This is a genomic window from Rubrivivax rivuli, from assembly GCF_004016505.1.
GTDB classification, from domain to species: Bacteria; Pseudomonadota; Gammaproteobacteria; order Burkholderiales; family Burkholderiaceae_C; genus Rubrivivax; species Rubrivivax rivuli.
Genome location: NZ_SACR01000001.1, coordinates 901,171 through 958,841, shown reverse-complemented (window position 1 = coordinate 958,841; position 57,671 = coordinate 901,171). Strand labels below are relative to the sequence as shown.

The following is a 57,671-nucleotide window of genomic DNA, read 5'->3' as shown; positions in this document are numbered from 1 at the left end:
GCCCGCACAACACCAGCACGCGCGTGCCCGAGGGCAGCCGCGCGTTGGCCGGCATCGGTTGCCACTACATGGCGACCTGGATGGACCGCAGCACCGAAACCTTCAGCCAGATGGGCGGCGAAGGCGTCACCTGGACGGGCCAGGCGCCCTTCAGCACCGATGCGCACGTTTTCGCCAACCTGGGCGACGGCACCTACTTCCACAGCGGCATCCTCGCCATCCGGCAGAGCATCGCCAGCGGCGTGAACATCACCTACAAGGTGCTCTACAACGACGCCGTGGCGATGACGGGCGGCCAACAGGTGGGCGAACGCGCCGAGGGCCACACGGTGCTGCAGATCCAGAAAAGCCTGCTCAGCGAAGGCGTGAAGAAGCTGGTGATCGTCACCGACGAGCCGGGCAAGTACGACGGTGTGGCGCTCGAAGCAGGTGTCACCGTGCATCACCGCGACCGGCTGGACGACATCCAGCGCGAGTTCCGCGAGATCCCCGGCACCACGGCCATCATCTACGACCAGACCTGCGCCACCGAGAAGCGCCGCCGCCGCAAGCGCGGCAAGCTGGCCGACCCCGAGAAGCGCGTCGTCATCAACGAGCTGGTATGCGAAGGCTGCGGCGATTGCAGCGTGCAGAGCAACTGCCTGAGCGTGGAGCCGGTGGAAACCGAGTTCGGCCGCAAGCGCCGCATCAACCAGAACAGCTGCAACAAGGACTTCTCCTGCGTGAAGGGCTTCTGCCCGAGTTTCGTCACCGTGGAAGGCGGGCAGCTGAAGAAGTCCAAGAAAGAGAAGAAGGGCGACCTCTCGGCGCTGCCGCCGCTGCCCGAGCCGGTGCTGCCGGCGGCCGAAATGGCCTGGGGCATCGTGGTGGGCGGCGTGGGCGGCACGGGCGTCATCACCATCGGCAGCCTGCTGGGCATGGCCGCGCACCTGGAAGGCAAGGGCGTGGTCACGCAAGACGCCGGCGGCCTGGCGCAAAAGGGCGGCGCCACCTGGAGCCACATCCAGATCGCCAACCGGCCCGAGGCCATCTTCACGACCAAGGTCGACACCGCCAAGGCCGACCTCGTGATCGCCTGCGACAGCATCGTCGGCGCCGCGAAGTACACGCTGGCGGTGATGCAGCAAGGCCGCACCTTCGTGGCACTGAACACGCACGGCACGCCCACCGCCAGCTTCGTGAAGAACGCCGACTGGCAGTTCCCGGGCGGCGCCTGCGAGGCCGCCGTGCGCGCCAGCGTGGGCGATGCGCTGGTGGGCGCCTTCGACGCCGAGGTGGTGGCCGTGCAGCTGCTGGGCGACAGCATCTACACGAACCCGCTGATGATGGGCTACGCCTGGCAGCAGGGCCGCATTCCGCTGAGCCATGCCGCGCTGATGCGCGCCATCGAGCTCAACAACGTGCAGATCGACAACAACAAGGCCGCCTTCGAATGGGGCCGGCGTTGCGCCCACGACCTGGCCGCGGTGCAGGCGCTGTTCAAGGCGCAGCAGGTCATCCAGTTCGTCAAGAAGCCCGGCCTGGACGAGATGCTGAAGACGCGCGTGGACTTCCTCACCGGCTACCAGGACGCCGCCTACGCCGCGAGCTACCGCGCTTTCGTCGAGAAGGTGCGCGCGGCTGAAGCCCCGCTGGGCGGCGGCACGGCCCTGAGCGAGGCCGTGGCGCGCTACCTCTTCAAGCTGATGGCCTACAAGGACGAGTACGAGGTCGCCCGCCTGCACACCGACCCGGCCTTCACCACGAAGGTGGCCGAGATGTTCGAAGGCGACTACAAGCTCGTGCACCACCTCGCGCCGCCCGGCATCGCCAAGACGAATGCGCGTGGCGAACTGGTGAAGCAGCCCTTCGGCCCCTGGATGCGCAGCGCCTTCGGGCTGCTGGCGAAGATGAAGGGCCTGCGCGGCGGGGCGCTCGACCTCTTCGGCCGCACCGAAGAGCGCCGCATGGAACGCGCGCTGATCGTCGAGTACCGCGCCTGCATCGAAGAGCTGCTGAAGACGCTGAACGCCGGCAACCGCGCGCTGGCGGTGGAGATCGCGCGCATCCCGGAAGAGATCCGCGGCTACGGCCACGTCAAGGCCCGCCACCTGGCCACGGCAAGGCCGAAGTGGGAAGCGCTGATGAAGCGTTGGCGCGCGGGTGAGCTGAAGCAGGCCGCATGAGGTGGGGCCCGGTGCTGGCAGCCGCCAGCGCCGCAGAAGCGCCCGGGCAGGCCGCATCCCGCGTGCCTTTCCACGTGGCCGGCGTGCAGGTGGGCAGCGTGGCCCGGGCGCACCTGCCGGCCCTGCGCGCCTGGCCGCAGTGGCTGCGGGTGGCGGCCGAAACCGTCACCCTCACGGCCGACCCTGGCGAACGCGACGCAGCGCTGGCCGAGGTGCACGCCGCGCTGCGCGCCCAGGGCCACATCCGCGCCTGGCGCAACGAACCCTTCCCGCTTTTCGACCCCCAAACCGGCGCCGTGCTGGCGACGATGGAACGCGCCGCCGCGCGCTTCTGGGGCAGCCTGACGCTGGGTGCGCACGCCAACGGCTACGTGGCCGACAGCCTGGGCCGGCCGACGCACCTCTGGATCGCCCAGCGCGCCTTCGACAAGGCCACCGACCCCGGCCTCTACGACAACCTCATCGGCGGCGGTGTGCCTGCCGGCCAGACACCGTTGCAGGCGCTGCAGCGCGAAGGCTGGGAAGAAGCCGGCCTGAACGCCGCGCAGATGGCCGGGGTGCAGGCCACCGCCGTGCTGCGCCTGCACCGTGACGTGCCCGAGGGCCGCCAGCTCGAAGACCTGCACGCCTACGACCTCGAACTGCCCCCGGGCCTGCAGCCGCAGAACCAGGACGGCGAGGTGGCCGGCTTCCACCGGCTGCCGGTGGACGAAGCCCTGGCCCTGGCCGCGGGCACCTCGCCGCGCGGTCGCATGACGTTGGACGCGGCGCTGGTGACCCTGGCCTTCGGCCACCGCCACGGCCTGCTGCCGGCCCCCGAGCACGCGGCGCTCGCCGCGGCCGGGTTCATGCGCGCAGTCTGACGCCATCAAAAGGCTTGAACGGCCGCCCAGGTCGGCCCCGGGACACTTCAGTCCCATGAACACCGCCCTGCCCTCCCAGCGCTACACCGGCGTGGCCATCGCCCTGCACTGGCTGCTGGCCCTGATGATCACCGGCGCCTTCGCGGTCGGCCTGTACATGGTCGACCTGCCCTTCTCGCCGCAGCGCCTGAAGCTCTACAACTGGCACAAGTGGGCCGGCGTGCTCATCCTCACGCTCTCGGCCGCCCGCCTGCTGTGGCGCCTGACGCACCGCCCGCCAGCCGACCTGCCCATGCCCGCCTGGCAGGCACGCGCCGCGCACGCCGCGCACATCGCGCTCTACGTGCTGTTCTTCGCCGTGCCGCTCTCGGGCTGGGCCTACAGCTCGGCCGCCGGCTTCCCCATCGTGCTCTTCGGCGTGCTGCCGCTGCCTGACTTCGTACCCGTCAGCCGCGAGCTGGCCGACGCCGTCAAGCCCTTCCACGGCTGGCTGGCCAAGGGCCTGGCTGCCATCGTGGTGCTGCACGTGGCCGGCGCGCTGAAGCACCACTTTATCGACCGCGACGGCCTCTTGATGCGCATGCAACCCGGCCGCACCTGAGCGCGCCAGCGCACCGCCGCCCTTGAACCGATCACCCCAGGAAACCACCATGTCCTCCCGCGTCCTTCTCGGCCTGACCCTGGCCATCGCCCTGCTCGGCGCCGCCGTGCAGCCCGCCCTGGCGCAAGCCAAGCCCGCCGTGCTGGTGCCCGCCGGCAGCGAGATCGCCTTCACCACGCGCCAGATGGGCGTGCCGGTGGAAGGCAAGTTCGGCAAGTTCACGGCCCAGGTCACGCTCGACCCCAAGAAACCCGAGACCGGCACCGTGGCCTTCACCATCGACACCGCCAGCGCCCGCTTCGGCAGCGCGGAGCTCGACGCCGAGGTGCCCAAGGCCACTTGGCTGAACGTGGCCAAGTTCCCGCAGGCCAGCTTCCAGAGCACGGGCATCAAGGCCGCCGGGGCCGGCAAGTTCGAGGTGGCGGGCAAGCTCACCATCAAGGGCGCCACGCAGAACGTCGTGGTGCCGGTGCAGGTGGCCCAGGCCGCAGGCGCGAGCACTGCCACCGGCACCTTCACGATCAAGCGCCTGGCCTTCAAGGTGGGCGATGGTGACTGGAACGACACCTCGCTGCTCGCCGATGACGTGCAGATCCGCTTCAAGCTGCAGCTCACCGGCCTGGCGCCGCTGTGAACCCCGACCCTGTCCCCACCTCTTTCACCCCCCTTCACCCCCAACCCCTCTCGGAGAACCCCATGAAGAAGCTCATCACCATGGCCGCGGCCGCCGCCCTGCTGGCCGGTTTCGGCGCCAGCGCCCAGGCCCAGACCGCCACCTACACGCTGGACCCCACGCACACCTTCGTGACCTGGGAAGCGCTGCACTTCGGCACCAGCACCAACCGGGGCCGCTTCGACAAGAAGGAAGGCAAGATCGAGATCGACCGCGCCGCCAAGACCGGCAAGATCGACATCACCATCGACATGGCCAGCATCAGCACCGGCGTGGCGCCGTTTGACAACCACCTGAAGAGCAAGGACTTCTTCGACGTCGCCACCCACCCGACCGCGCGCTTCCAGGCCACGGGCCTGAGCTTCGACGGCACCAAGGTCACCGGCGTGAAGGGCACGCTCACGATGTTCGGCAAGACCCAGCCGGTGGAACTGAAGGGCTCGCGCTTCAACTGCTACGAGAACCCCTTCTTCAAGCGCGAGGTCTGCGGCGGCGACTTCGAGACCACCATCCAGCGCAGCCAGTGGGGCAGCACCTACGGCCTGCCCGGCATCCCCGACAACATCCGCCTGCTGATCCAGGTGGAAGCCGTCAAGCAGTAAAGCGCTCACGGCAGCAGCCCTGGCGCCGCCCAGGGCCCCGTTCTCGGGCAGCATGCAGGCATGAACATGCCCGCATCGCTGCCCGCTCTGCTTTTTGGCGCCCTGCTGGCGCTGGCCCCACCCGGCCAGGCCCAGCCACGCAGCTACACGCTCGACCGCGACCACAGCTGGGTGCACTTCGAGGTGCTGCATTTCGGCACCAGCACCATCCGCGGGCGCATCGGGCCCATCGAGGGCAGCGTCACGCTCGACCCTGCCGCCGGCACGGGCGAGGTGGGTCTCACCATTCCCACCGCCACCGTCGACACCGGGCTGGCCGTCTTCAACAGCCGGCTGCGGCAAGACGACCTGCTGGCCAGCACCGCGCACCCGGTGGCCTATTTCGTGGCCCGGCGCTTCAGCTTCGAAGGCCCGCGTGTGCGGGCCCTGCGCGGTGAATTCACCTGGCGCGGCGTGAGCCAGCCGCTGGAGCTGCGGGCGCAGCGCTACACCTGCCGCGAGGCCGTGCACGAAGGCGCCCGCGTGGAGGTCTGCGGGGGTGACTTCGAAGGCGAGGTCTCGCGCAGCGAGTACGGCGCCACTTTCGGCTTGCCCCTGGTGGGCGACCGCGTGCGCCTGCTCGTGCAGGTGGAAGGCCGTCGGCCGTTGCCTTGACGGGCTGGCGCCATTGGTGCGCGCGAAGTCAAAACACCTGCACCCTGGCCACCGACAGGCTGGCCGTCGCGCTGGCGCCAGAGCCCGGGTAAGACCGACTTGTGCCCCTGCGAAGCCGCGGGCCATAGTGCGACGTTGTCCTCTGGGCCCCTGGGCCTGCCTCCCCCTGAATCGCCCCTCATTGGAGATAAGACCATGACCGAAGCCAAGAAGCCGGCCCCGCGCCGCAGTTTCCTGAAGTCCACCGCCGCGGGCGCCGTGGGCGTTGGCGCCCTGGCCACGCCGATGGTGTCGTCGGCCCAGACCGTCGCCTTCCGCTTCCAGAGCACCTGGCCCGCGAAGGACATCTTCCACGAGTACGCCAACGACTTCGCCAAGAAGGTCAACGACATGGCGGGCAACCGCCTGAAGATCGAAGTGCTGCCTTCGGGCTCGGTGGTGCCGGCCTTCCAGCTGCTGGACGCCGTCAACAAGGGCACGCTCGATGGCGGCCACGGCGTGGTGGCCTACCACTACGGCAAGAACACGGCGCTGGCGCTGTGGGGTTCGGGCCCGGCCTTCGGCATGGACCCCAACATGGTTCTCGCCTGGCACTACTACGGTGGTGGCGAGGCCATGCTGAAGGAGATCTACAAGTCGCTGAACATCGACGTGGTGTCCTTCCTCTACGGCCCCATGCCCACGCAGCCGCTGGGCTGGTTCAAGAAGCCGGTGCGCACCGTGGCCGACATGAAGGGCCTGAAGTTCCGCACCGTGGGCCTGGCCGTCGATGTGTTCAAGGAACTGGGCACCGCCGTGAACCCGCTGCCCGGCGGTGAGATCGTGCCGGCGCTCGACCGCGGCCTGATCGACGCGGCCGAGTTCAACAACGCCAGCTCCGACCGCCTGCTCGGCTTCCCCGACGTGGTGAAGAACTGCATGCTGCAGAGCTTCCACCAGAGCGGCGAGCAGTTCGAGATCCTGTTCAACAAGACCAAGTACGACGCACTGCCGGGCGAGCTGAAGGCCGTCATCGACTACTCGGTGCAGGCTGCCAGCGCCGACATGTCGTGGAAGGCCATCCAGCGCAACAGCCAGGACTACATCGAGCTGAAGAAGGCCAAGGTCAACTTCTACAAGACGCCCGATCCCATCCTGCGTGCCCAGCTGGCCGCCTGGGACAAGGTCACCACCGCCAAGGCCGGCGAGAACCCGCTGTTCAAGAAGATCCTCGACTCGCAGCGCGCCTTCGCCGAGCGCGCCGGCTCTTGGCAGAACGACTACATGGTCGACTTCAAGATGGCCTGGAACCACTACTTCCGCCCGGCCAAGAAGGCCTGAGCCTCCGCGCTCCGCCCGCACGGGGCCACCGCAGCCAACAGGCCGGTGGCCCTTTTTCCTGGGCGAGAATCCCTGGTTCCCGTCTGTGTATCTCCCGGAGATTGCCGCGATGCAAAGCCTCTTGCTGCTGGTGGACCGCATATCCACGTGGCTTGGCCAGCTGTTCGCCTGGTTGATCGTCAGCCTGACGCTGATGATCACCTGGGAAGTGTTCTCGCGCTACGCGCTCAACAACCCGCACGACTGGGCGCTGGACGCGCAGGTCATGATGTACGGGACCCTGTTCATGATGGCCGGCGCCTACACGCTCAGCAAGAACGGGCACGTGCGCGGCGACGTGCTCTACAGCTTCTTCCGCCCGCGCACGCAAGCCGCGTGGGACCTGCTCCTCTATTTCCTCTTCTTCCTGCCGGGTGTGGTGGCGCTCACCTACGCCGGCTGGATCTTCGCCAACGAATCGCTGGCCATCCGCGAGAGCACCTTCAGTGCCACGCCGCTGCCGCTGTACCCGTTCAAGTTCGCCATTCCCATCGCCGGCGGCATGCTGCTGCTGCAGGGCATCGTGGAGATCGTGCGCTGCATCGCCTGCATCCGCGACGGCGAGTGGCCTTCCCGTGAACAAGACGTCGAAGAGGTCGACGTCGACAAACTCAAGGCCATGGTGCACGTGAAGGACGAAGACATCGCCCAGCTCGACAAGTTCGTGGTCAAGCAGGAGGCCGCCAAGTGAAGATCCGCAAGGAACTCTGGTTCGGCTTCATCATCATGGGGCTGATCATCGCGGGCACCGCGACGATGCTGCTCTCGGCCGACAAGATCACCAACGGCCACCTCGGCCTGATGATGCTGGGCCTGGTCGTCGTGGCCATCATGCTGGGCTTCCCCACGGCCTTCACGCTGATGGGCATGGGCATGATCTTCACGTGGATCGCCTACGAGGAGAACACCTCCAAGACGCTCACGCTGATGGTGCAGAGCGCCTTCAAGGTGATGGGCAACGACGTGCTCATCTCGATCCCGCTGTTCGTGTTCATGGGCTACCTCGTCGAACGCGCCAACCTGATCGAGAAGCTCTTCAAGAGCCTGCACCTGGCGATGGCGCGCGTGCCCGGCAGCCTGGCCGTGGCCACGCTCTTCACCTGCGCGGTCTTCGCCACGGCCACCGGCATCGTGGGCGCGGTGGTCACGCTGATGGGCCTGCTGGCGCTGCCGCAGATGCTGCGCGGCGGCTACGACGTGCGCGTCTCGGCCGGTGCCATCACGGCCGGCGGCTGCCTGGGCATCCTGATCCCGCCCAGCGTGATGCTCATCGTCTACGGCGCCACGGCCGGTGTCTCGGTGGTGCAGCTCTACGCCGGGGCGTTTTTCCCCGGCATCATGCTGGCCGGTCTGTACGTGCTGTACGTGATCATCCTGGCCAAGCTCAAGCCGGCGCTGATGCCACCGCTGTCGGCCGCCGAGCGTTTCGTGCCGCTGCCGCCGATGACCGAGCCCATCGCGCAGCACATCGGCAACAACGCGCTGCCGGCGCTGCTGCGCGCCCTGAAGGGCCACCGCAACGTGGCCGTGCCCACCGGCTACATCGTCAAGCAGCTCTTCGTTGCGCTGCTGCCGGCGCTGCTGTTCGCGGCCGTGGCCGGGCTGAGCTGGCATGTCAACACGGCCCCGCCCAGCGCGGAAGCGCAAGCCGATGCCGCGCGCACCGATGCCACGGCTGCATCAGACGGCGGCCTGCAATCGCCGGGCGGTCTGGCCGAACCTGCCGCCGAAGGTGGGCTGAAGGAGCCACCGGCCGAAGGCGGTGGCTTGAAGGAACCGCCCGCAGAAGGCGGCGGCGATCTGAAGGAGCCTCCTGCAGAAGGTGGCGTCAAGGAGCCACCGGCCGAAGGCGGTGTGAAGGAGCCGCCGGCCGAGGGTGGCGTCAAGGAACCGCCCGCTGAAGGAGGTGTGAAGGAACCGCCGGCCGCCGGTGAAGGCGCCTCGGCCGCCGCGGCCGAGACGGGTGGCGGCGTGCAAGAGCCCCCGGGCGCTGCCACGGCCGATGCCGCGCAGCCGGTCAGCACGGAGCGCACGCCGCCCACGCGCGGCTGGTACATCGGCACCGCCGTCGGCGCGCTGGCGCTGGTGGGTTTCTATGCGCTGCTGAGCTTCCAGCGCCTGGAAATCTTCAAGATGCTGCTGAGCAGCTTCTTCCCGCTGCTGGTGCTCATCCTGGCGGTGCTGGGCAGCATCGTGTTGGGCCTGGCCACGCCCACCGAGGCGGCGGCGGTGGGCGCCTTCGGCGGCTTCCTGCTCGCCGTGGCCTACCGGCAGTTCAACATGACGGTGCTGAAGGAAAGCGTCTTCCTCACGGCCAAGACCAGCGCCATGGTGTGCTGGCTGTTCGTGGGCAGCGCCATCTTCTCGGCGGCGTTCGCGCTGCTGGGCGGGCAGGAACTGGTCGAGCGCTGGGTCATGTCGATGAACCTGAGCAAGACCGAGTTCCTGATCTTGAGCCAGGTGATCATCTTCATCCTGGGCTGGCCGCTGGAGTGGACCGAGATCATCGTGATCTTCATGCCCATCTTCATCCCGCTGCTCGACAACTTCGGCGTCGACCCGCTGTTCTTCGGCCTGCTGGTGGCGCTGAACCTGCAGACGGCCTTCCTGAGCCCGCCGGTGGCGATGGCGGCCTTCTACCTGAAGGGCGTGAGCCCGCCGCACGTCACGCTGAACCAGATCTTCGCGGGCATGCTGCCCTTCATGGGCATCCAGGTGCTGGCCATCGTGCTGCTGTACAACTTCCCGGCCATCGGCATGTGGCTGCCCGAGGTGCTGTACAAGTGATGCAAGGCGGGGGGCGGCGAGCCCCTCGCGATGCGCAGACACCAAAGAAAAGGGGCCGCAGATGCGGCCCCTTTTTTGTGTCAGGTGAAGGCGTTCAGCGCGCGAAGCTGCGGCCGAAGGCGAACACCGAGTTCGGCGCCGTGGTGCGCGGCGGCTTCACCACCGGCGGCGTGGCGATGGCGCGGCGAACCGGCTTCACTTCCACCGTGGCGCCCTGCGCCTTCTGCTCGTCCACCAGGCCTTGCAGCGTGATGGTGGCCATGTGCTGCAGCATCGTGGCATTCAGGCGCTGCCACAGGGCCTGGCTCAGGCCGTCGGCGGCGGCTTCGGCTTCGGTGCTTTCCATCGGGTCGTCCACGGCCGAGACGATGTCGGCCACGGTGATCTCGACGGCAGGGCGGCCCAGGGTGTAGCCACCGCCAGGGCCGCGGGTGCTTTCGACGATGCCATCACGCCGCAGCCGGCTGAAGAGCTGCTCCAGGTAAGACAACGACACCTGCTGGCGTGCGCTGATCGTCGCCAGCGCCACGGGGCCGGCGGCCTCCCGCAGGGCGAGGTCGATGAGAGCGTTGACGGCAAAACGGCCTTTGGTGCTCATGCGCATGCTGAATCTCCTTGCAGTGGGCGTCGTCCATCGACGCACACAGGCAATGTAGGGACATCCAATGCCTCCGTAAATTCGAACTTTAGACAACGTCAGTTCGATAAACTCGAAGCATGAACTTCAAGCACCTGCACTACTTCTGGGTCACGGCCAAGGCCGGCGGCATCATGAAGGCCAGCGAACAGCTGCACCTGACGCCGCAGACGCTGTCCGGGCAGATCAAGCTGCTGGAAGACCGCCTGGGCCGCCAGCTCTTCCGCAAGGCCGGCCGCAAGCTGGAGCTCACCGACGACGGCCGCATCGCGCTGCGTTACGCCGACGAGATCTTCGCCCTCGGCCACGAGCTGGAAAACGAACTGCGGGCGCAACGCCGCGCTGGCAAGCCTGTGCAGGATTTTCGCGTCGGCATTGCCGATGCGCTGGCCAAGACCGTGGCCTACCGGCTGCTGGAGCCGGCGCTGCACCTGGCCGACCCGGTGCGCCTGATCTGCGTGGAAGGCCAGTTCAACGACCTGATGGCGCAGCTGGCGCTGCACAAGCTGGACCTCGTCATCACCGACGAGCCTCTGACCAGCCGCCTCAGCGTGAAGGCCTTCAACCACCCGCTGGGTTCGTCGGCCATGTCCTTCTACGCCTCGCCCGGGCTGCGCGCCCGTCTGCAGGGGCCCTTTCCAGCCTGCTTGAACGACGCGCCCATGCTCGTGCCCGGCGGCACCTCGTCGGTGCGGCCGCAGTTCGAGGCCTGGCTCACGCGCCACGACCTGCACCCGCGCGTGGTCGGCGAGTTCAACGACGGCGCGCTGATGAAGGCCTTCGGCCGCGAAGGCGGTGGCGTCTTCCTCTCGCCCAGCGTCTGCGAGCAGGAGACCGCAGAGCAGTACGGCGTGGAGATCATCGGCCGCAGCAGCGAGATCAGCGAACACTTCTTCGCTGTCTCGGCCGAGCGGCGCATCACCCACCCCGCGGTAGCGGCCATCACCAACGCGGCGCGCGTCGAGCTCTTCACCTGAACCGTGGGTGCACGTGGCTCCGCAGCCGGCAGCGCCGCCGCTATCCTCGCCGCCGTGCAAGACACCCCCCTGCTGCTGCAACTGACCGGCGCGCCCAGCGTGGTGACCGCGCCCGGCGCACGGCCCTTGCCCTTGGCCCCGCCCGACGCCTTGATGCTGGCCTGGCTGGCGCTGGAAGGCCCCACATCGCGCGAGCGCCTGGCCGCGCTGCTGTGGCCGGGCAGCGAAACCGAGGCAGCGCGCAACGCCATGCGTCAGCGGCTCTTCCGGCTGCGCAAGCAAATCGGGCGCGACGCCGCCACCGGCACCGCCACCCTGGCCCTGGCCCCCGACGTCCGGCACGACCTGGACACCGCCACCGGCCTGCTCGGCGACCTGCGCCTGCCGGAGGCTCCAGAAATCGACACCTGGCTGGAAGGCCGCCGCGCCGCGCGCCGGGCTGCGGCCCGCCAGGGCGAAGAAGCGCGCATCGAAGCGCTGGAAGCCGCCGGCGACGTGGCCGCCGCGCTGCCGCTGGCGCTGGCGCTGCTCGAGCGCGACCCGCTGTCGGAAGACGCGCACCGGCGCGTGATGCGCCTGCACTACCTGCGCGGCGACCGCGCCGCCGCGCTGCTGGCCTTCGACCGCTGCGAGCAGATGCTCAAGCACGAAGTGGGCGCGGCACCGGCCGCCGCCACGCTGGCGCTGCTGGCCACCATCGAGCAGTCGGGCACGGTGGCGCACAGCGAGCGCGTGCGCAGCGCCCCGCCGGCGGCCGTGCTGCGCCCGCCGCGGCTGGTGGGGCGCGACACCGAACTGGCCGCGCTGCAGCGGGGCTTGGGCGCCGGCGAGGTGGTGGTCGTGATCGGCGAGGCGGGCATGGGCAAATCGCGCCTGCTGCAGGCCCTGGCCGGCATGCGCCCCGGCGTGCTGCACAGCAGCGGCCGCCCCGGTGATGCGCTGGTGCCCTACGCCACGCTCGCGCGGGCGCTGCGCCAGGTGCTCGACCGCGACCCCGCCGCCGCCGACCCCGCGCTGCGCCGTGCCCTGGCACCCCTGCTGCCCGAGCTGGCCGAGGCCGCCGAGCCGCTGCCGCCCACGCAGCAGCCGCTGGCGCAGCCGGTGCTGGCGCTGCTGCAACGCGCCCGGCGCAGCATCGACACCCTGGTGCTGGACGACCTGCATTTCGCCGATGCCGCCACGCTCGAGCTCTTGCAGGGCCTGGTGGCAGCGCCGCGCGACCTGGTGGCTGCCCGTGGCGACAGCCTGCCGCGCTGCTGCCTGGGGCTGCGGCCGGCGGCCACGGGCACGCCGCTCTCGGGTTTGCTGCTGGCACTGGCCGCGGCCGGGCCGCACACCCGGCTGCCGCTGCAGCCGCTGTCCGAAGCCGCGATGGCCGAGTTCGTCGACTCTCTGGGCTTGCCGGGCGTCTCAGGCGCTGCGCTGGCCCCGGTGCTGTGCCAGCGCACCGGCGGCAACCCGCTCTTCGCGCTGGAGACTTTGAAGCTGGCCTGGAGCGACGGCAGCCTGGGCACCCTGGCCGCGCCGGGCGTGGCCGAACAGCTGCCGCGACCCGACACGCTGGCGCAGTTGATCGGCCAGCAGCTGGCGCGCCTGTCGGCCCCGGCGCTGCAACTGGCGCGCGTGGCGGCCGTGGCCGGCGTCGACTTCAGCATCGCTCTGGCCGCCCACCTGCTGGGCCGCAGCGTGCTCGACCTGGCCGACCCCTGGGCCGAACTGGAAGCCCAGCAGGTGCTGCGCGGCGAATCCTTCGCGCACGACCTGGTGCACGACGCCGTGCTGCAGGGTCTGCCCGAAGTGATCGCTCGCCATCTGCACGGCCAAACGGCGGCATGGCTGGAAACCCAGACCGCCGACACGCACGCCGCCGACCCCGCCCGCGTGGCCGCCCACTGGGAAGCCGCCGGCCAGCGCGCTCGCGCCCTGCCGGCGCTGCGCACTGCGGCCGAACTCGCGCACCGCTCGCTGCGCGAGAACGAACGCATCGGCTTCCTGCTGCGCGCTGCCGACATCGCCGAGGCCGCCGAACGCCCCGACGAGGCTTTCGACCTGCTGCGCGATGCCATCGAGGGCCACATGAACACCCTCCGCCAGGCCGACGGCCTGCCGTTGGTCGACCGCCTGCAAGCCCTGGCCCGCACGCCGCTGCAGCAGGCCCTGGCCGCCGGCGACCGCGCCTGGTACAGCGCGGTGCTGGGCGATTTCGACACCGCCATCGAGCAGGGCAGCGCTGCGCTGGCGCTGGCCGAGCCGCTGGGCAACGAAGCCCTGCTCACACTGCTGCGCCAGCGCCTGGGCACGGCGCTGAGCCTCACCGGCCGCTTCGAGGAAGCACTGCCCCACATGCGCGCCGCCGAGCAGGGCATCGGCCTGCTGGCCGCGCCCGAGGTGGCCGCCGAGTTCCACGGCAACCTCGCCGTGGTGTTGAGCAACCTCGGGCGGCCGCTGGACGCGCAGCCCCACTACGAACGCTGTGTCTCGATCAGCCGCGATGTTGGTGATCACTCCCAACTCGCCACCAACCTGGCGAACTACGCGAGCAGTTGCCTGGACGCCGGCGACCTGGCGCTGGCCACCGCGCAGATTGCCCAGGCGCAGCGCATCGTCAGCACCTACGAACTGGACGGCAGCAGCGCGGGCTACATCGCCACGCTGCAGGCGCAGTGCGAGCGCGGCGCCGGGCGTTACGCCACGGCGCTGGAGTGGTGCCGGCGCGCCGAAGACATCATCTCCGAGCGCAACCCTTCGCGCGTGCCGGTGGCGCGGCTGCCGCTGGCGCAGGTGTGGCTGGAACTCGGCCAGCACGCGCGCGCGCAACAGGTGCTGGGCGGCGAGGCGCTGGCCGCCGCGCGGCGCATGCCGGCGCGTTACGCGGTGCGCTGGCTGGTGCTGCTGGCCCGCCTGCAGCGGCGCTTGCGGCTCGACCCCAGCGCGCTGCTGGCCGAGGCCGCCACCCTGGCGCCGGCCGATGGCTGGCCCGAACTGCGGCTGATCGTGCGCACCGAGCAGGCCCTGGCCGAAGGCCCGGCCGAGTCCATCGCCCGGCTGCTGGCCGTGGCCGACGAGGCGCAAGGCCTCAGCCTGCACGGTGCGGAACTCGGCGCACTGCTGCACGCCGCGCAGCGCGTGCGCGAGCCCGCGCAGGCGCTGTCACTGGCCCGGCGGGCCACCGCCCGGGCCAGCGGCACCGAGGCGCTGCATGCCGACCGCGCCCTGCGCTACACCGCCCCGGCCCTGGCCTGGCTGTGTGGCGGGCGCAGGGCCGAGGCCCAGGCACTGTGGGACGAAGGCCGGGCCTGGCTGCGCACGACGGCAGCCGCGCACGTGCCGGCCGAGTTTGCCGACAGCTTCCTGCACCAGCACCCGCTGCACCGCGAGTTGCTGGGGCCGCTGCCCGGCGCGGCCGGATAAGGGGCAGCACCCCCCGGGCTTGCGTGGGCCGGCAGCGTGACAGCCCCAGGCCGTGAGCCGCCGCGGGGCGTAACGGGTGCGTAACGGGTGGAGGCCTACAACCTCGACATGGCAGCCCGAGCAGGGCGCCGAGCCAGGTCAGACCCACAAGAGCCGAGGAGCCCGCCCATGATCGCCAAGCCCACCCCCCGCCCCGATTTCGCCGACACCCTCAGCGTCGCAGACGGCCCGTGGGCCTGGTCGAGCCTGGGCCGTGCCGAAGGCAGCGATGCCCGCGAGCTGATGGCCAGCGTCGACGCCGCCGACCGCCACCTGCTGCGCCTGGTGCTGTGCGCCGCCGCCGCCACCCTGGTGCTGGCCCTGGCCACCAGCCTCGGAGCCTGAGCCCAGGAACCGTTCAACCCGCCGCCGGCGCGCTGCGCGTGGCAGGCGCCTTGGGCGCCGGGCGCGCGTAGTCGGCGGGCACGCGCATCAGGGCCGGGTCGGGCTCGCCCCGCTTCAGGTTCTTCAGCCGGTAGTTCACTTCCCCGCTGCGCGGGTCGAAGTCCCGGGTCTGCAAGGTCAGCATCAGCTCTGGCGAGGTCCACACCTCGCGCAGGATCTGGATGGGCTTCTCGTTGCCCACCTTCCCCGCCTCGATGACCCAGCTGCTGCGCTCGCCATGGGCGCGCAGGCCCTCGATGTCGCGCGCCGGCAGCGCCTGCACCGTCGCCGGGCCGCGCGGCGCCAGCACCTGGGCGCGCCACTGCACCCCCGGTGGCGGCGTCGGCACCTCGAGCCCTGGTGCCGCTTCCTGCGACAGCCGGATCACCTGCACCTCGCGGCGGGTTTCGCCCGGTGCGCTCCTCAGCGTGCGCTCGATCACCACCGGCTGTGCGGCGCCCGGCGGGGGCGGGGGCAGCGGCGGCAAGGGCGCCCCCGCGGCACCGGCTTCGCTGGCGGCCTGGCGAGCGCGGCTGGCCACGTTGCGCGCCCAATCGCGAAGCCGCTCGGCGTGGTCGGCCACCAGCGCCGACTCCACGGCAATGGCATGGCCGCCGCCCACGGGCCGGGCCGTCTTGCGCTCGGGGTCGAGCAGCCAGCTCTCACGTGCCACGGGGTCGCGCAGGTAGACCAGCGTGCGGCCGCCGCGGCCGATCTCCTGCCGTGTGCGGCCTTCGCCGTCGCGGCACAGCTGGGTGCTGACGCGGCGTGTCACGCGGTTGGGCGCGCCGCCCTGGCCATCGGCCAGCCATTGCACCGTCTCCTGCTCGGCCTCGGCACAGTAGGGCGCGCCCTTGACCACACGCTCGCCGCCGGCGGCGCCGGTGACGAAGTTGACCGCGCCCTCGCCGATGAACACCGGGGCATCCAGCCCCGCCTGCGCCAGCAGGCCCGGCACGGCGGGGGGTGGCGGCGCAGCCGGCGGCAGCGGCGGCAGGGTGCTGGCCAGCGCCGCACCGGCCAGGCAGGACAACAGGAACGAACAGGGCTTCTTCATGGCGGGTCCTCAGGCAGGGATTCGGGTTTCGGGGTTCAGGATTCGAGAGCTCGTCAGTTCAGCAAGCGCACCGCCAGCACTTCGCCGGACGGGTGCAGCAAGAGCTCGGCTCGCACGGCCTCGCCGGCCCGCGAGGGGTCGAAGGGCAGGCCCAGGGTGGCCAGCCGCTCACGCTGCAGCTCGGTGCTGACCAGCCAGGCCGGCGTGTCGCTCTGCGGCCAGTGCTGTGGTGGCGCCACGGCCACGAAGCCGCTGTCTTGCAGGGCCTCGTCGACCAGGGGCGGGTTCACCGCCGGCCGCATCACCAGCAGCAATGCCGTGCCCACGAGCACGGTGGCGAAAGCCGCCGCCGGCGCGCGCGGGCCGGCGGCCCAGACACGCTGCCACCAGGGCCGGGGGGCCATCGCCGCACGCAGCTGCCGCAGCAGCCGGGGCGGCGGCTGACGGCCCTGCAGCTCGGCACCGGCCTCGCGCAGCACCTCGGCCAGCGGGCGTGGGGGCGGGCGGGCCGGGCCGTCGCGGGGGTCGGAAGGAAGGGCGCTCATGGCGGGCTCCTGCCGTCGGCGCCGAGCAGCGCCGCCAGCTTCAGGCGCGCCCGGTGCAGCCGGGTGCGCAGGGTGTTGATCTCGCAGCCGGCGATGTGCGCGGCTTCGGCATAGGGGCGTTCCTGCAGGTCCACCAGCACCAGCGCCTCGCGCATCGGTGCCGGCAAGCTGCGCAGCGCGGCCCAGAGTTCGGCGCTGTCCTGCACGCGCACCAGCAGGGTCTCGGGCGAGGGCGCCGTGCCCGCCAGCGGCAGGCCGGCGCGCTCGCCCGGGGCACCGCCGGGCTCGTCGGGGCCGGGCTCCAGGCTGTCTTCCAGGCGCTGGCTGCGCCACAGCGCCTGCAGGTGGTGCCGCGCCACGCCGGCCAGGTAGGCGCCCAGGCTGCCACGGCCGGCGTCGTAGCCCTGGGGCCGCGTCGCCAGCGCGATGAAGGCCTCCTGCGTGGCATCGGCCGCCGAGGCCGCGTTGCCGCTGAGCGCCAGCGCGTAGCGGTAGACCGGGCCGCTCTCGCGGCGGTAGAGCTCGTCCAGTGCCGCGCTGTCGCCCGCGGCCAGCTGCGCCAAGAGGGCCGGCACGTCGGCCACGGCGGTACTTGCGGCGCGACGGCGGGGTTGGAAGGGCACGAAGGGCAGCATCGCGGTGTCTCTGCCTGCTATTGGCGCGGCGGCGCCGAAAAGTTCCCGCGGCGGCCCATCGTCGTGAGATGCACCCTGTCACGCCGCCTGTGCGCCGCGTCGTGCGCCCCTGGCGGCCCCGGGGCCGCTGCGTACAGTGCACAGCATCCGAGCCCCCCGCCCGACCCGACCATGAATCCCCCCTCCCCCTGGCCCGACCGCTGGCAGCGCTTTTCTTCCGGGGCCGTGCGGGCCTTCCACGCCTACGGCACCTGGCTCGTGGGCATCAGCTGGCGTCGCTTCATCGTGCTGGCGCTGGCGCTCATCGTGGTGATGGCCATCGTGCACGACTCGCCCCCCTTCACCTGGCGCTTCACGCGGACCGTGGAAGTGCGCCCGCCCAGCGTGGTGGTGATGCCCCCCGCGGCCCCACGCGCCCCGGCCGCGCCGAAGCCGCGTGAACCGAAATCCCCCGGCGACCTGGGTGACGTGCAGATCAGCATCGGCGAGGACGGCGTGCGCATCACGCGCAAGCCTTCGGCCGCTGCATCGGCCGCTTCGGCCTCGGCGGCCGCCTCGGCCGCAGCTGGCGCGTCGGTGGACATCCGCATCCCCCCCGGGCAGATCAGCGACGCCATCCGCCAGGCCGTGGAAGAAGCCCGCCGCGACATCGAGGAGGCCGCGCGCGAAGCCCGTGAAGAAGCGGCGCAAGCCGAGCGCGACGCCGAGCAGGCCCGCCGCGACGCCGAAAGCGCCCTGGCCGACCTGGTGCGCGAGCGCACCGGCCCGCGCTTCGAGGAGCACGAGACGCGCGTGGGCATCGGCGACTTCCTGATGCAACTCACGCTGCTGTGGGTGCTGGGCTCGGCGGTGCTGAAGTTCACCTACAAGGGCCGCATGCAGGCCGAGGTGAAGGCCGCCCAGGCCACCGAGACGGCCGAGGCCGAGGCGCTCAAGCGCCAGGTGGTGGAGGCGCGCATGGCGGCGATGCAGGCCCAGGTGGAGCCGCACTTCCTGTTCAACACCCTGGCCAGCATCGACCACCTGATCGAGACCGACCCGGCCCGCGCCAGCCAGATGCAGAAGAACCTGATCGCGCTGCTGCGCGCCAGCATGCCCACGATGCGCGAGGCCAACGGCGACGGCATGAGCGGCGTGCGCGACCTGGGCCGCGAACTGGCTGTCATCCGCCCCTACCTCGAGATCCTGAAAGTGCGCATGGAAGAGCGCCTGGCCACCGACATCCAGGTGCCCGACGGCCTGCTCTCGGCCGAGTTCCCGCCGATGATGATCCAGACCCTGGTGGAAAACGCCATCAAGCACGGCCTGGAACCCAAGGCCGAAGGCGGCACGCTCCAGCTCAAGGCCGAGATCGTGCATGGCCGGCTGCAGGTGACGGTGGCCGACACCGGCCTGGGCTTCGGCAAGGCCGCCACGGCGGGCACCGGCGTGGGCCTGGCCAACATCCGCGAACGGCTGCAGCTGCTCTACGGCCCCAAGGCCAGCCTCACCGTGGCCGCCAACCAACCCAACGGCACCGTCGTCACCATCACCGTGCCCTACAAGGCCGTGGAAGGGAGCTTTGCATGAACCCCACCGCGCAACCCGGCGCCTTCAGCGCGCTGGACGATGAAGCCATCCATGCGTTCACGCCGGCCCCGGGCCGCCGCGGCGCGGCACCGCCAGCGCCGCCGGCCCTGCCCGTGCGCCGGCGGCGGCTGTGGCCCTGGCTGCTGCTGCTCGGGCTGGCGCTGGTGGCGGCGCTGCTGCTGACGGGCGTGGCGCTCGTGCTCGACAACCTCGTCGAGCCCGGGCTGACTGCCAGCTGGCACCTGGGCCACGGCGACATCGAGAACGACGGCCTGGGCACGCTGCTGCTGGTGTTGGGCGCGCTGTTCGCCGGCGGCACGGCCGCGGTGCTGGCCACGGCGGCGGGCCTGCTGGCGGTGCTGCTGCTGATGCCCTTGGGCCTGGCCATCGGCCTGCTCGGGGCCGCCTTGGGCGTGGCGGCGGTGATGCTCGCGGTGCTGGCCGGGCTGGTGGCGCTGCTGCTGCCGTTGTGGCTGCCGCTGCTGCTCTTGTGGCTGCTGCTGCGCCAGCGCCAACCGGCGCCCGCCACCCCCCGCTAGGATGTCCGCATGAACACGCCCACGCCCCTGACGAATGCACCGCGCGCGGTGCTGGCCGACGACGAACGCCTGATGCGCGAACAGCTGCGCGCCCGCCTCGCCGAGGTGTGGCCCGAGCTGCAGATCGTGGCCGAAGCCCGCAACGGCCTGGAGGCCGTGCAGCTGGTAAACGAGCACCGGCCCGAGATCGTCTTCCTCGACATCCGCATGCCCGGCCTGACGGGCGTGGAAGCCGCGCGCCAGATCACGCAGCTGCCACCGCGCGCCGGCGAAGACGACGAGCTGCTGCCAGAGATCGTCTTCATCACCGCCTACGACCAGTACGCCGTGGAAGCCTTCGAGCAGGGCGTGGCCGACTACGTGCTCAAGCCCGCCGAACGCGAGCGCCTGCAGGTGACGGTGCAGCGCATCCAGCAGCGCCTGGCCGCGCGCAACGCGCCGGCCGGCACGGTGGACGCGCCGCCGGGGCCGAACATGCAGCAGTTGCTGCACCAGCTCAGCGCGCGCCTGAACCCCGGCGGCACGCCCAACTACCTGCAGTGGATCCAGGCCACGGTAGGCCAGGCCATCCAGATGATCCCGGTGGACGAGGTGCTCTTCTTCATCAGCGACGAGAAGTACACCCGCGTGCAGACGGCGCAGGTGGAAGCGCTGATCAGGAAGCCCATCAAGGAACTGGTGGACGAGGTCGACCCGCGGGTTTTCTGGCAGATCCACCGCAGCACGCTGGTGAACGTGAAGGCGATTGCGGGCGTCACGCGCGATTTCCGCGGGCGCCAGATCGTCAGCGTCAAAGGCCACGGCGAGAAGCTGGAAGTCAGCCGCAGCTACACAGGGCTGTTCAAGGGAATGTGAATTCCCGCAGCCCGCGGCGTCGGGCGGCGCGCTGCGGCGCAGGCGCCCGACGGCAGCCGGCAGTCCGACTGAACCCCACGGGCACGGGGGAGCGGCCCCCCATTTCGTGCGGATTCGCACGGCCCGGGCGCCGGCGCGCCGCACGAACGTCACCAGGTGTGGCCGCCCGCCCCAGCGGCCGGGCGCCCGCCGGGTTGCAGCTTGTGTCGCGCGGCGACACATCTGAAGCATCTGCTCGCAAACAGCCACCCGCTGTCACGGAGAAACGCTGCGTGGCCCGCTAACTTCTGACGCAGCGGTGGGACCACGCCCCAGGTCTGATGGCACCGCAACGCCTCGCCCACTTTGCCTGCCGCTGCGACCATGCTCCTTGCTGCCACCCAACCCGCCCAGATGCGCTTCGATTTCGCCCGCCGCACCTTTGGCCGCAGCACCGCCGGCTGGGTGGTGCGCGAAGAAGCCATCATGGGCACCGCCATCCGCGTGGAGCTGTGGGCCGAAGACCGGCGCCAGGGCGAAGCCGCCGCCGCTGCCGTGATGGACGAGATGCACCGCATCGACCGCACCTACAGCCCGCACAAGGCCGGCAGCGAGCTGAGCCGCATCAATCGCGAGGCCGGCACGCGCGCCGTGCCGCTGTCTGAAGAAACCTGCGGCCTGGTGGAACGCGCGCTGGCCTTCTCGCGCCTGACCGACGGCGCCTTCGACATCAGCTACGCCGCTGCCGGCCGCCTCTACGACTACCGCCAGCGCCAGCGCCCCACGGCCGAGGCCCTGGCCGCCGCGCGTGCAGCGGTGGGCTGGCAGCACCTGCTGCTGGACAGCACCGCACGCACCTTGCGCTTTGGCCGCGAGGGCATGTGCATCGACCTCGGCGGCTTCGCCAAGGGCCACGCGGTGGACCGCGCCGCCGCCGCGCTGCGCCAGCGCGGCGTGCAGCACGCCTATGTGGCCGCCGGCGGCGACAGCCGCGTCATCGGCAGCCGCCGCGACACCAACGCCCAGGGCGTGACCGAACAACGCCCCTGGACGGTCGCCATCCGCGACCCGCGCCGGGCCGGCGAGGTGGTGGCCGTGTTGCCGCTGGAAGACTGCTCGGTCTCGACCTCGGGCGACTACGAGCGCTACTTCGACGACGGCGCCGAGCGTGTGCACCACCTCCTCGACCCCGCCACCGGCCGCAGCCCCCAGCACGTGCACAGCGTCACCGTGATCTCGGCCGATGGCCTGACGAGCGAGGCCTTGTCCAAGGCCGTGTTCGTGATGGGCGTCGAACGCGGCCTTGCTCTCGTCAACAGCCTGCAGGGCGTGGACGCCGTGGTGGTGGACGCGTCGGGCGCGCTGCACGCCTCGGCCGGCCTGCTGCACGGCGGCCCTGCCGCACCCGTCACCCGTCAATGAGCCTGGCGGCCCGCCGCGGCCGCACCCAGTGCATCCACCGAAGGGGAGGAACCCACGATGAACACCAAGACCTTGTTTTGTGCCGCCATGGCCACGCTGCTGGCGGCGTGCTCGGGCGGCGGTGGCAGCGGCGACAGCGCCGACACCCTCACCGTCAACGGCGACGTGCCGCTGGTCTACGTCAAGCGCGCCACCTCGCTGGGCATGAACCCCACCGACGGCACCAACAGCGCCCCCGGCGGCGACCTCATGCTGCGCGACAAGAGCAGCCCCACGGCCACCGAGCACAACCTCACCGCGCGCTTCACCGCGGGCGTGGGCGATGCCAGCGACCCCGAGGTCAGCTACGACGGCAAGAAGGTCGTCTTCGCGCTGAGGTGCCCCACGGCCAACACCGCCACCGTCGACGGCACGCCCGGCGGCGCGAGGGCCTGCACCGGCCGCTGGAACATCTGGGAGTACGACATGAGCGCGGCCCCGGCCGGCAAGCTCAACGAAGGCGTGTTCCGCCGCCTCACCGCCAGCACCAGCGACGACGATGTCGACCCGGTCTACCTGCCCGCGGGCCGCGGGATCATCTTCGCCAGCAACCGCCAGGCCAAGAGCAGCCGCAACCAGGCCCTGGGCCGCGCCTACTTCGCCGCCGACGAGTACGAGCGCGAGCGCGTGCTCAACCTGCACAGCATGAGCGCCACGGGCGCAGGCGTGCAGCAGATCACCTTCAACCAGAGCCACGACCGCAACCCCGTCATCCGCCCTGACGGCACCATCATGTTCAGCCGCTGGGAGCACGTGGGTGACCGCAACCGCTTCGCGGTGTTCAAGGCCAAGCCCGACGGCACCGACCTCTTCGTGCTGTACGGCGCGCACAGCCCCGGCAACAGCTACCTGCACCCGCGCGACATGGACCCGCGCGGCCCCAACAAGGGCCAGGTGCTGAGCTCGCTGATGCCGCTCTCCGGCACGCAGGAGGGCGGCTCCATGCACCTCATCAACGCCGCCAACTACAGCGAGTTCAACACCCCGGCCAACACCACGGTGGCCGCCACGGGCGGGCAGGTGGAGATCACCGGCAATGCGCTGAGCGACGGCCGCGCCCTGGCCCTGGGCGGCCGCGCCACCACGCCCTACCCGCTGTGGGACGGCACCGAGCGCGTGCTGGTGGCCTGGCGGCCGTGTGCCGTCACGCGCAACGGCGTGGTGGTCTCGTGCACCACGCTCACCGACGACGAGAAGGCGATGCTCGCCGACACCAACCGCACGATGGCCGTGCGCGCCACCGACAGCGTGCGCGACAACGCCCCGGCAGCCTACGGCATCTGGATGTACGACCCGACGCAGCGCACCTGGCTCATCGTGGCCGCGCCGCCGGCCGGCTTCATGTACACCGACCCCATCGCGCTGCAGGCCCGGCCCGAGCCCAACGTGGTGGAACCCACCACCGTCGACCCCGCGCTGGCCGCGCGCGACCTGGCGCTCATCGAGGTGCGCAGCGTCTACGACACCGACGGCCTGAACCGCATGGCCGAGCAGATGTTCACCTCGGCCGACCGCCCCGAGGGCTGCACCACCAGCATCCCGCTCACGCGTCCGGCCGACCCCATGGACACGCGCGCCCAGGTGGCCGACCTCGGCCGCATGAAGAACCCTGCCGACGCCGCCTACCGCTGCGCCCCGGCGCGCTGGGTGCGCGCCATCCGCGCCGTGGCGCCGCCTTCGGGCTCGATGGGCCTGCGCCTGGCCATCGGCGAGACCGATTTCGAGCAGCAGCAGATCCTGGGCTACGCGCCGGTGGAGCCTGATGGCAGCTTCAAGCTGCAGGTGCCGGCCGACGTGCCGCTGGCGCTGAGCATCGTCGACGCCGAAGGCCGCGCCATCCAGACGCACACCAACTGGATCCAGGTGCGCCCGGGCGAGCGCCGCACCTGCGACGGCTGCCACAGCCCGCGCCGCGGCGCCGCGCTCAACGCCGGGACCGTGGTCAACACGCTGCCTGAAGGCCTGGTGCGCGCCCTGGCCGCCCAGCACCAGAGCGGCGAGACCCTGGCCAGCCTGCGCACGCGGCTGAACCCGGCCGCGCTCAGCCTGCAGGCCGACGCCGTGTTCACCGACGCCTGGGCCGACACCGCCCGCGCCGGCGTCACCGCGCTGCCCGCCGTCAGCCTGCGCTACACCGGCAACCCCACGGCCACCGACGACCTGGCCACGCCGGCCCCGGTCAACGGCGTCATCAACTACCCCGAGCACATCCAGCCGCTGTGGACCCGCGCCCGCGGCCCGGCGGGCGCCCACACCTGCACCGCCTGCCACGCCGACGCCACCAAGCTCGACCTGCGCGGCACGGTGGGTGGCAGCGGCCGGCTCACGTCCTACGAAGAGCTGCTGATCGGCGACCCCGTCATCGGCGCCGACGGCCGGCCCGTGGTGCGGGTGCGCGAAGGCGTGCCCGAGCTCGTGCGCGGCGCGCCGCTGGTGGAAACCAGTTCGGGTGCGGCGAACAGCGCCGGTCAGGCGCGCAAGAGCCGCCTGACAGAGATCCTGTGGGGACAGACCCTGCTGGCCGGCAGCGCCGCCCGCACCGCCCACCCCAACCCACCGGCCACCGTCACCACCGGCACCGGCGAGACGGCCGTCACCATCACCATTCCCGACCACGCCACCCTGCTGAACAAGGCCGAAAAACGCCTGCTGGCCGAGTGGATGGACCTGGGCGGCCAGTACTACAACGACCCCTTCGATGCCAGCAACGGCGTGCGCAGCGTGGCGCAACTCAGCCAGGCCACCTTCCTGCAGCAGGTACAACCGGTGCTGCGCGCCAGCTGCGCCGGCTGCCACCAGGCGGGCCTGGGCAATCCGCGCAACCGCTTCGTGCTCACGGGCAGCGAAGAAGGCGATTTCAACGTGACGCTGACGATGGTGAACGACACCTGCAACCCCGCCGCCAACCCGCTGCTGAGCCGGCCCTCCACAGTGCCGCACCCGGCCGGTGAGCTGACACAGACCACCGCACTGCTGCCGGTGGGCAGCACCGCCTACACGCAGATCGCCAGCTGGATCGGGCGCGGCTGCACCACCGCCACCCCGTCTGCGGGCAAGGCCGCCCGATGAACCCTCGCGCGATCTTCGGCGCAGCGCTGGCCACGGGGGCCGCGCTGCTGGTGGCCTGCGGCGGTGGCGGCGCGCTGGACAACCCGCCCAACCTGGCCAACCCACCGGGTGTCAGCGGCCAGAAGCTGTCTTTCGCCTATTTCCAGCGCTGCGTGAACCCGGTGCTGAACCAGCCCCTGCCCGTCACCTTGAACGGCAGCACCTCGCTCAACACCTGCGCTTCGGCCGGCTGCCACGACAACAGCACGGGGACGGGCGGTGCACTGCGCCTGCTCGGCCAGGCCACCGCAGTGGACACGGCCACGCTCAGCGCCGACGCCATCCGCGCCACCGACATGTACAAGAACTACTACTCATCGCTCGGCGAAAGCGTCGTCGGCGCGCCCGACCAGAGCCGTATGCTCAACAAGCCGCTGGTGCGCGGCGTGCTGCACGGCGGTGGGTTGATCTTCGAGAACACCAGCAGCCGCGAAGCCCAGCTCATCCGCTACTGGATCAGCCGGCCCATGCCGCAGGGCCAGGACGAGTTTAGCGCCGCAGCCAACACCATGTTCAACCCCGCCACTGGCGCCTGCAACACAGAATGAAAGCCGCGCCTTGCCTCTTGCCGACCTGACCCCGCTGCGCCGCGCCGGGCTGCGCGCCGCCGCTTTGCTGCTGGCGGGTGTGGGCGCTGCGCTCCCGCTGGCCGCGCAGACCACCGCCCCGGCAGCTGCCACTCCAAGTGCGCTGACAGCGCCGGCCGCCGCCAGCCCCGCCGTGCGCCCCGGCGACCCCCTGCTGGCCGAGCGCCTGCAGGTGGCCGAGCCCTTCCTGGAGATGCACACCGGCCCCGGCCGCGGCTACCCGGTGTTCTTCGTCGTCGAGAAGTCGCAGTGGGTGGTGGTGGAGCTGCGCCGCACCGACTGGTACCGCGTGCGCGCCGAAGGCGGGCAGGTGGGCTGGGTGCCGCGCCAGGCGCTGGCCAGCACGCTCACGGCCGCCGGCAGCACCAAGACCTTCCGCGACCTGATGCTCGACGACTACCTCAAGCGCCGCGTCGAATTCAGCGGCGGCTGGGGCCGCTTCCGCGGCGAACCCATGCTGCGCCTGGGCCTGCAGGCGCGCGTGGCCGACACCGTGGGCGTGGAGCTCGTCGTCGGGCAGGTGCAGGGCCTGTTCTCGGGCACCGATTTCTGGCACGTGAGCCTGGTCTCCGAACCCTGGAGCGACCGCCGCTGGTCGCCGTACTTCTCGGTCGGCCTGGGCAAGTTCCGCAACATCCCTAACAGCAGCCTGGTGGACGCCACGCCGGTGGACGCCAACCTCGCCCAGGCCAGCCTGGGCCTGCGCTGGCACATCAGCGAACGCTTCGTCGCGCGGCTCGACTGGACGCTGCACACCGCCTTCGTCTCCGACACCCGCAGCACCGAGTACCGCAGCATCACCGCGGGCCTGGGCTTCTACTTCTGAACGGCGCACCCTGGCGCACACCCACCATGCACCGCACCCCCGTCCTTCTTGCCGCAGCCCTGTTGGCCACCAGCGGCGCCAGCGCGCAAAGCAACACGGCCCCGCCCGAAGGCCCCGGCCAGGTGATCGTGCCGCAGGTCGAGCGGCGTGACGTGCGCCTGCCCAAGTTCGCCTCGCGCGACATCTCGCTGGGCCTGTTCACCGGCACCTACGCCACGCAGAACTTCGGCACCAGTTCCGTCAGCGGCGTGCGGCTGGGGTACCACGTCACCGAAGACATCTTCGTCGAGGCCACCTACGCCAGCACGAAGGTGAGTGACGAAGACTTCCGCCAGATCTTCCCCAACGGCGGCATCTTCCCCACGCCTACGCAGCGCCTGAGCTACTACAACGTGGTGGCCGGCTACAACGTGCTGCCGGGCGAGGTGTTCTTCGGCCGCCGCCACGCCAAGCTCTCGCAGGGCTACCTGCTGGCCGGCGTGGGCAGCACCGATTTCGCGGGCCAGAAGCGCCAGACCATCACCGCCGGCTTCGGGCTGCGCGTGATCTTCACCGACTGGTTCGCCGTGCAGGCCGACGTGCGCGACCACATCTACTCGCTCGACCTGCTGGGCAAGCGCCGCAACACCAACAACCTGGAGGTCACCGCCGGCCTCACGGTCTACTTCTGAAGGCCCGCGCCATGCGCCTGAACGCCTTGTTGTCTGCCCTGCTGCTGGGCGCCGCCCTGGCCGCACCGGCTGCGGCCACGCCCACGCCGCAGAGCCACGCCCCCGACTTCACCCTCAAGGGCACCGACGGCCGCAACCTGCGCCTGCAAGAGCAGCGCGGGCAGGTGGTGCTGGTGAACTTCTGGGCCACCTGGTGCGGCCCCTGCCGCCAGGAGATGCCGCACCTGAACCGCCTGTACGACAAGTACCGCAGCGGCGGCTTCACGCTGCTGGCCGTGAACATCGACGACGACCCGCGCACCGCCGTGGCCACGGCCGCCAAGATGGGCCTGCGTTTCCCGGTGCTGCTGGACACCGACAAGGCCGTGAGCAAGCGCTACGACCTGGGCAGCATGCCGGCCACCGTGCTCATCGACCGCGACGGCAAGGTGCGCTACCTGCACCGCGGCTACCGCGAGGGCATGGAGGTGGCGTACGAGCAGCAGATCCGCGAACTGGTGAAGGAATGAACATGGCCCGCGCTCTGCTGCTCATCCCTGCCCTGTTGACCTTGGCCGTGCTGCAAGGCTGCGCTGCCCCGCAGCCTTGGGTGAAGCCCTATGAACGCGAAAAGCTCGCCGACCCGGTGATGCAGTGGTCGCGTCAGTCTTTGGCCGACAAGCACCGCGAACACATCCACTCGGTGCGCGAAGGCGCGCGCGGCGCCACCGGCGTGCAGGGCGGCGGCTGTGGCTGCAATTGAAATGCTGCGCCGCCTTTTCACCGCGCTGCGCGGGCTGCTGAAGGCCGCGCTCGGCGGCGCCGTGGCCACGGGTGCGGCGCAAGCCGCCACGCTGCCGGAGAACAAGGCCGAGGCGATGTACCACGTCTACGACGGCGGCGGCGTCAAGGCCACGGGCCCGGCGCTGCTGGTGCGCAAGAGCATCGCCGACCGGGTTTCGCTCTCGGCGCAGTACTACGTGGATGCGGTGAGCAACGCCAGCATCGACGTGGTCACCACCGCCAGCCCCTTCAAGGAAAAGCGCACCGCCTGGGACTTCAGCGCCGACACCGTGGTGCGCGACTCCACGGTCTCGCTCAGCCTCTCGCGCAGCACCGAGCCCGACTACATCGCCGAAGGTGTGGGCGTGGACGTCTCGCACGAGGTCTTCGGCGGCATGACCACCATCAGCCTGGGCACCACGCGCAGCCGCGACCTGGTGGGCAAGAAGGGCGAGCAGGGCTGGATCGACCAGGCCAGCCACTGGCAATACCGCGCCGGCATCACGCAGATCCTCACCCCGCGTTGGCTGGTGAGCGTGAACGCCGAGGCGGTGTCCGACAGCGGCTACCTCGGCAGCCCCTACCGCGCCGCGCGCGTGTTCGGCGCCGCCGTGCCCGAACGCAACCCGCGCACGCGCAGCAGCCGCGCGGTGAAGCTGCGCAGCCTGTACGACACGGGCGAACTGGTGGCCGGCAGTTCGTTGCGCGCCGAGTACCGCCGCTTCTGGGACAACTGGGACATCAGCGCCAGCACCACCGAAGTGGGCTGGGCCCAGCACGTGGCGCGCGGCTGGCTGGTGGATGCCTCGTTCCGCTGGTACTCGCAAGGCAAGGCGCTTTTCTACAGCGACAACGCGCAGCGCGAGACCGTCTACGTCTCGCGCAACCGGCAGCTCAGCACCTTCAAGAGCACGGCCCTGGGCCTGCGCGCCAGCTACACCTGGCCCGGCCTGCCGCCGGGCTACGACGTGAAGTTCATCGGCGCCTACGAGCGCAAGAGCTTCAAGTTCGCCGACTTCACCGACCTGCGCAGCGGCCAGCCCTATGCCTACAGCGCCAACGTGCTGCAGCTGACCGTGCAAGCCACCTTCTGAGATTGCCGAGAAAGATGCCCGCCATGACCCCGCGTCTGCTCTCCTTGCTGGCCCTCCTGGGGGCCGGTGTGCTGGCCCTCGTGTTCGCTCTCGTGGCGGCGCTGCCGGCGCTGGCCCAGGGCACCGCGCCCGCCGCGGCAGCGGCACCCGCACCGGCGCCGGTGTCCGCACCGGCCTCGGCGCCAACCGCCTCATCCGCAGCCGTCGCCCCGACGGCCGAAGCAGCCTCGGCGCCTGCCGCAGCTGCCTCAGCCCCCGCCCCCACGCCCGCCGCACTGGACACCCGCGTGCAGCAGCTCAAGGCCGACGTCATCCGCCTCAACCGCGACCTGCTGGTGCTGGAAGAAGAGCTGCTCTTCCCCGCCGGCACGCAGGTGGCGCTGTTCGTGAGCATGGACGTGGGCAGGCTCTTCGAGCTGGAATCGGTGCAGATCAAGCTCGACGACAAGCTCGTGGCCACCCACCTCTACACGCCGCTGGAGGTGCAGGCCCTGCACCGCGGCGGCGTGCAGCGCGTCTTCGTGGGCAACCTGCGCGGCGGCAAACACCGCGTCGACGCCTTCTTCACCGGCCGCGGCCCGCACGAGCGCGACTACAAGCGCGCCACCACGCTGGAGTTCGAGAAGGGCACCGAGCCGCGCTACATCGAGCTGCGCATCAAGGACACGCAGGCCAAGCTGCAGCCCGAGTTCGAGGTCAAGGTCTGGTGAACAAGTCCCCCCCCGAAGCGACTGCGTCGCTCCCCCCCAGGGGGGCACCGCCAGCGGCCCGGCGAAGCCGGTTCCGCGGCGGTCGCTTGATCGGCCTCCTTGTCGCGACAAGCATGGGCACCGCCGCGGCGCAGACGCCCGTGCCCGGCGCTCCGCAGGTGATCACGGCGCCGCACTACGGCGACACGCTTTTCCAGTTCTACCAAGGGCGCAGCTTCGCGGCCCTCACGGGGCTGATGGTCTCGCAGCACTTCAAGCGCGTGAGCCCGCACGACGACGAGGCCGAGGTGCTGCGCGGCGGGCTGCTGCTGGGTTACGGCCTGCACGACGAGGCCGAGGCCGTGTTCGCGCGCCTCATCGAGCGCCAGGCGCCGCCCGAAGTGCAGAACCGCGCCTGGTTCTACCTCGCCAAGCTGCGCCACCAGCGTGGCCTGCCCGAGGCATCGGCCTTGGCGCTCTCGCGCGTGGCGGGCAGGCTGCCAGGCACGCTGGAAGAAGACCACCAGCTGCTGCGCGCGCAACTGCTGCTGGAAGCGCGTGATTACCGCGCCGCCGCCGCCGTGCTGCGCGCGCTGCAGCCCGAAGCGCCGAAGAAGGACGCCCCGCCGCCCAGCACCGCGCTGCTCTACGCCCGCTACAACCTGGGCGTGGCGCTGGTGAAGGCCGGCGACGAAGCCGAAGGCCAGGCCCTGCTGGACAGCGTGGGCCAGACGCCCGGCCCCGACGAGGAAGTGCGCAGCCTGCGCGACCGCGCCAACGTGGCCCTCGGTTTCGCCGCACTCGCCGCGAAGAAACCGCGCGAAGCCCGCGCCGTGCTGCAGCGTGTGCGCCTGCAAGGCCCGCAATCGAACAAGGCGCTGCTGGGCTTCGGCTGGGCCGCAGCCGAGCTGAAAGATCCGCAGCTGGCGCTGGCCCCCTGGACCGAACTCGCCGGCCGCGGCGCGCAAGGCGGTGCCGATGCTGCCGTGCTGGAAGCGCGCATCGCGCTGCCTTACGCCATGGCCGAGCTGCGCGCCTACCAAAGCGCGCTGCAGGGCTACCGCCAGGCCGCGCAGGGTTTCGAAGACGAACAGCGCGCCCTCACCGAAAGCATCGCCGCAGTGCGCGGCGGTGAGTTCGTCAACCGCCTGCTGGACGCCAACCCCGAAGGCAGCGCGCCAGGCCTGGGCGTCTCGCCCGGCATGGGCCGGCTGCCACCGCTGCCCCACGCCGCCCACCTGGCGCCGCTGCTCGCCGGCCACGGCTTCCAAGAGGCCTTCAAGCAGCTGCGCGATCTTCAGTTCCTGCAGCACAACGTGCAGCAGTGGCAGAACAACCTGGGCACCTACGCCGACATGCTGGACAACCGCCGCCGCGCCTTCGAGGCGCGCCTGCCCGCGGCGCGCAACAGCCGCGGCGCGGCCGAGCTGGCGGCACTGGCCGAACGCCGCAGCGCGCTGGTGGCCGAACTGGCGCGCACGCAGGCCGAAGGTGACGTGGCAGCTTTCGCCAACCCGGCCGAGCAGGCCTTGCAGCAGCGCATCGAACGCAGCCGCAGCACGCTGAAGGCCGCAGAAGGCGCCGAAGTGATGGACGCCGCCGCGCTGACCGAAGCCGCCGAGCGCCTGCGCCGCGCTGCCGGCGCGCTGCAGTGGCAACTCTCGCAAACCTATCCAGAGCGCCGCTGGGAAGCCACCAAGGCGCTGCGCGGCGCCGAGGCCACGCTGGCCGAGGCGCGTGAACGCGAAGCCGCACTGGTGCGCGCGCAGCAGGAAGAACCGGCGCGCCACGCGCTGTTCGCCGAACGCATCGCGCAGCTGTCGGCGCGCATCACCGCACTGCAGCCGCAGCTGGCCGGCGCGGCGCAGCTGGCGCAGGCGCGGCTGCAAGACATTGCCGTGGCCGAGCTGCAAGCGCAGCAGGAGCGCCTGGGCGTCTACGCCGCACAGGCGCGGCTGGCCATCGCGCAGATCCACGACCAGGCACAGTTCGCGCGCCGCACCGACGCCGCCGCACCCGCCACAGAAAGCAACGCGCGATGAAGCGCCCGCCCGACTCACCGTTCGTGCTGGCCGCCACGGCCACCGCCGCCGCGCTGCTGCTGGCCGCCTGCGCAGGGCCGAAGACTTTGCCCGGCGACAACCAGCCCACGCTGGCCAGCCTGTCGCAGCGCCAGATCAAGGTGGCGCCCGACAACCTGCCGGCGCTGGCCGAAGAGCAGACCATCGCCGCCTACCGCGATTTCCTGGCCACCACGCCGCAGCCGGCGCAGGCCCCGCAGCGCGCCGAAGCGCTGCGCCGCCTGGGCGACCTGGAGATGGACCGCGCCGACCGCGTGGCGGCCGACAGCACGGCCGCTGCCGGCGCCGAGCCCGACTACAAGGCCGCAGTTTCGCGCTACGAAGACTTCCTCAAGCTCTACCCGCAAGACCCCGGCAACCACCGCGTGCTCTACCAGCTGGCGCGCGCGCAAGAGCAGGGCGGCCAGCTCGAAGCGGCCCTGGCCACGCTGACGAAGCTCGTCACCACCTACCCCGGCACCGTTCACGCCGAAGAAGCGCAGTTCCGCCGCGGCGAGCTGCTCTTTGCCATGCGCAACTACGCACTGGCCGAAACCGCCTACGCCGCGGTGCTGCAGGCTGGGCCGGGCACGGCCTTCCAGGAACGTGCGCTGTACATGCAGGGCTGGTCGCTCTTCAAGCAGGGCAAGGCCGAAGAGGCGCTCAAGCCCTTCTTCGGCGTGCTCGACCTCAAGCTCGGCGGCCTCAAGGGGCTGATGCAGGACGAGGCCGACCTCGCGGCCATCCCAGCGCTGACACGCGCCGACCGCGAGCTGGTGGAAGACAGCTTCCGCGTGATGAGCATCAGCCTGGCCAGCCTGCAGGGCGCCGAGAGCGTGTGGCGCTACATCGACAGCCCCGTGCGCGAGGCCTACCAGTTCCGCGTGTACGGCGCCCTGGGCGAGCTGTTTTCGAAGCAAGAGCGCATCAAGGACGCGGCCGACACCTACGCGCTCTTCGTGCGCCGCCAGCCGCTGCACGTGCAGGCGCCGCTGCTGCAGGCGCGCGTGATCGAACTGTACGAGGCGAACGGCTTCGACACCCTGGCGCTGCAGGCCAAGAAGGACCACGTGCGCCGCTACGGCGCCGAAGGCGAGGGCGCCGAGTTCCGCCGCGCCAACCCCACGGGCTGGCAGCGTGTGCAGCCGCTGGTGCAGACCCACCTCACGCAGCTGGCACGCCACCACCACGCACTGGCGCAGCGCACGCGCGCCCCGGCCGATGTGCAAGAGGCGGTGCGCTGGTACCGGACGCTGCTGACGTCTTTCCCGCAGAGCGCAGAAGCGCCGGCGCAGCGTTTCCTGCTGGCCGAGCTGCTGTTCGAAGACCGCCAGTGGGCCGCCGCGGCCGCCGAGTACGAAACCGTCGCCTACCGCCACGCCAACCACCCGCGCGGCGCCGATGCCGGCTACTCGGCGCTGCTGGCCTATGCCGAGCAGGAGAAGGCCGCGGCCGACAAGCCCGCCCGCGAAGCGCTGCAGCGCGCCTCGGTGGCCAGTGCGCTGCGGTTCGCGCAGGCCTACCGGGCCGATGTGCGCGGCGGCCCGGTGCTCACGCGCGCGGCCGAGCAGCTCTTTGCGCTGAACGACACCGCAGCCGCTGCCGGCGTGGCGCGCCAGGCGCTGGCGCTGCAGCCGCCGCCGGCCGAGGCGCAGCGCCGCACGGCCTGGACCGTGATCGCGCACCACGCCTTCGAACAAGGCCTCCACAAAGAGGCCGAAGCCGCCTACGGCGAGGTACTGGCGCTCTCGCCCGCCGGCACGCCGGGCCGTGGTGAAGCGGCCGAGCGCCTGGCCGCCAGCATCTACAAGCAGGGCGAAGCCGCGCGCGGTGCCGGCGATGCGCGCGCGGCCGTGGGCCATTTCGAACGTGTGGCCGCCTTGGGCGCGAGCACGGGCGGGCTGCTGGCCGCCACCTCGGCGGTGCGCGCCAGCGCGCAGTTCGACGTGGCCGCTGCGCTGATCCAGCTGAAAGACTGGCCGCGGGCCGCCACGGCGCTGGAAAACTTCCGCCGCGAGCAGCCCGGCCATCCGCTGCAGGCCGAGGTGGCACCGCGCCTGGCGCTGGCCTACCTGGAGCAGAACCGCCACAGCCTGGCCGCGGCCGAGTTCGAGAAGGTCAGCGCCGCCAGCACCGAGCCCGAGCTCGCGCGCGGCGCGCTCTGGCAGGCCGCCGAACTGCACGAGAAGGCCGCCCGCGAGGCACCGCCGCCCGCGCCCGTGGTGGCCGCAGCGCCCGCCCGCAAGCCCGCGGTGCGCCCACCCGCCCCGGCACCGAAGCGCAACACACGCGCAGCCCCGGCCGCGCCGGTGGAGCCCCCGCTGGCCGGCAGCACCCCGCTGCTGACCACCGCGCTGAAGGCCTACGAGAACTACCTGCAGCGCCACCCGCTGCCCTTGGAAACCGCGGTGGAAGCGCGCTGGCGCATCGCCGAGTTGCTGCGCACCGACAAGCAGCCTGAACGCGCCCTGGCCTGGCAACGCCGCGTGCAAGAAGCCGACGCGAACGCCGGCGAAGCCCGCACCGCGCGCACACGCACGCTGGGCGGCCAGGCCACGCTGGCGCTGGCCGAGCCCGTGCGCGCCGCCTACCAGCAGGTGGCGCTGGTGGAGCCCCTGGCGCAGCAGCTCAAGCTGAAGAAGGCGCGGCTGGAAGAAACGCTGCGCGCCTACGCCGCGGCCAGCGAGGTGGGCATCGCCGAAGTGACCACCGCCGCCACCTTCCACACCGCGAGCCTGTACCAAGACTTCGGCAAGGCCATGCTCGATTCGGCGCGGCCCAAGAAGCTGAAAAAGGACGAGCTGGAACAGTACAACGTGATGCTGGAAGAGCAGGCCTTCCCGTTCGAGGAGAAAGCCATCGAGCTCTACGAAACGAACGCGCGCCGCACCACGCAGGGCCTGTACGACCGCTGGGTGCAGGCCAGCCTGGCCGCGCTGGCGAAGCTGAAACCCGTGCGCTACGCCAAGGCCGAGCGCAGCGACCCGGCCGTGCCCGCGGCGCTGCAGAACGACCTGCCCGCTTTGCAGGCGGCACTGGCGCCGCTGCAGGGCCTGGCGCGCGCGCCGCTGCTGAACCAGCAGGGTTTGCTGCAGCGCCAGCAAGGCCGTTTCGAAGACGCCAGGCAGTCGTACGAAGACGCCATCGCCGCCGACAAGGACGCGCTGGCCCCGGTGTTCAACCTCGCCATCCTGCACGACCTCTACCTCGGCGACCCGGCCCGCGCACAGGCGCTCTACCAGCGCTGCCTGGAGCTGGCCCCGGCCGAGGCGCCCACCCTCAACCGCTGGCTGGCCGAGCTGAAGGCGCGCAAGCCCGCCAAGCTGGCCGCCGCACCGGCCGCGGCCACGGCCACACCCAACACCGCCACCACCGCCCAGGAGACGCGATGAGAACCATCCTGAGCTTCACCACCGCCTGTTTGCTGGCCAGCGCCACAGCCGCGCAAGATCGTGCCGACATCGACCGCACGCAGATCATCGGCAACCGCGAGCTGCCCAAGGTGCTGTACATCGTGCCGTGGAAGAAGCCGCTGCCCGGCACGCTCAGCGGCCGCCCGGTGCAGAGCGTGCTCGACGAGGCCCTGGCGCCCGTGGACCGCGATGTCTTCCGCCGTGAAGTGATCTACAGCGCGCAGTTGCGCGCCGCGCCGGCCGCGACCACGGCCGCCACCCCCGTTCCCACCCCTGCCCCTGCCAACACCCCCGCCCCTGCCGGAGCCCCCCGATGAACACCTTCAACACCGTCGTCAAGTTCTTCGTCGACTGCGGCCCCTTCCTCTACCCGAGCCTGGCGATGATGACCATCGGCCTGGCCATCGCCATCGAGCGCTTCATCTTCCTGCGCCGCGCGCGCAGCGAGAACCGCAAGCTCTGGGACCAGCTGCTGCCCACGCTGCAGGCCGGCAAGTTCAAGGAAGCCGCGGGCATGGTGGCCAACAGCGAGGCCGCCATCGGCAAGATCGTCTCGCACGGGCTGGCGCGCATGGCCAGCGCCCGCCGCCGCGAGGACATCGACCACGCCATGGAAGAAGGCATGATGGAAATCGTGCCGCGCCTGGAGAAGCGCACGCACTACATCGCCACCTTCGCCAACACCATCACCCTGGTGGGCCTGCTGGGCACCATCATCGGCCTGATCAAGGGCTTCACGGCCGTGGCCCAGGTGAACCCGGCGGAGAAGGCCGAGCTGCTGAGTGCATCGATCTCGGTGGCCATGAACAACACGGCGTTTGCGCTGATGGTGGCCATCCCCTTCCTGCTGATCCACGCCTTCCTGCAGGCCCGTGCCAGCGAGATCGTCGACAGCCTGGAGGCCGCGAAGATCACCTTCCTGAACCTGGTGCAGCGCCTGGCGGGTGAGCAACCGCGCGACCAACGCGAGCCCTCTTCGCCATCGCCCGCCATGCGTGCGATGGGTGCCGGCCTGGCCGACTGAGCAGGCAGCAGCGCCATGAGAACGCGCCGCTTGCGCAAGGAAGTGCCGCACCTGGAGATCACGGCCTTCATCAACCTGATCGTCGTGCTGGTGCCCTTCCTGCTGTCCACCGCCGTGTTCACGCGGCTGGCGGTGATGGACCTGCAGTTGCCGGCGCAACAGTCGGCGGTGGACCAGCTCAAGGTCGACAACCTGCAGCTCGAAGTCGTCATCCGCAAGGACGCGCTGGAGGTGGGCGACCGTGTCGGCGGCCTCATCCAGCGCATCGAGGCCAAGGCCGTGGCGGGCACGCCGGGCGCCGTCGAACACGACGTCAAGGCCTTGCAGCAGCTGATGGTGATGGTGAAGGGCAAGTTCCCCACGCAGCGTGAAGCCACGCTGCTGGCCGAGCCCGACACCAGCTACGACCAGCTGGTGCAGGTGATGGACGCCGTGCGTGGCACCGTCACGCCGCAGGGCAAGCAGCTGGTGCGGGCCGAGCTCTTCCCGAACATCTCGGTGGGGGATGCGCCCGTGCGCGGTGCAGCAGCGAACGCCGCCGCGAACCCCACCACCGCCGCGAAAGGCCGCAGCTGATGGCCACGCTCTCACCGCTGCAGAAGCGCGCCCAGCGCAAGGCGCGCAACAGCACCGCCATGGACATGAACCTGGTGGCGCTGATCGACGTCTTCACCATCCTGATCTTCTTCCTGCTCAGCAGCGCCACCGGCGTGGAAACGCTGGTCAGCCCCAAGGCGGTGGAGCTGCCTTTGGCCAACAGCATCCAGGCGCCGAAAGACACCGTGGTGCTGGTGGTGGCGGGTGACGAGATCCTGGCCGACGGGCGCCGCGTGGCGCTGGTCAGCGAGGCCCTGGCGAGCAAGGACGACCTGATCCCGGGCCTGAAGGCCGAGCTCGACGTGCTGGCCAGCCGGCAGGCCGTGCGCGCCGAGAACCGCGAACGCCTCGCGGCCGAGGGGCAGGCCGTCACCATCATGGCCGACAAGACCGTGCCCTACCAGTTGCTGCGCAAGGTGATGGCCACCTGCGCACGCGCCAACTTCAGCGACGTGTCCTTCGCGGTGCGTCAGCGCGTGGAGGGCTGATGAGCAGCTTCGCACTCCCTGCCGCCCCGCACCCGGCGCTGCCGCCCGGCGCGCTGGCCGCGCTGGAACAGTTGCAGCGCGTCAAGGCCGCCGCGATGCTGCCCTGGGCGGTGTCGGCCGCCGACGAGCAGCGCTTCCGGCGCATCTTGCGCACGCTGTTCGCGCTGGTGCTGCTGCTGGCCATCGCGCTGCCCTTCGTGCCGCTGCGCACGCCCGAACGCACGGCCGCGCCCGCGCTGCCGCCGCCCATGGCGAAGCTGCTGCTGGAGCGGCCGGTGGCGCCGCCCGCACCGCCACCGCCTGCGGTGAAGCCCGAAGCCACCGAAGTGGCCGAGGCCCCCAAACCCGAGGCGCCGAAAGAAGCCGCGGCCAAGCCCGCACCGCCCGTGCCGCCCAAGAAGGGCGCCCCGGTGCCCGAGGCGCGCCAGCCCATCGAAGGCAAACCCCCCGGCGAGGTGGCTTTGGACAACGCCCGCCGCAAGGCCAGCGGCGTGGGCCTGCTGGCGATGAAGAGCGAACTCGCCGAGTTGAGTGGCGCACCGGCCGCGGTGCAGCTCAAGCAGGACATCAAGCCCGGCCCCGGCGTGGGCACGGGTGTTGGCGTGGGCGTCGGCGCCGGGCGCGACCCCGGCGTGCCGGTGCGCGCGCTGATCACCAGCAACGCCACCACCGGCAGCGGCGGCATCAACACCGCCGCCTACAGCCGCGACACCGGCGGCGGCGGCCTGGCCGGCCGCGCCACCACGCTGGTGGAAGGCGTGGCGGGTGGTGGTGGCGGTGGCGGCCCCGGCGGTGGCGGTGCACGCGATGGCAAGGGCACCGGCAGTTCCGTCGGCGGTGGTGGCGGCAGTGGCAAAGGCGGCACCCTCACCAAGGGCAGCAGCGGCAAGGCCACGCGCAGCATCGAGGACATCAAGCTCGTCTTCGAACGCAACAAGGGCGCCATCTACGCCATCTACAACCGCGCGCTGCGCGACGACCCGGCGCTGCAAGGCAAGGTGGTGCTGGAGCTGAAGATCGCGCCGAGTGGCGCGGTGGAAGGCCTGCGCATCGTCAGCAGCGAGCTGAAGGCCGAAGAGCTGGAGAAGAAGTTGCTGGCGCGCATCCGCCAGTTCGACTTCGGTGCGAAGGATGTCGACCAGATGGTCGTCACCTGGCCGGTGGACTTCCTGCCGTCCTGAGTTGACACCCCCCATCCGCGGGGTTCGGCCGCGCTTCAGGCCTGCAACACGGCGGCTCCCCCCAGGAACTAGGGAGCCGAGCCCCGCGCACCGAGGGGCTTCGATAACGCCTGCGTAACGCCGGCGCGGCAAGATGGGAACGTGGTGCGCAGTGGGTCTGTGACCCTGCTGCGCGAGGTGCCGGCGCCCCCTGTCGAAGGGAGGCGCCCAGGCACCCGGTGCGCCTAAGGTGCGCTGCCCGCTGCGTCTGACCGTCGAACCCGGAGTCCTGCCATGTCCTCGAAGCGCCTGCCCAGCCGTTCCGCCCGCCAGCCCAAGCGCCCCCTGCGGCCCGTGGCCCTGGCTGTCCTGCTGGCCCTGGGCGCCAACGGCCTGAACGCCGCCCCGCGCACCTTCCTGGGCGGCAGCAGCTTCTGGGACGTCGCCACCAACTGGGCCGGCGGCATCCTGCCCGGCGTGGGTGACGACGCGCTGCTGGGCGCCTTCAACACCGAGGTGCGCACGGCCTTCACCATCAACAGCTTCACCGGCACGGGTTCGCTGACGGTCAGCTCCGGCACGCTGAGCTTCGCCGCGGCGTCGAGCATCGGCGCCTTGAACATCACGGGTGGCGCCTTGGCCGGGGCCGGCACCTTGCAGGTGGCGGGGGCATCGACCTGGACCTCCGGCACCATCAGCAGCACAGGCACCATCAACTTCAACGGTGCCTTGGCCATGAGCACCGCCGGCTTCAAGGACATCCGCGACGGCCGTGTCGTCAACTTCAACGGCACGACCACCTGGAGCACGCCCAGCGCCAGCCAGGGCCGCATCCGCACCGGCAGCAACGCCACGCTGAACAACAACGGCACCTGGCAAGACCAGAGCAACTTCGCCAACGCCATCAGCAACGACTTCGGCGGCCCGGCTTCCACCTTCAACAACGCCGGCACGTACACCAAGACCGGTACAGGCACCACCACCATCGGCATCGCGTTCAACAACACCCGCAGCACGCCGGGCACTGGCGTGGTCAGCGTCGATGCAGGGCGGCTGCTGCTGGAAGGCGGCGGCACCAGCAACGGCAGCTTCAGCGGCGCTGCAGGCACCACGCTGGGCTTCGGGGGCAACCACACGCTGCAGGCTGCCTCCAGCATCGACACCGCCGGCACGGTCGAGTTCTCCAGCGGCACCAACACCGTCGCCGGCAGCTTCAACGCCGCCACCGGCACCACCTTCAGCGGCGGCACCACCACCTTCAGCGGCACCGTCACCGGCATCGGCTCGACCGTCACCGCCAGCGGTGGCACAGGCATCTTCAACAACACCCAGGCCTTCACCGTCGCCGGGCTTGCGATCAGCGGCGGGGGGCTGGCCTTCAACAACACCGGCGGCGCCACCAGCGGCAGCCTGAACCTCACCGGCGGCTCGCTGGCCGGCACCTCGCTCGTCACCATCACGGGTGCCACGACGTGGGCCAACGGCACCATGTCCGGCACCGGCACGACCGCGCTGAACGGCGCCGTGGCGCTGAACACCAGCGGCTTCAAGGACATCCGCGACGGCCGTGTCGTCAACTTCAACGGCACCACCACCTGGACCACGCCCAGCGCCAGCCAGGGCCGCATCCGCACCGGCAGCAACGCCACGCTGAACAACAACGGCACCTGGCAAGACCAGAACACGCTCGCCAACTCCATCACCCAGGACTTCGGCGGCCCGGCTTCCACCTTCAACAACGCCGGCACGTACACCAAGACCGGTACAGGCACCACCGCCATCGGCATCGCGTTCAACAACACCCGCAGCACGCCGGGCACTGGCGTGGTCAACGTCAATGCAGGGCGGCTGCAGCTGGAAGGCGGCGGCACCAGCAACGGCAGCTTCAGCGGCGCTGCAGGCACCACGCTGGGCTTCGGGGGCAACCACACGCTGCAGGCTGCCTCCAGCATCGACACCGCCGGCACGGTCGAGTTCTCCAGCGGCACCAACACCGTCGCCGGCAGCTTCAACGCCGCCACCGGCACCACCTTCAGCGGCGGCACCACCACCTTCAGCGGCACCGTCACCGGCATCGGCTCGACCGTCACCGCCAGTGGTGGCACCGGCATCTTCAACAACACCCAGGCCTTCACCGTCGCCGGGCTTGCGATCAGCGGCGGGGGGCTGGCCTTCAACAACACTGGCGGCGTCACCACCACCAACCTCAACCTCACCGGCGGCACGCTGGCTGGCACTGCGTCTGTGACCGTCACGGGGGCCGCTACCTGGACCAACGGCACGATGTCAGGCACCGGCACCACCACGCTGGACACCAACCTGGCCCTGGACACCAGCGGCTTGAAGGACATCCGCGACGGCCGTGTCGTCAACTTCAACGGCACCACCACCTGGACCACGCCCAGCGCCAACCAAGGCCGCATCCGCACCGGCGGCGGCGCCGTGCTGAACAACAACGGCACCTGGCAAGACCAGAACACGCTCGCCAACTCCATCACCCAGGACTTTGGCGGCGCGGCCTCTGCCTTCAACAACACCGGCGTCTACACCAAGAGCGGTACCGGCACCACGAACATCAACATCGCCTTCAACAACACCCGCAGCACGCCAGGCACGGGGGTGGTCAACGTGAACGCCGGGCGCCTGCTGCTGGAAGGCGGCGGCGGCGGCAACGGCAGCTTCGCGGGCGCCGGCTCGCTGGAGTTCAACGGCGGCACCTTCGCCTTGCTGGCGAGTTCCAGCGTCACGGTCGCCAACGTCGTGTTCAGCAGCGGCACGGCCAACGTGGCCGGCACCTATGACGTGGCCACCGGCACCCGCTTCTCGGGGGGCACCGCCAACTTCACGGGCAGCGTGGCCAACAGCGGCGGCTCGCTGAGCTTCACCACCGGCGGCGGCACGGCCAATTTCAGCAATACGGCCGGCGTGCAGTTCAGCAGCCTGTCCATGGCAGCGGGCACCATTGGCGGCACGCAGGCGGTGAGTTTCTCGGGCCCCTCGACCTGGTCGAACGGTGGCATGACTGGTGCCGGCACCACCAGCTTCAACGGCGCCCTGGCGCTGACCTCGGCGGGGCTCAAGGACATCACGAACGGGCGCACCGTCAACTTCAACGGCACCACCACCTGGGTGACGCCGGCGGTGCCGGGCTCGCCCGGCACGCCCGAGGCCAACGGCGGGCGCATCCGCACCGGCAGCGGCGCCACGCTGAACAACACGGGCACCTGGCTGGACCAGAACCCCCAGGACACCACCATTTCGCAGGATTTCGGCGGCAGCACTTCCACCTTCACCAACGCTGGCATCTACACCAAGAGCGGCGCCGGGACGACGAACATCGGCATCGCCTTCAACAACACTGCCGGCAGCCCAGGCACTGGCGTGGTCAACGTCAATGCCGGCCGGCTGGTGCTGAGCGGCGGGGGCACCAGCACCGGCAGCTTCGCCGGCGCAGGCGCGCTGGACTTCGGCGGTGGCACGCACCAGTTGCAGGCGGCCTCGAGCATCGCGAACCCGAACGTGGTGTTCAGCGGCGGCACGACGAACATCGCGGGCAGCTACAACGTCGGCACCAGCACGCTGTTCAGCGGCGGCACCGCCAACTTCACCGGCAGCGTGGCCAACAACGGCGGCACGCTGACCTTCACCACCTCCGGTGGCACGGCCAACTTCAGCAACACGGCCGGGGTGCAATTCAGCAACCTCTCCATGGCCGGCGGCACCATCGGCGGCACGCAGTCGGTGAGCTTCGCAGGCCCTTCGACCTGGTCGAACGGGAGCATGACAGGCGCGGGCATCACCAACTTCGACAGCAGTCTGGCCCTGGCCACGGCAGGCCTGAAGGACGTGACCAACGGCCGCACCATCAACTTCAATGGCGCCACCACCTGGTCGGCCGGCCGCATCCGCACGGGCAGCGGCGCCACGCTGAACAACAACGGCACCTGGCTCGACCAGAACGGCACGGATGCGCAAGTCAGCCAAGACTTTGGCGGCGCGGCCTCAGCCTTCGTCAACGCGGGCACCTACAACAAGGCCAACGGCGGCACGACGGGCTTCTTCATCGACTTCAACAACACAGCCAGCGGCCCCGGCACGGCCGTGGTCAACGTGAATGCCGGCCGCCTGCAACTTGGCGCTGGCGGCAGCAGCACCGGCAGCTTTGCCCTGGCGGCAGGCACCACGCTGGAGTTCAGCGGCAGCCCCTACACGCTCGGCGGCACCGTCACGGGCGGGGCCACGTCGCGCCTGCTCGTCAGCAGTGCCACCGTCAACAGCACCACCGCCAAGAGCTTCGGTGGCTTGCTGGAGATCACGGGCGGCACGCTCTCGGCGGGCCAGAGCTTCGCGGCGACAACCTTCCAGCAAAGCGGGGGCACGGTCGCCGGCACGGGCGCGTTCAGCGTGAGCGGGCCCGCCACCTGGACATCGGGCACGATGACCGGTTCGGGCACCACCACCTTCAGCGGTGATGTGGCCCTCAGCGGCAACAACGTCAAGGACGCCACTGCCGGCCGCACCATCAACTTCAACGGCACCACCACCTGGACCAACACCTCGGCCAGCGGTGGCGCCATCCGCACCGGCGCCAGCGCCACGCTGAACAACAACGGCACCTGGCTCGACCAGAACGCCTTCGCCAACCGCATCGGGCAAGACTTCGGCGGCGCCGCCTCCACCTTCGCCAACGCCGGCACCTATACCAAGAGCGGCAACAGCACCACCACCATCGACATCGGCTTCAACAACGCCGGCACCGTCAACGTCAACGCCGGCACGCTCAGCCTGGGCGGCGGCGGCACCAGCAACGGCAGCACCTTCAACGTCGCCGCTGGCACCGTGCTGAACTTCAGCGGCGGCACGCACAACCTGACCGACATCGCCCTGGGCACCGGCACCGGCCGCATGACCGTCTCCAGCGGCACCGTCAACGCCAACGGCACGCTGGCCTTCTCCGGCACGCTGGGCGCCAGCGGCGGCACCTTCAACGCCAACGGCACCGCCAGCGCCGCAGGCTTCGAGCTGCTGGGCGGCACCATCGCCGGCACCGGCAGCTTCACCAGCAGCGGCGCCGGGCTGTGGACCTCCGGCACGATGACCGGCACCGGCACCACCACCTTCAACGGCGATGTCGCCCTCAACACCAACGGCGCCAAGGACATCACCAGCGGCCGCACCGTCAACTTCAACGGCACCACCACCTGGTCCAACACCTCGGCCAGCGGCGGCCTCATCCGCACCGGCAGCGCCGCCACGCTGAACAACAACGGCACCTGGCTCGACCAGAACGCCTTCGCCAACCGCATCGGGCAAGACTTCGGCGGCGCCGCCTCCACCTTCGCCAACGCCGGCACGTACACCAAGAGCGGCAACAGCACCACCACCATCGACATCGGCTTCAACAACGCCGGCACCGTCAACGTCAACGCCGGCAGCTTGCGCCTGAACAGCCTCACGAACTTTGCGGGCACCACCCTCAGCGGCGGCAGCTTCAACGTCACGGGCGCCAGCACATTCAGCTTCACGGGCGCCAACGTCGTGACCAACGCCGCCAGCATCACGCTGGACGGCGCAGGCTCGCAGTTCCTGAACGCGAGCACCAGCGCGAGCGGCCTGGCCAACTTCGCCACCAACGCCAGCGTGGGCAGCTTCACGATCCGCAACGGCCGCAACTTCGCGTCGGCCGGCAATTTCACGAACGCCGGCACCGTCACGGTGGGCACGGGCAGCACCTTCACCGGCGGCGGCACTTCGTTCAGCAACCAGTCCACCGGCCGCCTGCTGCTGGCCGGGGGCACGCAGGCCGGCGCGGCCGTGGCCAATGCCGGCACGGTGGAGGGCTTCGGCACCCTGGCTGCGGCGATCACCAACAACGGCACGGTGCGCGCCAGCGGCGGCACGCTGGCGGCCACCCAGGGCATCCAGGGCAGCGCGGGGACGGTCGCCGTCGCGGCAGACGCCACGCTGAACCTGGCCGGCAGTGCCGCCCTCAGCAGCGCCGCGACGCTGGCGCTGCAGGGCAGCCTGGCGCTGGGCTCGCAGAACTTCACGGTCTTCGGTGATTACACCAACAGCGCCTTCGGCAGCGGCAACAGCTTCGATGCACGCGCGAGCGTCAGCGGGGCCGGCCTGATCGTCGGCGTCAATGCCGCACAGTCGCTCACCGGTGAGGTGGCGGCAGGCACGGCCAACACCTACGTCATCGACTTCGGCACCGTGCGCGGCGGCGCCACGGCCACGCGCAGCTTCCAGGTGGCCAACAGCGGCACGGGCGCCAGCATCCGCGGCGCGCTGCAGACGGGCGGCCCGGGCCTGGGCAACCTCACCGACTCGCGCCTGTCGGGCAGCGGCACCGTGGCGGCCAACTTCGGCCCCATCGCGGCAGGCAGCAGCAGCGGCAGTTTCTCGATCACGCTGGACGCCACGGGCAGCGGCGGTGCGCTCAGCGGCCAGAGCCTGGCCGTGGTCAGCAACTTCAGCAACGTCGCGACGCAGACGGTGACGCTCAGCGGCTTCAGCACCGTGCTGGCACAGGGAGCCGCCACGCCCGCCGGGCCGGTGGACCTGGGCAACTTCCGCGTCGGCGTGCTGCCGGCGGTGAGCACCAGCCTGGCCGTCAGCAACACCACCACCGGCGCTGGCGCCGAGCGCCTGGCCGTTTCTGCGGCCACGGCCAGCGGCAACTTCAGTGTCACCAACAACCTGGGCGGCGGCTTCGTGCTGCCCGGCGCCACGGCCGCCGGCGCGGTGACCGTGGCCTCCAGCAGCGGTACCGTCGGCCTGAACAGTGGCAGCGTGCTGCTGCAGTTCGCCAGCAACGGCGAGCTGTTCGACGGCAGCTTCACCAACCTGGCCACGAACCAGCAGACCGTGGCCGTTCAGGCCACTGGCTTCCTCACCGCACAGCCGGCGCTGCCGGCCACGGTGACGGTGGGCAACTTCCGGCTGGTCGATGGCGCCAGCCGTGCCATCACGGTCACCAACACCAACCTGGCGCCCACGGGCTTCCAGGAACTGCTGAACGCCAGCGCCGGCAGCACTTCGGCCGGCGTCACGCTGACGGGTGCGATCAACGGTCTGGCGCCGGGCGCCAGCAGCAGCAACCTCGTGATCGGCTTTGCAGCGGGCGGCAGCGATGGCCCGCGCAGCGGCAGCGCGACCGTGCAACTGGTTTCCGATGGCGCGGGTACCAGCGGCCTGGGCCTGTTCAACTTGCCGAGCACGGCCGTGGCCATCGATGGCACCGCGTTCAACCTGGCGGCGGGCGCAGCCACGCCGACCCCGGTCGTGGTGCCGAACCAGCGTGTGGGCGGGGTGGGCGGGGGCAGCGCCAGCGTGGCCCTCAACATCGCGAACACCGCGCCCGCAGGCGCCTTCAGCGAGGCGCTGAACGCCAGCTTCTCCGCCTTGGCGGGTGATGCCGTCGCCAACGGAGGCAGCGTGCTGAACCTGGCCGCAGGCGCCAGCAACGGCAGCGCGATGGCCGTCAGCCTGAGCAACAGCCAGGCGGGTGCGCGCAGCGGCACGGTCACGCTGGCCTACGCCAGCGACGGCACCGGCCCGAACGGCAACAGCGGCCTGGCCGCGGTGGATGTCGGCACGCAGACGATCAACGTCACCGGCAATGTTTACCGCCTGGCCGAAGCCAGCGCCGTGGCGCCCAGCCCGGTGGTGCTGGCCCACCAGCGCGTGGGCGGCACGCTCTCGCAGGCCCTGAGCTTCTCCAACCTCGCCGCCAATGACGGCTTCAGCGAACGGCTGAACGCCACCATCGCCGCCAATGGCACCGCCACGGCCACCGGCTCGTTCAACCTGCTGGCCGCCGGCGCCACCAGCACCGCGCTGGCCGTCGGCGTCGACACCAGCAGCGCCGGTGCCAAGAGCGGCACGGCCACCATCACCCTGGCCTCCGACGGCACCGGCACCAGCGGCTTCAGCCCGCTGGCCCTGGCCAGCCAGAGCGTGAACGTCAGCGGCAGCGTCTACCGCCTGGCCGAAGCCAGCGCCGTGGCGCCCAGCCCGGTGGTGCTGGCCAACCAGCGCGTGGGCGGCACGCTCTCGCAGGCCCTGAGCTTCTCCAACCTCGCCGCCGGCGACGGCTTCAGCGAACGCCTGAACGCCACCATCGCTGCCAGCGGTACCGCCACGGCCACCGGCTCGTTCAACCTGCTGGCCGCCGGCGCCACCAGCACCGCGCTGTCGGTGGGCGTGGACACCAGCAGCGCCGGTGCCAAGAGCGGCACGGCCACCATCACCCTGGCCTCCGACGGCACCGGCACCAGCGGCTTCAGCCCGCTGGCCCTGGCCAGCCAGAGCGTGAACGTCAGCGGCAACGTCTACCGCGTGGCCCAGGCCAGCACCGTGGCGCCCAGCACGGTGACCCTGGGCAACGTCCGGGCTGGCGGGACGCTGACGCAAGCGCTGACGCTCAGCAACCTGGCCGCAGCCGACGGCTTCTCGGAGAGCCTCAACGCCAGCATCGTGGCCACTTCGGGCCTGCTCGCCGGCGGTTCCTTCAGCGGGCTCGCGGCGGGCAGCAGCAGTTCCTCGCTCTTCGTCGGCGTGGACACCACCAGCGGCGGCGCCCGGACCGGCAGCGCGACCATCACGCTGGTCTCCGATGGCACAGGTACCAGCGGTCTGGCACCGATCGCCCTGGGCACGCAGGTGGTCAACGTCACCGCCAACGTCTACCGCCTGGCCAGCGCCAGCGCCGTCACCCCGAACCCGGTGGTTCTGGCGAACCAGCGGGTGGGCGGTTCGTTGACGCAAGCCCTCACCCTGGCCAACACCGCCGTGGCCGACGGCTTCTCGGAGGCCCTGAACGCCAGCATCAGCGCCACGGGCACGGCCAACGCTGGCGGCAGCGTCAGCCTGCTGGCGGCAGGCGCCAGCAGCAGCGCCTTGTTCGTGGGTGTCGACACCAGCACGGCCGGCGCAAAGGGCGGCACGGCCACGGTGGCGCTGTTCTCGGACGGCACGGGCGGCAGCGGCTTCGGTGCACTGGCCATCGGCACGCAGGAGGTGGCGGTCTCCGGCAACGTCTACCGCCTGGCCCAGGCCTCGGTGGTGTCGCCGGCCAGCATCACCCTGCTCGACCAACGCGTGGGCGGCAGCCTCAGCCAGGCCCTGACGCTGGCCAACACGGCCGCTGCCGATGGCTTCTCGGAGCGCCTCAACGCCAGCATCGCCGCCAGCGGCAGCGCCACGGCCAGCGGCAGCTTCAGCCTGCTGGCCGCCGGCAGCAGCAGCAGCGTGCTGGCCGTGGGCGTGGACACCAGCAGCGCGGGCGCCAAGACCGGCACGGCCACGCTCACGCTGGCGAGCGACGGCACCGGCACCAGCGGCTTCGCACCCTTGGCCCTGGCTGGCCAGAGCGTCAGCGTCAGCGGCAACGTCTACCGCCTGGCCGTGCCGGTGGTGGACACCACGCCGTTGGTGCTGGTGGGCCGCGTGGGTGACGCCACGCTGCAAGGCAGCATCGGCGTGAGCAACAACGCCCCCGATCTGTTCACCGAGCGGCTGAACGCCAGCATCGCCAGCAGCCCCGCGGGCACCAGCCCGGGGGCCGCTCTGGTGCTGGCGCCCAACGCCAGCGGCAGCCTCGGCATCAGCCTGCCCACGGGCACGGCGGGCAGCTTCGGCGGTGCGGTGGGTGTGGCGCTGGTCTCCAGCAGCGCCGGCACCACCAGCGGCGCGCCCGACTTCAACCTGCCCGGCGCCAGCGTGGCACTGACCGGCCGCGTCTATGCACCGGCGGTGGCGCAGGTGGCACCGACGGTGATCGACTTCGGCACCGTGCGCGTGGGCGACGTGGTGGCTGCGCGCACGGTCACTGTCAGCAACACGGCCAGCGGCGCGTTGACCGACACCCTCAGGGCCAGCATCGGTGGCGGTACCGGCGCCTTCAGCACCAGCGGCAGCGTGGCAGGGCTGGCGGCGGGCGCGAGCAACAACGCAGCGCTGCAGGTGCAGTTCGCCACGGCCGCGGCCGGGGTGTTCAACGGCAGCGCCACCGTGGCGCTGACGAGCCAGAACCCCGAGCTGGCCGATCTGGAGCTGGCCCCGGTGGGCCTCACCTTGCAGGGCCAGGTGAACAACCTGGCGCAGGCGGTGCTGAGCAAGACCGGCGGCAGCGGCACTTTCAGCGGCGGGGCCTTCAGCTACACGCTCGATTTCGGCACCGTGCTGGCCGAAGGCGGCAGCCTCAGCACGAGCCTGGTGCTGGGCAACGGGGCTACCGGCCCGGCAGATGCCCTGGCAGGCAGCTGGGCTCTGGGCAGTGGCGGAGCCTTCAGCGTGACGGGCTTCGGGCCCTTCAGCGGGCTGGCCGCCGGGGCCACGCTGGCCGGGCTGACCATCCAGTTCGACCTCGGCACCGAAGGCAGCTTCGCGCGCACCCTGGTGCTCAGCAGCCAGAGCACCAACGGCAGCGGCCCCGACCTGGGGCTGGGCGACATCACGCTGCACCTGCAGGGCAGCGTGGTGGCCGTGCCCGAGCCCAGCACCTACCTGATGATGGCGCTGGGCGTGCTGGCCATCGGCAGCCTGGTGCGGCGGCGCATGCAGCCCCGGCAAGACTGACGACGGCGGCCTCCCGGGGCCTGCCGTCGCACGGCCAAGCGGCGGCAGGCCCTTCGCTCAGGCCTTGGGCGCCTCGCCCGGGCCTTGCGCCACCAGCCGCTCGCGCAGCTTCTTCAGCCGCTCGCGCGGGTCTTCCTTGCTGACCTGTTCACTGAGCTTCATCTCGGCGATGAAGCGGCTGGGCACGGCCTGCACCGTCTCGCGGCCCTTCTTGCGGCGGCGCAGCGTGCTCACCACCAGCGTGCTGCGCGCGCGCGTGATGCCCACGTACATCAGCCGGCGCTCTTCTTCCAGGCGCTCGGGCGTCATCTCCTCGTCGCCGCTGCGGAAGGGCAGCAGCCCCTCGTTCACGCCCACCAGCACCACGTGCGGCCACTCCAGGCCCTTGCTGGCGTGCAGCGTGGACAGCGTCACCACGTCCTGGTCGCCCTCGCGCTCGGCCAGGCTGATGATGACGGCGATGGTCTGCGCCACCTGCAGCACGGTCTGGCGCTCGGTCTCGAAGGTGGCGCCGGCCTCCTGGCTGATCTGCCCGCCGCAGCGCTTGGCGATCCAGTCGACGAAGTCCAGCACGTTGCCCCAGCGCGCAGCGGCGAGCTTCTCGCTGTCTTCGCCGTCGAAGAGATGCTGCTCGTACTGGATGTCCTTCAGCCAGCCCATCAGCAGCGCCTTGGCTTCTTCGTAGCCCTGGGTGTGGCGGGCGCGGTGCTCCAGGTCGCTGACCTCACGGCCGAATTGCTGCAGCGCCTCGATGGCCTTACCCTTGAGCACGGTGTTCAGGCTGGGCGAGAACAGCGCCTCGAAGAGGCTGATCTTCCACTTCGACGCGAACTCGCCCAGGGCCGCCAGCGTGGTGTGGCCGATGCCGCGCTTGGGCGTGGTGGCCGCGCGCAGGAAGGCCGGGTCGTCGTCCTGGTTCACCAGCAGGCGCAACCAGGCGCAGAGGTCCTTGATCTCGGCGCGATCGAAGTAGCTCTGGCCGCCGCTGACCTTGTACGGGATTTGTGCCGCGCGCAACTTCTGCTCGAACACGCGCGCCTGGTGGTTGGCGCGGTAGAGGATGGCGAAGTCAGAGAACTTGTTGCGCCCGTCGTTGCCCCTGAGCGATTGGATGCGCGAGACCGCGCGCTCGGCCTCGTGCTCCTCGCTGTCGTTCTCCTGCAGCTTCACGGGCTCGCCGTCGCCGAACTCGCTCCACAGCTTCTTCTCGAAAAGCTTGGGGTTCTTCGCGATCACCGCATTCGCCGCGCGCAGGATGTGGCCCGTGCTGCGGTAGTTCTGCTCCAGCGGAATCACCTTGAGCTGCGGAAAGTCCTGCGGCAGCTTCTTCAGGTTCTCGATGGTGGCGCCGCGCCAGCCGTAGATGCTCTGGTCGTCGTCGCCCACGGCGGTGAACATCGCGCGCTCGCCCACCAGCGCCTTGAGCAGCTCGTACTGCACGGCGTTGGTGTCCTGGTACTCGTCCACCAGCACGTGGCGGAAGGTGGCCTGCCACTTGGCGCGCGCTTCAGCATCGCGCTGCAGCAGCGCAAGCGGCAGCGTGATGAGGTCGTCGAAGTCCACCGCCTGGAAAGCCGCCAGCCGCTCCTGGTACAGGCGCATCACGCGCGCGGCCACCTGCTCGTCGGGCGTGGTGGCAGCGGCTTCGGCGGTCTCGGCGTTCAGGCCCTGGTTCTTCCACAGGCTGATCGCCCACTGCCAGCGGCGCGCCAGGGCCGCGTCGGTGGTGCCGCCGGCCTCGCGCATCACGCCCAGCACGTCGTCGCTGTCGAGGATGCTGAAGTTGGCCTTCAGCCCGATGCGCGTGCCATCGGTGCGCAGCATGCGCACGCCCAGCGAGTGGAAGGTGCTCACCGCCAGCTCGCGCGCGGCCTTGCCGCCGATGAGCTGCTTGGCACGCTCGCGCATCTCGGCCGCGGCCTTGTTGGTGAAGGTGATGGCGGCGATCTGCTTCGCCTCCAGCCCGCTTTGCAGCAAGCGCGCGATCTTGTGCACGATCACGCGCGTCTTGCCCGAGCCCGCGCCGGCCAGCACCAGACAAGGCCCGTGCAGGTGGTGCACGGCCTCCATCTGGGCGTTGTTGAGCGAGGCGGGGGCCGGGGCGTTCATGAGGGGCGCGATGATAGCCAGCGCCCCCCGGCGCGGCGCTGACGCGGGCTGCGCTGCGCGCCTAGGCCATGAAGCCCAGGTTGCGTTTGCTCGCGTCGAAGTTGCTGAGGTTCGGGAAGATCTCCAGCAGCGTGCTGTCGCTCACCCCGAACCAGCGGCCCAGCGTGGCCCCGAGCTGGTCCACCGACACCTCGGGCAGCAGCGAGCCGTTGCCCAGCTGGTCGGTGCTGCTGTCGAAGTTGTTGTTGTTGCTGTTCTTCACGCCCAGCGTCGGCAGGCGGCCGTAGACATCACCGCCGCGCACCGCGCCGCCCATCACGAAGTGGTGGCTGCCCCAGCCGTGGTCGGTGCCGTCGCCGTTGCTGGTGAAGGTGCGGCCGAAATCGCTGGCAGTGAACAGCGTGACGTTGCTGCGCGCGTTCAGGGCGCCCAAGGCGCCGTCGAAGTAGCTCAGCGCCTGGCTCAGCCGTGCCATCAGGTCGGCGTGGTTGCGGTTCTGCAGGTCGTGGGTGTCGAAGCCGCCCAGGCTCACGAAGAAGACCTGCCGGCGCACGCCCGTCGCGCCGCTGATGCCCGCATCGATCATGCGCGCCACCACCTGCAGCTGCTGCGCCAGGCCGTTGGCCGTCTGCTGGCCGGTCAGCGGGTTCAGGTAGCGCAGCTTCGGGTCGTTGCCGGCGTTGTAGGCGCCCGTGGCCGGCGCGGTGCCAAAGGCCGGCTCGCTGGGCGCACGCAGCGCGGTCCGCAGCGTGGTCTCGGCGTCGATGCTGCGCTGGCCGATGCCGGCGAGGTCGCGCTCGAAGACGTGGGTGCCACGGCTGGTGGCCGCGATGCGCTGCAGCGCGGTGGCCACCTCGGCGCTGCCGTAGACACGGCCGTTGCTGTCGGCGCCCATGCGGATGGCGCCGTTGGTGCTGACCTGGTACTGCTGCACCGTCTGCCCCGCCAGCCACACCGCGTTGCCGCTGGCCGAGATGCTGGTGAACACCGTGCGCGAATTCATCGAGGCCAGCGCGTCGCCCATGCGCCCGCCCCAGCCGCGTGTGGCGCCTTCGGCGGCCAAGGCCTGCCAGGTGTTCTGCTGGTCGTTGTGCGAGAACAAGCTGGCCGGCTTGGGGTGCGTGCTCTGGCCGTACTGCGCCTTGGTGGTGGGCCGGATCAGCGGGCCCACGTTAGGCACGATGGCCAGGCGGCGGTCGGTGTCGAAGAGCTGCTGCACGCCGCCCATCAGCGGGTGCAGGGCCAGCGTGCGGCCGGTGTTCAGGCCGTTCGCATTCAACGGGTTCAGCGGCAGCACACCGCCCAGGCGCGCCGGTGAGCCCACCGCCGCGCCGGCGTTGGGCACCACCCCCGGCGCCAGCAGCGCGATGGAATCGGGCGCCTGGTTGCGCGTGGTGCTGTAGGCCTGCCAGCTGGCGGCATCGGTGGGCAGCACCATGTTGAAGCTGTCGTTGCCGCCGAAGAGGAAGAGGCAGACGATGGCCTTGTAATCGGGCGCGGTCTGCGCCGAGGCCGAGCCGGCGGCCAGCAGGCTGAGCGCGGTGGGGGCGCCGGCACCGGCCAGCAGGCCCATGGCGCTGGCGTGTTGCAGGAAGGCGCGGCGTTCGAGGCGGTGGTTGATCTTCATGGTGTCGGGTCCTCGGCGCTCAGCGCTGGATCTGGAACTCGGGCGCCGCCAGCACCAGCAGGATGGCGGCATTGACGCGGTTGCGGCGCGCGGTGTCGATGGCGGCCTGGTTGGTGCCGCCGGTGTTCAGCGCCGGGATGGCGATGGTGCCCACCGCTGTGGCGATCTCGGCCTTCAACGCCGTGCCGGCCTGGCCCCAGGTGAGCTTCTCGGCCACACGCTCCACCAGCGCGGTGGCGTCGTTGGCCAGCGCGATCTCGGCGGCGAAATCGGGGCGGATGTCGCGCCGGTTCAGCGCCACGCCGTTCACCGTGCCGTTGGTCTGGCCCACGCCGCTGGCCACGTTGTCGCGCATGAAGTTCACCCACGCGGCCACGCTGGTCTCGTGGGCGATCTGCAGCTCGGGCGCCACCAGGTTGGCGGCGGCCGCGGCCGTGCCCGGCGCCACGTAGCCGGGGCGGTAGAAGTTGAAGACCGAGGGCGAGCGCAGCGGCGTCTGGCCCAGCGAGGTGGCCGGGTTGTCGGTGTTGCCCACGCGCCAGAAGCCGGTGTCGCTGCTGTGCGGGAAGGCGCGCAGGTAGGCCGCGAGCTTCAGCACGGGCTCGCGCACCTTGCCCGAGGTGTCGTTCACGCGCCGTGCCTCGGGGTGCATCAGCACCGCCTTCACCACGGCCTTCATGTCGCCACGCACGCCGCTGCCGTTGTTGGCCCAGGCCTGCGACACGGCACGCACATAGGCCGGGCTCGGGTTGCTGGTGACCAGGCGCTGTATGAGCTGCCGGCCGATGAAGGGGCCGACGTTGGCGTGGTTGGCCAGCAGGTCCATGGCCACGCGCAGGCTGGCAGTGGGGTCGCCCAGCGACTGCGCCGGGATGGTGGTGCCCAGAAAGGTCTTCACCTCGGTGCTGTGGTACTGCTGGTAGCCCAGCATGGCCTTGAAGCTGCGATCGGGGTCGCTGTTGCCGTTGGCCGTGCCTTGCGAGAAGCAGCTGTTGTCGGGCCAGTCGGGGCAGGCCCAGCTCCAGCCGGTGAAGACCTTGGCCATGCCGCTGATGTCGGCCGGCGTGTAGGTGTCGATGGCGTTGCCGGCGTTCGTGCGCGCGCTGCCGTCTTCGTTGAGCTCCACCAGGCCGATGCTGAAGAGCTGCAGCACTTCACGCGCGTAGTTCTCGTCGGGCACGCGCCCGGTGCGCGGGTCGGCCTTCTGGTTGCGCAGGTGCGAGAGGTACACGCCCATCATCGGGTGGCGCGACACGGTCTCCAGCAGGCTGCGGTAGTTGCCCAGGCCTTCGCTGTTCAGCATGTCCAGCCAGGCGGCCACGGCACGCGGGTTCTCGCCCACCGTGCCGTCGACCATGCTGATCACGAAGATCTGCGACAGCGCGTAGGCCACGCGCTGGCGCAGCTGGTCGTCACCGGTGACGGCCTGTTTCCAGAAGCTTTCGAACACCTGGTCCTGGTTGGCCGTGGTGCCGGGCGTGGCGGCGCGGATGGCGGCGTCGCGCGTTTCCCAGTAGGTGCGGTGCACGGGGGCCGCCGGCAACGCCAGTTGCTCGTCGATCCAGGCGGCGTAGCCCACGCTCATCACGCGGTCGATGCTGGCCTCGGTGGCGCCGAAACTGGCCTGGGCCAGGAAGCGCGCCGCCTCCGCCCGGGTGGCGGGCTTCTCCACCACCGGCGCCGGCGGCGGCGCGGCCACGGGTGGCGCAGGTGCTGCGCTGTCGCCACCCCCGCCACCGCCGCCGCAGGCGGCCATCAAGCCCCCGAGGGCCAAGACGGCGAAGCGCCGCCGGATGTGTTGAGTCAGCATGTCGGTCGCCCACTGGGCACCGCGTGCCCTGTTACAGGCATTCTCGGCACGACAGCGGCCGGCCTGTGCCAATTTCTTGGCAAGCGGTACAGGCTTTACTTACAGAAGCGTTTGCGGGCGGCCGACCGTTCAGCCCTGCGACAGCCTGAACTGCGCCACCGCCTGGACGAGTTGATGCGCCTGGTCCTTCAGGCCGTCGGCCGCGACAGCGCTGTGCTGCACCAGCGAGGCGTTCTGCTGCGTGGTGCGGTCCATCTGGTTGACCGCGTTGCCCACCACCGAGATGCCCGCTGTCTGCTCCGCACTGGCCGCGCTAATCTCGGCCACGATGTCGCTGACGCGCTGGATGGCGCCCACGATCTCACCCATGGTCTGGCCCGCCTGGCCCACCAGCACGGACCCCTGCTCCACCTGCTCGACGCTGCGGTTGATGAGCGTCTTGATCTGGCGGGCGGCCTCGGCGCTGCGCTGGGCCAGGCTGCGAACCTCCGCCGCCACCACGGCAAAACCTCGGCCCTGCTCGCCGGCCCGCGCCGCCTCCACCGCCGCATTCAGCGCCAGGATGTTGGTCTGGAAGGCGATGCCGTCGATGACACCGATGATCTCGCCGATCTGGCGGCTGCTGTCGCTGATGCCCTGCATGGTGGCAACCACCTTGCCCACCACGTCACCACCTTGCGCGGCCACCGCCGTCGCGCTCTGCGCGAGTTGGTTGGCCTGCTGCGCGTTGTCGGCGTTGTTGCGCACGGTGCTGCCCAGCGTGTCCATGGTGGTGGCCGTCTGCTGCAGCGCACTGGCCTGCTGTTCGGTGCGGCCGCTGAGGTCCTGGTTGCCCTGGGCGATCTGCGCGCTCACCGTGGCCACGCTCTCCGCGTTGGCCCGCACGCTGCCCACCACGCTGGCCAGGCGCTGCTGCATCGCGCCCAGGGCGCTGAGCAGCGGGCTGATCTCGTCGCGGGCGCTGTCGATGACGGGGGTGACCAGGTCGCCGTCGCGCACCTGCTCGGCCACCAGCCGCGCCTGGCCCACACGGCGCCGCACCAGGTGCACCACGTGCACGCTGACCGTGACCAGCACCACCATCGCGGCCACCAGCAGGCCAATCACCAGCACCATGGTCTGGTTCACGTCCCGGCCGATGTCGCTGAGGTCGTGGTCGAGCCGTTCGGTCTGGTACTGCACGGTCTTGCTCAGTTGCTCCAGCAGCTGGTTGCGCGCCGGAATGGTCTGTGCCACCAGGAAGGCGAAGGCCTCGTCGCGCTGGCCGGCCTTGATGAGCTCGATGTTCTTGCCGCCCACCTCGAAGAAGTTCTTCACCACCGGCGGCACGGAGGAGAACCGCTCACGGCCGGCCGGGGTGAACAAGCCCTGCTCGTAAGCCGCCAGCACGCGCTGGATGTGCTGGCCGCGGGCGCCGGCCTCGTCCAGTGCTGCCGCCTGTTCCTCGGGGCTGCGCGCCAGCATGGCGTGGCGCAGTTGCAGGGACAGGCGCGTCACGTTGAGCTCCAGGTCGGCCATCAGCAGGAGCTGCGGCACGCGCCGGGCTTGCGTCGTCTGCGCCGCATCCCTGACCTGGCTGAGGCGTTCCAGTGCCACCAGGGCCACCGCCAGGAAAGTCAGGCCCAGCAGGGCGACCACACCGTAAAGACGCTGCGAGATGCTCAGGTTCGTACGGGATGTCATTTGAATTCTCCGGAATGCCTACGGCCGGCCTTGAAAACAGGGCCGCGCCCCAGGGTATCGGCCTGAACCCGTGCGGGTTGAGGTTGCAGATGACCCAGCAGCTCATTAATCAGCGATGCACCCAGCGCCAGCGGCGGTTTCCGACCCTGCGCGAGAACTGCCCATGAAAGCGCCTTCAGCTTCAGGCCCTTGTCGCCGAAAACCCTGCCTAGAGTCCGTTCACGGGCCGCAGCCAGCTGTCTTGACGCGGCGCCCCCCCACCACCTCCAAGACCGGGTCATGGAGATCAGGAGACCGTTCATGCAGAGCTTCCACAGCCTCAATCTCGCCACGCGTCTGGCCACCGTGTTCGGCACCATCATCGCCATCTTCGTGGCCGCGGTGGCGGTGGCCTTGTTCAACACCGCCCGCCTCGCGGATGCCGAGCACTGGAACACCCACACCCACAAGGTGCTGAAACTCGCGCAAGAGAACCTGACCGCCATGGTGAACATGGAAACCGGCGCCCGCGGCTTCCTGCTGGCCGGCACCGACAACTTCCTCGAGCCATGGAACGGGGGCCAGGCAGAGTTCGAGAAATCCTGGAACGAAGCCAAGCAGCTGACCTCGGACAACCCGGCGCAGCAGAAGCGGCTCGACGCCATGAAGACCCGGCGCGACGAGTTCGTGGCCGTGGGCCAGTCGCTGATCCAGGCGCGCCGGGCGGTGAAGCCGGCCGACGGCAGCATGGACGCCTTCATCACCGAGTTCGCCCAGGGCCGCGACAAGGCCGCGATGGACGGCTACCGCGCGCTGAACAAGGAGTTCTACGACGTCGAGGCGCAGTTGCTCGCGGTGCGTGCGAAGGACGCCGAGGACGCGCGCGACACCATGAAGCTCACGCTCCAGGGCGGCCTGCTGCTCGCCATCCTGGTCGCAGGCGGCCTGGGCCTGGCGCTGACCCGCTCGGTGCTCGGCCAACTGGGCGGCGAGCCCGCACAGGCGGCCGGCGTGGCCCAGGCCATCGCCCAGGGCGACCTGGCCACCGCGGTGCGGGTGAAGGGTGGCGACACCAGCAGCCTGATGGCGCAGCTGGCCGTGATGCAACGCGACCTGGCCCGCGTGGTGGGCAACGTGCGCCACAACGCCGAGAGCGTGGCCACCGCCAGCGCGCAGATCGCCCAGGGCAACCAGGACCTCAGCAGCCGCACCGAACAGCAGGCCAGTGCGCTGCAGCAGACCGCGGCCACGATGGAAGAGCTGGGCACCACCGTGCGCGGCAACGCCGACAGCGCGAAGCAGGCCAACCAGCTGGCGCAGGGCGCCTCGGCGGTGGCGGCACAGGGCGGTCAGGTCGTCGACAAGGTGGTCGTCACCATGCAGGGGATCAACGAGAGCTCACGCAAGATCGGCGACATCATCGGCACCATCGACGGCATCGCCTTCCAGACCAACATCCTGGCGCTGAACGCGGCGGTGGAAGCCGCGCGCGCCGGCGAGCAGGGCCGGGGCTTCGCCGTGGTGGCGGCCGAAGTGCGCAGCCTGGCGCAGCGCAGCGCCGAAGCGGCCAAGGAGATCAAGAGCCTGATCGGCCGCAGCGTCGAGCAG

The 57,671-nt window shown here is 70.7% G+C and carries 42 protein-coding genes (2 of these 42 only partly in view); 33 read left to right on the top strand and 9 right to left on the bottom strand.

Annotated features, from left to right (window positions below; translation table 11 throughout):
- The 9 genes from EOE66_RS04080 to EOE66_RS04040 all read left to right on the top strand — a co-directional run.
- Positions 1-2,165, top strand: partial view of an indolepyruvate ferredoxin oxidoreductase family protein gene (locus EOE66_RS04080; RefSeq protein ID WP_128227371.1) — the 3' portion only. The gene continues 1,396 nt to the left of window position 1, outside the view; the window shows 2,165 of its 3,561 coding nt (coding positions 1,397-3,561); its start codon lies off the left edge, out of view; it ends in the stop codon at positions 2,163-2,165.
- Positions 2,162-3,028, top strand: a complete 867-nt coding sequence (locus EOE66_RS04075; protein ID WP_128227370.1) for an NUDIX hydrolase — start codon at positions 2,162-2,164, stop codon at positions 3,026-3,028. Before EOE66_RS04080 ends, EOE66_RS04075 begins: the two co-directional genes overlap by 4 nt.
- A 55-nt stretch (positions 3,029-3,083) precedes the next feature.
- The gene (locus EOE66_RS04070; RefSeq protein WP_128227369.1) at positions 3,084-3,629 is read left to right on the top strand and encodes a cytochrome b; all 546 of its coding nucleotides are present in this window, start codon (positions 3,084-3,086) and stop codon (positions 3,627-3,629) included.
- A 49-nt stretch (positions 3,630-3,678) separates the two neighbouring features.
- Positions 3,679-4,263, top strand: coding sequence for a YceI family protein (locus EOE66_RS04065; protein ID WP_128227368.1), 585 nt, complete (start codon positions 3,679-3,681; stop codon positions 4,261-4,263).
- 62 nt (positions 4,264-4,325) lie between these two features.
- Positions 4,326-4,904: a YceI family protein gene (locus EOE66_RS04060; RefSeq protein WP_128227367.1), complete on the top strand. Its 579-nt coding sequence runs from the start codon at positions 4,326-4,328 to the stop codon at positions 4,902-4,904.
- Positions 4,905-4,964: 60 nt separating this feature from the next.
- Complete coding sequence (locus tag EOE66_RS04055) at positions 4,965-5,558, top strand: YceI family protein (protein WP_128227366.1); 594 nt, start codon at positions 4,965-4,967, stop codon at positions 5,556-5,558.
- A gap of 195 nt (positions 5,559-5,753) precedes the next feature.
- Positions 5,754-6,878: a TRAP transporter substrate-binding protein gene (locus EOE66_RS04050; RefSeq protein WP_128227365.1), complete on the top strand. Its 1,125-nt coding sequence runs from the start codon at positions 5,754-5,756 to the stop codon at positions 6,876-6,878.
- A gap of 109 nt (positions 6,879-6,987) precedes the next feature.
- Entirely contained in the window at positions 6,988-7,608 is a 621-nt protein-coding gene (locus EOE66_RS04045; RefSeq protein ID WP_128227364.1) for a TRAP transporter small permease subunit, read from the top strand.
- On the top strand, positions 7,605-9,704 hold the full coding sequence (locus EOE66_RS04040) for a TRAP transporter large permease subunit (RefSeq protein ID WP_128227363.1): 2,100 nt from the start codon (positions 7,605-7,607) through the stop codon (positions 9,702-9,704). The genes EOE66_RS04045 and EOE66_RS04040 overlap by 4 nt, the downstream gene beginning before the upstream one ends.
- 94 nt (positions 9,705-9,798) lie before the next feature.
- On the opposite strand, the gene EOE66_RS04035 is transcribed toward EOE66_RS04040, so the two are convergent.
- Complete coding sequence (locus EOE66_RS04035) at positions 9,799-10,308, bottom strand: Rrf2 family transcriptional regulator (RefSeq protein ID WP_128227362.1); 510 nt, start codon at positions 10,306-10,308, stop codon at positions 9,799-9,801.
- Between the two features lie 113 nt (positions 10,309-10,421).
- On the opposite strand from EOE66_RS04035, the gene nhaR reads away from it, so the two are divergent.
- From nhaR to EOE66_RS04020, 3 genes are all read left to right on the top strand, one after another.
- Positions 10,422-11,318: a transcriptional activator NhaR gene (gene nhaR / locus EOE66_RS04030; RefSeq protein WP_128227361.1), complete on the top strand. Its 897-nt coding sequence runs from the start codon at positions 10,422-10,424 to the stop codon at positions 11,316-11,318.
- 54 nt (positions 11,319-11,372) lie between these two features.
- On the top strand, positions 11,373-14,729 hold the full coding sequence (locus EOE66_RS04025) for an ATP-binding protein (protein WP_128227360.1): 3,357 nt from the start codon (positions 11,373-11,375) through the stop codon (positions 14,727-14,729).
- Between the two features lie 168 nt (positions 14,730-14,897).
- Positions 14,898-15,113, top strand: a complete 216-nt coding sequence (locus EOE66_RS04020; protein ID WP_128227359.1) for a hypothetical protein — start codon at positions 14,898-14,900, stop codon at positions 15,111-15,113.
- Between the two features lie 13 nt (positions 15,114-15,126).
- On the opposite strand, the gene EOE66_RS04015 is transcribed toward EOE66_RS04020, so the two are convergent.
- Genes EOE66_RS04015 through EOE66_RS04005 form a run of 3 tightly spaced genes read right to left on the bottom strand, consistent with a single transcriptional unit; the run spans position 15,127 to position 17,389 of the window.
- Complete coding sequence (locus EOE66_RS04015; RefSeq protein ID WP_128227358.1) at positions 15,127-16,209, bottom strand: hypothetical protein; 1,083 nt, start codon at positions 16,207-16,209, stop codon at positions 15,127-15,129.
- A gap of 53 nt (positions 16,210-16,262) precedes the next feature.
- On the bottom strand, positions 16,263-16,754 hold the full coding sequence (locus EOE66_RS04010) for a hypothetical protein (protein WP_128227357.1): 492 nt from the start codon (positions 16,752-16,754) through the stop codon (positions 16,263-16,265).
- Positions 16,751-17,389 (bottom strand): RNA polymerase sigma factor, encoded by a 639-nt coding sequence (locus EOE66_RS04005; RefSeq protein WP_128227356.1) that lies wholly within the window; start codon positions 17,387-17,389, stop codon positions 16,751-16,753. Before EOE66_RS04005 ends, EOE66_RS04010 begins: the two co-directional genes overlap by 4 nt.
- 171 nt (positions 17,390-17,560) lie before the next feature.
- On the opposite strand from EOE66_RS04005, the gene EOE66_RS04000 reads away from it, so the two are divergent.
- From EOE66_RS04000 to EOE66_RS03900, 20 genes are all read left to right on the top strand, one after another.
- The gene (locus EOE66_RS04000; RefSeq protein ID WP_128227355.1) at positions 17,561-18,958 is read left to right on the top strand and encodes a sensor histidine kinase; all 1,398 of its coding nucleotides are present in this window, start codon (positions 17,561-17,563) and stop codon (positions 18,956-18,958) included.
- Positions 18,955-19,497 carry a hypothetical protein gene (locus EOE66_RS03995; protein ID WP_128227354.1) on the top strand — a complete coding sequence of 181 codons (543 nt, stop codon included), beginning with the start codon at positions 18,955-18,957 and terminating at the stop codon, positions 19,495-19,497. Before EOE66_RS04000 ends, EOE66_RS03995 begins: the two co-directional genes overlap by 4 nt.
- A gap of 9 nt (positions 19,498-19,506) precedes the next feature.
- Positions 19,507-20,352, top strand: a complete 846-nt coding sequence (locus EOE66_RS03990; RefSeq protein WP_128227353.1) for a LytR/AlgR family response regulator transcription factor — start codon at positions 19,507-19,509, stop codon at positions 20,350-20,352.
- A 363-nt stretch (positions 20,353-20,715) separates the two neighbouring features.
- Positions 20,716-21,753, top strand: a complete 1,038-nt coding sequence (locus EOE66_RS03985) for an FAD:protein FMN transferase (RefSeq protein WP_128227352.1) — start codon at positions 20,716-20,718, stop codon at positions 21,751-21,753.
- A gap of 57 nt (positions 21,754-21,810) precedes the next feature.
- Positions 21,811-24,861 (top strand): HzsA-related protein, encoded by a 3,051-nt coding sequence (locus tag EOE66_RS03980; RefSeq protein ID WP_128227351.1) that lies wholly within the window; start codon positions 21,811-21,813, stop codon positions 24,859-24,861.
- The gene (locus EOE66_RS03975; RefSeq protein WP_128227350.1) at positions 24,858-25,448 is read left to right on the top strand and encodes a hypothetical protein; all 591 of its coding nucleotides are present in this window, start codon (positions 24,858-24,860) and stop codon (positions 25,446-25,448) included. The genes EOE66_RS03980 and EOE66_RS03975 overlap by 4 nt, the downstream gene beginning before the upstream one ends.
- A 10-nt stretch (positions 25,449-25,458) precedes the next feature.
- Positions 25,459-26,313, top strand: coding sequence for an SH3 domain-containing protein (locus EOE66_RS03970; protein WP_128227349.1), 855 nt, complete (start codon positions 25,459-25,461; stop codon positions 26,311-26,313).
- A gap of 26 nt (positions 26,314-26,339) precedes the next feature.
- Positions 26,340-26,984, top strand: a complete 645-nt coding sequence (locus tag EOE66_RS03965) for an outer membrane beta-barrel domain-containing protein (RefSeq protein ID WP_128227348.1) — start codon at positions 26,340-26,342, stop codon at positions 26,982-26,984.
- A gap of 11 nt (positions 26,985-26,995) precedes the next feature.
- Entirely contained in the window at positions 26,996-27,493 is a 498-nt protein-coding gene (locus EOE66_RS03960; protein ID WP_128227347.1) for a peroxiredoxin family protein, read from the top strand.
- 2 nt (positions 27,494-27,495) lie between these two features.
- Positions 27,496-27,726 carry a DUF4266 domain-containing protein gene (locus tag EOE66_RS03955; RefSeq protein WP_205702617.1) on the top strand — a complete coding sequence of 77 codons (231 nt, stop codon included), beginning with the start codon at positions 27,496-27,498 and terminating at the stop codon, positions 27,724-27,726.
- A gap of 1 nt (position 27,727) precedes the next feature.
- Entirely contained in the window at positions 27,728-28,840 is a 1,113-nt protein-coding gene (locus EOE66_RS03950; protein WP_245478887.1) for a DUF3570 domain-containing protein, read from the top strand.
- Between the two features lie 23 nt (positions 28,841-28,863).
- Positions 28,864-29,550: an AraC family transcriptional regulator gene (locus EOE66_RS03945; RefSeq protein ID WP_245478886.1), complete on the top strand. Its 687-nt coding sequence runs from the start codon at positions 28,864-28,866 to the stop codon at positions 29,548-29,550.
- Positions 29,551-29,663: 113 nt separating this feature from the next.
- Positions 29,664-31,571: a hypothetical protein gene (locus tag EOE66_RS03940; protein ID WP_128227344.1), complete on the top strand. Its 1,908-nt coding sequence runs from the start codon at positions 29,664-29,666 to the stop codon at positions 31,569-31,571.
- Positions 31,568-34,981, top strand: a complete 3,414-nt coding sequence (locus EOE66_RS03935; protein ID WP_128227343.1) for a tetratricopeptide repeat protein — start codon at positions 31,568-31,570, stop codon at positions 34,979-34,981. Before EOE66_RS03940 ends, EOE66_RS03935 begins: the two co-directional genes overlap by 4 nt.
- Positions 34,978-35,319 (top strand): hypothetical protein, encoded by a 342-nt coding sequence (locus tag EOE66_RS03930; RefSeq protein WP_245478885.1) that lies wholly within the window; start codon positions 34,978-34,980, stop codon positions 35,317-35,319. The genes EOE66_RS03935 and EOE66_RS03930 overlap by 4 nt, the downstream gene beginning before the upstream one ends.
- Positions 35,316-36,026, top strand: a complete 711-nt coding sequence (locus tag EOE66_RS03920) for a MotA/TolQ/ExbB proton channel family protein (RefSeq protein ID WP_128227342.1) — start codon at positions 35,316-35,318, stop codon at positions 36,024-36,026. The genes EOE66_RS03930 and EOE66_RS03920 overlap by 4 nt, the downstream gene beginning before the upstream one ends.
- A gap of 15 nt (positions 36,027-36,041) precedes the next feature.
- Complete coding sequence (locus EOE66_RS03915; protein ID WP_128227341.1) at positions 36,042-36,602, top strand: ExbD/TolR family protein; 561 nt, start codon at positions 36,042-36,044, stop codon at positions 36,600-36,602.
- Complete coding sequence (locus EOE66_RS03910; RefSeq protein ID WP_128227340.1) at positions 36,602-37,111, top strand: ExbD/TolR family protein; 510 nt, start codon at positions 36,602-36,604, stop codon at positions 37,109-37,111. Before EOE66_RS03915 ends, EOE66_RS03910 begins: the two co-directional genes overlap by 1 nt.
- Positions 37,111-38,292 (top strand): AgmX/PglI C-terminal domain-containing protein, encoded by a 1,182-nt coding sequence (locus EOE66_RS03905; RefSeq protein ID WP_245478884.1) that lies wholly within the window; start codon positions 37,111-37,113, stop codon positions 38,290-38,292. Before EOE66_RS03910 ends, EOE66_RS03905 begins: the two co-directional genes overlap by 1 nt.
- A gap of 273 nt (positions 38,293-38,565) precedes the next feature.
- Complete coding sequence (locus EOE66_RS03900; RefSeq protein ID WP_128227339.1) at positions 38,566-48,855, top strand: choice-of-anchor D domain-containing protein; 10,290 nt, start codon at positions 38,566-38,568, stop codon at positions 48,853-48,855.
- 57 nt (positions 48,856-48,912) lie between these two features.
- Here EOE66_RS03900 and EOE66_RS03895 read toward each other — a convergent pair whose 3' ends face one another.
- The 5 genes from EOE66_RS03895 to EOE66_RS03875 all read right to left on the bottom strand — a co-directional run bounded on the left by EOE66_RS03895 (position 48,913) and on the right by EOE66_RS03875 (position 56,386).
- Complete coding sequence (locus EOE66_RS03895) at positions 48,913-50,964, bottom strand: ATP-dependent helicase (protein WP_245478883.1); 2,052 nt, start codon at positions 50,962-50,964, stop codon at positions 48,913-48,915.
- 61 nt (positions 50,965-51,025) lie between these two features.
- Positions 51,026-52,591, bottom strand: coding sequence for a DUF1501 domain-containing protein (locus EOE66_RS03890; RefSeq protein WP_205702616.1), 1,566 nt, complete (start codon positions 52,589-52,591; stop codon positions 51,026-51,028).
- Positions 52,592-52,610: 19 nt separating this feature from the next.
- Positions 52,611-54,401 carry a DUF1800 domain-containing protein gene (locus EOE66_RS03885; RefSeq protein ID WP_128227338.1) on the bottom strand — a complete coding sequence of 597 codons (1,791 nt, stop codon included), beginning with the start codon at positions 54,399-54,401 and terminating at the stop codon, positions 52,611-52,613.
- Positions 54,402-54,530: 129 nt separating this feature from the next.
- Positions 54,531-56,084, bottom strand: coding sequence for a methyl-accepting chemotaxis protein (locus EOE66_RS03880; RefSeq protein WP_128227337.1), 1,554 nt, complete (start codon positions 56,082-56,084; stop codon positions 54,531-54,533).
- A complete protein-coding gene (locus EOE66_RS03875; protein WP_128227336.1) occupies positions 56,081-56,386 on the bottom strand; it encodes a hypothetical protein in 306 nt (101 codons plus the stop codon). The genes EOE66_RS03880 and EOE66_RS03875 overlap by 4 nt, the downstream gene beginning before the upstream one ends.
- Between EOE66_RS03875 and EOE66_RS22340 the strand changes: the two genes are divergently transcribed.
- Positions 56,385-57,671, top strand: the 5' portion of a protein-coding gene (locus EOE66_RS22340) for a methyl-accepting chemotaxis protein (protein WP_128227335.1). 288 nt of this gene lie beyond the right edge of the window; only the first 1,287 of its 1,575 coding nucleotides appear in the window; the start codon lies at positions 56,385-56,387; its stop codon lies off the right edge, out of view. The two genes, EOE66_RS03875 and EOE66_RS22340, sit on opposite strands and share 2 nt — an antisense overlap.

Excerpts from the sequence above, each read along its gene's own strand:
- EOE66_RS03985 (WP_128227352.1), top strand. The coding sequence starts at position 20,716 with ATGCTCCTTGCTGCCACCCAACCCGCCCAGATGCGCTTCGATTTCGCC.
- EOE66_RS03910 (WP_128227340.1), top strand. The coding sequence starts at position 36,602 with ATGGCCACGCTCTCACCGCTGCAGAAGCGCGCCCAGCGCAAGGCGCGC.
- EOE66_RS03950 (WP_245478887.1), top strand. The coding sequence starts at position 27,728 with ATGCTGCGCCGCCTTTTCACCGCGCTGCGCGGGCTGCTGAAGGCCGCG.
- EOE66_RS04000 (WP_128227355.1), top strand. The coding sequence starts at position 17,561 with ATGAATCCCCCCTCCCCCTGGCCCGACCGCTGGCAGCGCTTTTCTTCC.
- EOE66_RS03920 (WP_128227342.1), top strand. The coding sequence starts at position 35,316 with ATGAACACCTTCAACACCGTCGTCAAGTTCTTCGTCGACTGCGGCCCC.
- EOE66_RS03895 (WP_245478883.1), bottom strand. The coding sequence starts at position 50,964 with ATGAACGCCCCGGCCCCCGCCTCGCTCAACAACGCCCAGATGGAGGCC.
- EOE66_RS04060 (WP_128227367.1), top strand. The coding sequence starts at position 4,326 with ATGAAGAAGCTCATCACCATGGCCGCGGCCGCCGCCCTGCTGGCCGGT.
- EOE66_RS04020 (WP_128227359.1), top strand. The coding sequence starts at position 14,898 with ATGATCGCCAAGCCCACCCCCCGCCCCGATTTCGCCGACACCCTCAGC.
- nhaR (WP_128227361.1), top strand. The coding sequence starts at position 10,422 with ATGAACTTCAAGCACCTGCACTACTTCTGGGTCACGGCCAAGGCCGGC.
- EOE66_RS03965 (WP_128227348.1), top strand. The coding sequence starts at position 26,340 with ATGCACCGCACCCCCGTCCTTCTTGCCGCAGCCCTGTTGGCCACCAGC.
- EOE66_RS03995 (WP_128227354.1), top strand. The coding sequence starts at position 18,955 with ATGAACCCCACCGCGCAACCCGGCGCCTTCAGCGCGCTGGACGATGAA.
- EOE66_RS04050 (WP_128227365.1), top strand. The coding sequence starts at position 5,754 with ATGACCGAAGCCAAGAAGCCGGCCCCGCGCCGCAGTTTCCTGAAGTCC.
- EOE66_RS04015 (WP_128227358.1), bottom strand. The coding sequence starts at position 16,209 with ATGAAGAAGCCCTGTTCGTTCCTGTTGTCCTGCCTGGCCGGTGCGGCG.
- EOE66_RS03955 (WP_205702617.1), top strand. The coding sequence starts at position 27,496 with ATGGCCCGCGCTCTGCTGCTCATCCCTGCCCTGTTGACCTTGGCCGTG.
- EOE66_RS03960 (WP_128227347.1), top strand. The coding sequence starts at position 26,996 with ATGCGCCTGAACGCCTTGTTGTCTGCCCTGCTGCTGGGCGCCGCCCTG.
- EOE66_RS04055 (WP_128227366.1), top strand. The coding sequence starts at position 4,965 with ATGAACATGCCCGCATCGCTGCCCGCTCTGCTTTTTGGCGCCCTGCTG.
- EOE66_RS03945 (WP_245478886.1), top strand. The coding sequence starts at position 28,864 with ATGACCCCGCGTCTGCTCTCCTTGCTGGCCCTCCTGGGGGCCGGTGTG.
- EOE66_RS04010 (WP_128227357.1), bottom strand. The coding sequence starts at position 16,754 with ATGAGCGCCCTTCCTTCCGACCCCCGCGACGGCCCGGCCCGCCCGCCC.
- EOE66_RS03930 (WP_245478885.1), top strand. The coding sequence starts at position 34,978 with ATGAGAACCATCCTGAGCTTCACCACCGCCTGTTTGCTGGCCAGCGCC.
- EOE66_RS04045 (WP_128227364.1), top strand. The coding sequence starts at position 6,988 with ATGCAAAGCCTCTTGCTGCTGGTGGACCGCATATCCACGTGGCTTGGC.
- EOE66_RS04070 (WP_128227369.1), top strand. The coding sequence starts at position 3,084 with ATGAACACCGCCCTGCCCTCCCAGCGCTACACCGGCGTGGCCATCGCC.
- EOE66_RS03880 (WP_128227337.1), bottom strand. The coding sequence starts at position 56,084 with ATGACATCCCGTACGAACCTGAGCATCTCGCAGCGTCTTTACGGTGTG.
- EOE66_RS04035 (WP_128227362.1), bottom strand. The coding sequence starts at position 10,308 with ATGCGCATGAGCACCAAAGGCCGTTTTGCCGTCAACGCTCTCATCGAC.
- EOE66_RS04075 (WP_128227370.1), top strand. The coding sequence starts at position 2,162 with ATGAGGTGGGGCCCGGTGCTGGCAGCCGCCAGCGCCGCAGAAGCGCCC.
- EOE66_RS03915 (WP_128227341.1), top strand. The coding sequence starts at position 36,042 with ATGAGAACGCGCCGCTTGCGCAAGGAAGTGCCGCACCTGGAGATCACG.
- EOE66_RS03990 (WP_128227353.1), top strand. The coding sequence starts at position 19,507 with ATGAACACGCCCACGCCCCTGACGAATGCACCGCGCGCGGTGCTGGCC.
- EOE66_RS03885 (WP_128227338.1), bottom strand. The coding sequence starts at position 54,401 with ATGCTGACTCAACACATCCGGCGGCGCTTCGCCGTCTTGGCCCTCGGG.
- EOE66_RS03900 (WP_128227339.1), top strand. The coding sequence starts at position 38,566 with ATGTCCTCGAAGCGCCTGCCCAGCCGTTCCGCCCGCCAGCCCAAGCGC.
- EOE66_RS03980 (WP_128227351.1), top strand. The coding sequence starts at position 21,811 with ATGAACACCAAGACCTTGTTTTGTGCCGCCATGGCCACGCTGCTGGCG.
- EOE66_RS03935 (WP_128227343.1), top strand. The coding sequence starts at position 31,568 with ATGAAGCGCCCGCCCGACTCACCGTTCGTGCTGGCCGCCACGGCCACC.
- EOE66_RS04065 (WP_128227368.1), top strand. The coding sequence starts at position 3,679 with ATGTCCTCCCGCGTCCTTCTCGGCCTGACCCTGGCCATCGCCCTGCTC.
- EOE66_RS03940 (WP_128227344.1), top strand. The coding sequence starts at position 29,664 with ATGGGCACCGCCGCGGCGCAGACGCCCGTGCCCGGCGCTCCGCAGGTG.
- EOE66_RS03905 (WP_245478884.1), top strand. The coding sequence starts at position 37,111 with ATGAGCAGCTTCGCACTCCCTGCCGCCCCGCACCCGGCGCTGCCGCCC.
- EOE66_RS03890 (WP_205702616.1), bottom strand. The coding sequence starts at position 52,591 with ATGAAGATCAACCACCGCCTCGAACGCCGCGCCTTCCTGCAACACGCC.
- EOE66_RS03975 (WP_128227350.1), top strand. The coding sequence starts at position 24,858 with ATGAACCCTCGCGCGATCTTCGGCGCAGCGCTGGCCACGGGGGCCGCG.
- EOE66_RS04005 (WP_128227356.1), bottom strand. The coding sequence starts at position 17,389 with ATGCTGCCCTTCGTGCCCTTCCAACCCCGCCGTCGCGCCGCAAGTACC.
- EOE66_RS03875 (WP_128227336.1), bottom strand. The coding sequence starts at position 56,386 with ATGAACGGTCTCCTGATCTCCATGACCCGGTCTTGGAGGTGGTGGGGG.